The organism is Granulicella mallensis (assembly GCF_014203225.1).
Classification (GTDB): Bacteria; Acidobacteriota; Terriglobia; order Terriglobales; family Acidobacteriaceae; genus Granulicella; species Granulicella mallensis_A.
The window spans coordinates 230,686-287,912 of the sequence record NZ_JACHIO010000005.1 but is presented as its reverse complement, the minus strand read 5'-3'; the positions used below and the strand labels follow the sequence as shown (position 1 = coordinate 287,912).

56 protein-coding genes and 1 tRNA gene (2 of these 57 only partly in view) are annotated in these 57,227 nt (G+C 58.6%); 16 read left to right on the top strand and 41 right to left on the bottom strand.

The window, feature by feature from the left end:
• The 15 genes from HDF15_RS07545 to HDF15_RS07475 all read right to left on the bottom strand — a co-directional run.
• Positions 1-357 carry the 5' portion of a hypothetical protein gene (locus tag HDF15_RS07545; RefSeq protein WP_184254239.1) on the bottom strand. 306 nt of this gene lie to the left of the window's left edge, so only the first 357 of its 663 coding nucleotides appear in the window; it begins with the start codon at positions 355-357; its stop codon lies off the left edge, out of view.
• A 239-nt stretch (positions 358-596) separates the two neighbouring features.
• Complete coding sequence (locus HDF15_RS07540; RefSeq protein WP_184254237.1) at positions 597-1,190, bottom strand: hypothetical protein; 594 nt, start codon at positions 1,188-1,190, stop codon at positions 597-599.
• A 193-nt stretch (positions 1,191-1,383) separates the two neighbouring features.
• Positions 1,384-1,776, bottom strand: coding sequence for a hypothetical protein (locus tag HDF15_RS07535; RefSeq protein ID WP_184254234.1), 393 nt, complete (start codon positions 1,774-1,776; stop codon positions 1,384-1,386).
• Between the two features lie 232 nt (positions 1,777-2,008).
• Positions 2,009-2,623: a hypothetical protein gene (locus HDF15_RS07530; RefSeq protein ID WP_184254232.1), complete on the bottom strand. Its 615-nt coding sequence runs from the start codon at positions 2,621-2,623 to the stop codon at positions 2,009-2,011.
• A 105-nt stretch (positions 2,624-2,728) separates the two neighbouring features.
• Positions 2,729-3,019 (bottom strand): hypothetical protein, encoded by a 291-nt coding sequence (locus HDF15_RS07525; protein WP_184254230.1) that lies wholly within the window; start codon positions 3,017-3,019, stop codon positions 2,729-2,731.
• A 19-nt stretch (positions 3,020-3,038) separates the two neighbouring features.
• Positions 3,039-3,620, bottom strand: coding sequence for a hypothetical protein (locus HDF15_RS07520; protein WP_260330908.1), 582 nt, complete (start codon positions 3,618-3,620; stop codon positions 3,039-3,041).
• 93 nt (positions 3,621-3,713) lie between these two features.
• Positions 3,714-4,442: a hypothetical protein gene (locus HDF15_RS07515; RefSeq protein WP_184254228.1), complete on the bottom strand. Its 729-nt coding sequence runs from the start codon at positions 4,440-4,442 to the stop codon at positions 3,714-3,716.
• Positions 4,439-5,350 (bottom strand): hypothetical protein, encoded by a 912-nt coding sequence (locus HDF15_RS07510; RefSeq protein WP_184254226.1) that lies wholly within the window; start codon positions 5,348-5,350, stop codon positions 4,439-4,441. Before HDF15_RS07510 ends, HDF15_RS07515 begins: the two co-directional genes overlap by 4 nt.
• The gene (locus HDF15_RS07505; protein WP_184254224.1) at positions 5,347-5,997 is read right to left on the bottom strand and encodes a hypothetical protein; all 651 of its coding nucleotides are present in this window, start codon (positions 5,995-5,997) and stop codon (positions 5,347-5,349) included. The genes HDF15_RS07510 and HDF15_RS07505 overlap by 4 nt, the downstream gene beginning before the upstream one ends.
• Before the next feature lie 37 nt (positions 5,998-6,034).
• Positions 6,035-6,535 carry a hypothetical protein gene (locus HDF15_RS07500; protein ID WP_184254222.1) on the bottom strand — a complete coding sequence of 167 codons (501 nt, stop codon included), beginning with the start codon at positions 6,533-6,535 and terminating at the stop codon, positions 6,035-6,037.
• A gap of 98 nt (positions 6,536-6,633) precedes the next feature.
• Entirely contained in the window at positions 6,634-8,193 is a 1,560-nt protein-coding gene (locus tag HDF15_RS07495) for a type VI secretion system Vgr family protein (protein WP_184254220.1), read from the bottom strand.
• Between the two features lie 178 nt (positions 8,194-8,371).
• A complete protein-coding gene (locus HDF15_RS07490) occupies positions 8,372-8,935 on the bottom strand; it encodes a hypothetical protein (RefSeq protein WP_184254218.1) in 564 nt (187 codons plus the stop codon).
• Positions 8,923-9,108, bottom strand: coding sequence for a hypothetical protein (locus HDF15_RS07485; protein ID WP_184254216.1), 186 nt, complete (start codon positions 9,106-9,108; stop codon positions 8,923-8,925). Before HDF15_RS07485 ends, HDF15_RS07490 begins: the two co-directional genes overlap by 13 nt.
• Positions 9,098-9,661 (bottom strand): hypothetical protein, encoded by a 564-nt coding sequence (locus HDF15_RS07480; RefSeq protein WP_184254214.1) that lies wholly within the window; start codon positions 9,659-9,661, stop codon positions 9,098-9,100. The genes HDF15_RS07485 and HDF15_RS07480 overlap by 11 nt, the downstream gene beginning before the upstream one ends.
• A gap of 135 nt (positions 9,662-9,796) precedes the next feature.
• Positions 9,797-10,966, bottom strand: a complete 1,170-nt coding sequence (locus tag HDF15_RS07475; RefSeq protein ID WP_184254212.1) for a glycoside hydrolase family 105 protein — start codon at positions 10,964-10,966, stop codon at positions 9,797-9,799.
• A gap of 143 nt (positions 10,967-11,109) precedes the next feature.
• Between HDF15_RS07475 and HDF15_RS07470 the strand changes: the two genes are divergently transcribed.
• Entirely contained in the window at positions 11,110-12,219 is a 1,110-nt protein-coding gene (locus tag HDF15_RS07470) for an SAM-dependent methyltransferase (protein WP_184254210.1), read from the top strand.
• 226 nt (positions 12,220-12,445) lie between these two features.
• On the opposite strand, the gene glk is transcribed toward HDF15_RS07470, so the two are convergent.
• From glk to tkt, 8 genes are all read right to left on the bottom strand, one after another.
• Positions 12,446-13,489, bottom strand: a complete 1,044-nt coding sequence (gene glk / locus HDF15_RS07465; RefSeq protein ID WP_184254208.1) for a glucokinase — start codon at positions 13,487-13,489, stop codon at positions 12,446-12,448.
• Positions 13,490-13,816: 327 nt separating this feature from the next.
• Complete coding sequence (gene pgl / locus HDF15_RS07460) at positions 13,817-14,632, bottom strand: 6-phosphogluconolactonase (protein WP_184254206.1); 816 nt, start codon at positions 14,630-14,632, stop codon at positions 13,817-13,819.
• A 26-nt stretch (positions 14,633-14,658) separates the two neighbouring features.
• Positions 14,659-15,348, bottom strand: a complete 690-nt coding sequence (locus tag HDF15_RS07455) for an endonuclease NucS domain-containing protein (protein WP_221314323.1) — start codon at positions 15,346-15,348, stop codon at positions 14,659-14,661.
• A 98-nt stretch (positions 15,349-15,446) separates the two neighbouring features.
• The gene (zwf, locus tag HDF15_RS07450) at positions 15,447-16,994 is read right to left on the bottom strand and encodes a glucose-6-phosphate dehydrogenase (RefSeq protein WP_184254204.1); all 1,548 of its coding nucleotides are present in this window, start codon (positions 16,992-16,994) and stop codon (positions 15,447-15,449) included.
• 93 nt (positions 16,995-17,087) lie between these two features.
• Complete coding sequence (gene gnd, locus HDF15_RS07445) at positions 17,088-17,993, bottom strand: phosphogluconate dehydrogenase (NAD(+)-dependent, decarboxylating) (protein WP_184254202.1); 906 nt, start codon at positions 17,991-17,993, stop codon at positions 17,088-17,090.
• A gap of 229 nt (positions 17,994-18,222) precedes the next feature.
• Complete coding sequence (locus HDF15_RS07440) at positions 18,223-19,089, bottom strand: oxidoreductase (RefSeq protein ID WP_184254200.1); 867 nt, start codon at positions 19,087-19,089, stop codon at positions 18,223-18,225.
• A gap of 328 nt (positions 19,090-19,417) precedes the next feature.
• Positions 19,418-20,098, bottom strand: a complete 681-nt coding sequence (rpiA, locus tag HDF15_RS07435) for a ribose-5-phosphate isomerase RpiA (RefSeq protein WP_184254198.1) — start codon at positions 20,096-20,098, stop codon at positions 19,418-19,420.
• Positions 20,099-20,215: 117 nt separating this feature from the next.
• A complete protein-coding gene (gene tkt / locus HDF15_RS07430) occupies positions 20,216-22,213 on the bottom strand; it encodes a transketolase (RefSeq protein ID WP_184254196.1) in 1,998 nt (665 codons plus the stop codon).
• Positions 22,214-22,531: 318 nt separating this feature from the next.
• Between tkt and HDF15_RS07425 the strand changes: the two genes are divergently transcribed.
• Both HDF15_RS07425 and HDF15_RS07420 read left to right on the top strand, forming a co-directional pair.
• Positions 22,532-22,900 carry a helix-turn-helix transcriptional regulator gene (locus HDF15_RS07425; protein WP_184254194.1) on the top strand — a complete coding sequence of 123 codons (369 nt, stop codon included), beginning with the start codon at positions 22,532-22,534 and terminating at the stop codon, positions 22,898-22,900.
• An 89-nt stretch (positions 22,901-22,989) separates the two neighbouring features.
• On the top strand, positions 22,990-23,409 hold the full coding sequence (locus tag HDF15_RS07420) for a VOC family protein (RefSeq protein ID WP_184254192.1): 420 nt from the start codon (positions 22,990-22,992) through the stop codon (positions 23,407-23,409).
• A gap of 214 nt (positions 23,410-23,623) precedes the next feature.
• Here the strand turns inward: HDF15_RS07420 and HDF15_RS07415 are convergent, their stop codons facing one another.
• A complete protein-coding gene (locus tag HDF15_RS07415; protein WP_184254189.1) occupies positions 23,624-26,092 on the bottom strand; it encodes a glycoside hydrolase family 15 protein in 2,469 nt (822 codons plus the stop codon).
• 430 nt (positions 26,093-26,522) lie between these two features.
• Here HDF15_RS07415 and HDF15_RS07410 point away from each other — a divergent pair, with 430 nt between their 5' ends.
• The 4 genes from HDF15_RS07410 (at position 26,523) to HDF15_RS07395 (ending at position 29,331) form a co-directional block, all read left to right on the top strand.
• Positions 26,523-27,134, top strand: a complete 612-nt coding sequence (locus HDF15_RS07410; RefSeq protein ID WP_184254187.1) for a superoxide dismutase — start codon at positions 26,523-26,525, stop codon at positions 27,132-27,134.
• Between the two features lie 65 nt (positions 27,135-27,199).
• Positions 27,200-27,514, top strand: coding sequence for a type II toxin-antitoxin system RelE/ParE family toxin (locus HDF15_RS07405; protein ID WP_260330907.1), 315 nt, complete (start codon positions 27,200-27,202; stop codon positions 27,512-27,514).
• A gap of 14 nt (positions 27,515-27,528) precedes the next feature.
• Positions 27,529-27,828 carry a HigA family addiction module antitoxin gene (locus tag HDF15_RS07400; protein ID WP_184254185.1) on the top strand — a complete coding sequence of 100 codons (300 nt, stop codon included), beginning with the start codon at positions 27,529-27,531 and terminating at the stop codon, positions 27,826-27,828.
• Between the two features lie 39 nt (positions 27,829-27,867).
• A complete protein-coding gene (locus HDF15_RS07395) occupies positions 27,868-29,331 on the top strand; it encodes an SEL1-like repeat protein (protein ID WP_184254183.1) in 1,464 nt (487 codons plus the stop codon).
• Between the two features lie 63 nt (positions 29,332-29,394).
• Here HDF15_RS07395 and typA read toward each other — a convergent pair whose 3' ends face one another.
• Both typA and HDF15_RS07385 read right to left on the bottom strand, forming a co-directional pair.
• Entirely contained in the window at positions 29,395-31,233 is a 1,839-nt protein-coding gene (gene typA, locus HDF15_RS07390; protein WP_184254181.1) for a translational GTPase TypA, read from the bottom strand.
• Positions 31,234-31,485: 252 nt separating this feature from the next.
• On the bottom strand, positions 31,486-31,836 hold the full coding sequence (locus HDF15_RS07385) for a DUF1330 domain-containing protein (RefSeq protein ID WP_184254179.1): 351 nt from the start codon (positions 31,834-31,836) through the stop codon (positions 31,486-31,488).
• Positions 31,837-32,160: 324 nt separating this feature from the next.
• Here HDF15_RS07385 and HDF15_RS07380 point away from each other — a divergent pair, with 324 nt between their 5' ends.
• The 5 genes from HDF15_RS07380 (at position 32,161) to HDF15_RS07360 (ending at position 37,710) form a co-directional block, all read left to right on the top strand.
• Positions 32,161-33,549: a circularly permuted type 2 ATP-grasp protein gene (locus HDF15_RS07380; protein WP_409254868.1), complete on the top strand. Its 1,389-nt coding sequence runs from the start codon at positions 32,161-32,163 to the stop codon at positions 33,547-33,549.
• Positions 33,550-33,552: 3 nt separating this feature from the next.
• A complete protein-coding gene (locus HDF15_RS07375; RefSeq protein WP_184254175.1) occupies positions 33,553-33,855 on the top strand; it encodes a BrnT family toxin in 303 nt (100 codons plus the stop codon).
• Between the two features lie 582 nt (positions 33,856-34,437).
• Entirely contained in the window at positions 34,438-35,541 is a 1,104-nt protein-coding gene (locus tag HDF15_RS07370; RefSeq protein ID WP_184254173.1) for a nucleoside hydrolase, read from the top strand.
• Between the two features lie 82 nt (positions 35,542-35,623).
• Positions 35,624-36,610: an alpha-E domain-containing protein gene (locus tag HDF15_RS07365; protein WP_184254401.1), complete on the top strand. Its 987-nt coding sequence runs from the start codon at positions 35,624-35,626 to the stop codon at positions 36,608-36,610.
• Positions 36,611-36,711: 101 nt separating this feature from the next.
• Complete coding sequence (locus HDF15_RS07360) at positions 36,712-37,710, top strand: transglutaminase family protein (protein WP_184254171.1); 999 nt, start codon at positions 36,712-36,714, stop codon at positions 37,708-37,710.
• 299 nt (positions 37,711-38,009) lie between these two features.
• Here HDF15_RS07360 and HDF15_RS07355 read toward each other — a convergent pair whose 3' ends face one another.
• Together HDF15_RS07355 and HDF15_RS07350 are read right to left on the bottom strand one after the other, a co-directional pair.
• Complete coding sequence (locus HDF15_RS07355; protein WP_184254169.1) at positions 38,010-38,726, bottom strand: rhodanese-related sulfurtransferase; 717 nt, start codon at positions 38,724-38,726, stop codon at positions 38,010-38,012.
• A 458-nt stretch (positions 38,727-39,184) separates the two neighbouring features.
• On the bottom strand, positions 39,185-39,793 hold the full coding sequence (locus HDF15_RS07350; protein WP_184254167.1) for a TetR family transcriptional regulator: 609 nt from the start codon (positions 39,791-39,793) through the stop codon (positions 39,185-39,187).
• 53 nt (positions 39,794-39,846) lie between these two features.
• On the opposite strand from HDF15_RS07350, the gene HDF15_RS07345 reads away from it, so the two are divergent.
• From HDF15_RS07345 to HDF15_RS07335, 3 genes are all read left to right on the top strand, one after another.
• Positions 39,847-40,419, top strand: a complete 573-nt coding sequence (locus tag HDF15_RS07345) for an isochorismatase family protein (RefSeq protein ID WP_184254165.1) — start codon at positions 39,847-39,849, stop codon at positions 40,417-40,419.
• A complete protein-coding gene (locus HDF15_RS07340; protein ID WP_184254164.1) occupies positions 40,412-41,854 on the top strand; it encodes a DHA2 family efflux MFS transporter permease subunit in 1,443 nt (480 codons plus the stop codon). The genes HDF15_RS07345 and HDF15_RS07340 overlap by 8 nt, the downstream gene beginning before the upstream one ends.
• 402 nt (positions 41,855-42,256) lie before the next feature.
• Entirely contained in the window at positions 42,257-43,573 is a 1,317-nt protein-coding gene (locus tag HDF15_RS07335; RefSeq protein ID WP_184254162.1) for an ABC transporter permease, read from the top strand.
• A 188-nt stretch (positions 43,574-43,761) separates the two neighbouring features.
• On the opposite strand, the gene HDF15_RS07330 is transcribed toward HDF15_RS07335, so the two are convergent.
• From HDF15_RS07330 to HDF15_RS07280, 11 genes are all read right to left on the bottom strand, one after another.
• Complete coding sequence (locus HDF15_RS07330; protein ID WP_184254160.1) at positions 43,762-45,234, bottom strand: hypothetical protein; 1,473 nt, start codon at positions 45,232-45,234, stop codon at positions 43,762-43,764.
• On the bottom strand, positions 45,231-46,415 hold the full coding sequence (locus HDF15_RS07325; protein ID WP_184254158.1) for a hypothetical protein: 1,185 nt from the start codon (positions 46,413-46,415) through the stop codon (positions 45,231-45,233). The genes HDF15_RS07330 and HDF15_RS07325 overlap by 4 nt, the downstream gene beginning before the upstream one ends.
• Positions 46,416-46,534: 119 nt before the next feature.
• The gene (locus HDF15_RS07320) at positions 46,535-47,134 is read right to left on the bottom strand and encodes a DUF7010 family protein (RefSeq protein ID WP_184254156.1); all 600 of its coding nucleotides are present in this window, start codon (positions 47,132-47,134) and stop codon (positions 46,535-46,537) included.
• Between the two features lie 464 nt (positions 47,135-47,598).
• Positions 47,599-48,129 (bottom strand): 50S ribosomal protein L9, encoded by a 531-nt coding sequence (gene rplI / locus HDF15_RS07315; RefSeq protein ID WP_014267827.1) that lies wholly within the window; start codon positions 48,127-48,129, stop codon positions 47,599-47,601.
• Between the two features lie 86 nt (positions 48,130-48,215).
• Positions 48,216-48,590 (bottom strand): 30S ribosomal protein S18, encoded by a 375-nt coding sequence (gene rpsR / locus HDF15_RS26210; RefSeq protein ID WP_014267828.1) that lies wholly within the window; start codon positions 48,588-48,590, stop codon positions 48,216-48,218.
• A 204-nt stretch (positions 48,591-48,794) separates the two neighbouring features.
• Positions 48,795-49,268 (bottom strand): 30S ribosomal protein S6, encoded by a 474-nt coding sequence (gene rpsF / locus HDF15_RS07305; RefSeq protein WP_184254155.1) that lies wholly within the window; start codon positions 49,266-49,268, stop codon positions 48,795-48,797.
• A gap of 106 nt (positions 49,269-49,374) precedes the next feature.
• Positions 49,375-49,971, bottom strand: a complete 597-nt coding sequence (pth, locus tag HDF15_RS07300) for an aminoacyl-tRNA hydrolase (protein ID WP_184254153.1) — start codon at positions 49,969-49,971, stop codon at positions 49,375-49,377.
• A gap of 120 nt (positions 49,972-50,091) precedes the next feature.
• Positions 50,092-50,769 carry a 50S ribosomal protein L25 gene (locus HDF15_RS07295; protein ID WP_184254151.1) on the bottom strand — a complete coding sequence of 226 codons (678 nt, stop codon included), beginning with the start codon at positions 50,767-50,769 and terminating at the stop codon, positions 50,092-50,094.
• Positions 50,770-50,945: 176 nt separating this feature from the next.
• Positions 50,946-51,959 carry a ribose-phosphate diphosphokinase gene (locus HDF15_RS07290; protein ID WP_409254867.1) on the bottom strand — a complete coding sequence of 338 codons (1,014 nt, stop codon included), beginning with the start codon at positions 51,957-51,959 and terminating at the stop codon, positions 50,946-50,948.
• A gap of 443 nt (positions 51,960-52,402) precedes the next feature.
• Positions 52,403-52,476: transfer RNA gene (locus tag HDF15_RS07285), tRNA-Gln, on the bottom strand.
• Positions 52,477-52,513: 37 nt separating this feature from the next.
• On the bottom strand, positions 52,514-53,560 hold the full coding sequence (locus HDF15_RS07280) for a 4-(cytidine 5'-diphospho)-2-C-methyl-D-erythritol kinase (protein ID WP_184254149.1): 1,047 nt from the start codon (positions 53,558-53,560) through the stop codon (positions 52,514-52,516).
• A gap of 71 nt (positions 53,561-53,631) precedes the next feature.
• Here HDF15_RS07280 and HDF15_RS07275 point away from each other — a divergent pair, with 71 nt between their 5' ends.
• Entirely contained in the window at positions 53,632-54,153 is a 522-nt protein-coding gene (locus HDF15_RS07275) for a Uma2 family endonuclease (protein WP_184254147.1), read from the top strand.
• Here HDF15_RS07275 and HDF15_RS07270 read toward each other — a convergent pair.
• Positions 54,150-56,021, bottom strand: coding sequence for an HAD-IIIC family phosphatase (locus HDF15_RS07270; protein WP_184254145.1), 1,872 nt, complete (start codon positions 56,019-56,021; stop codon positions 54,150-54,152). The two genes, HDF15_RS07275 and HDF15_RS07270, sit on opposite strands and share 4 nt — an antisense overlap.
• Before the next feature lie 240 nt (positions 56,022-56,261).
• Positions 56,262-57,227: the end of a prolyl oligopeptidase family protein gene (locus HDF15_RS07265; RefSeq protein ID WP_184254143.1), read on the bottom strand. Its footprint extends 1,170 nt past the window's final position; the window shows 966 of its 2,136 coding nt (coding positions 1,171-2,136); the start codon falls outside the window, past its right edge; its stop codon occupies positions 56,262-56,264.

Genomic DNA, 57,227 nt, shown 5'->3' with positions numbered 1-57,227 from the left:
CAACGAGGTACGGACGAAGATGGCGCGCACATTGTCAAAGTCATCCTGCTTCTGCTGACGAAGCTCGCGGATGGCTTCCTGACGATCCGATTCGGCGACGAACGGGTTAGGCGAAAGATCGGGCGGCGCGGGGCGACTGGGTGGTTTCAGGATGCCGACCCATTCGCCTGTCAGCGCCGTGTCGGGATGCAAGCCTGGTGCGGCCCAGGAGTTGCGGTAGAGGCGCAGACCATAAGGAACACCAAGAAAGAGGCTGCCCAATATAAAAATGACTATAAAAAATCTGAGGAATTCAGCGGATACGATGATCCCCGGGCTCTTGGGAGTAACGGAAGGGGAAGGTGGTGACGGCTCCATGCTTATCCTTTTCCTACCTGCTGGGTGAAGATGTTGGCGATCATGTGCACGCGACCTGCAGACGCGCTCGGGATGATACTCCGGAAGCTGATGCAAATTCAGTATCAGCGGTGGAGTTCTAAATCCAGTGAAAAACCATGCAAATTACGCAGGCTTGCATCGTTGATAAGAGACGTCCGCATCCTGCCGACACAGATAGCCGGCCAGCGGGTCTTGAGCTAATGATGCGATGCCTTGTCCTACCTCAAGTTGCTGCAGAGTTCTTGAAAGCTCGTACCTTGATTTTTGAGAAGCACACCCGTGATCGTCTGATTTGGGGCATACTCCCAGTGAATGCTGAGCTGGCCAGGAACGAACTTAGCTCGTAACTGCGTCATCTGTGGCCCATTCAGATTACGCAGGACTACCGTCCAACTCGACGGCGCAAGGACTGCCTCGTCGTCATAATGAGATGTATAGTGCGTTCCAGTTGCGTCGCAGACTTCAACGACGCCCTTGAATTTGGGTACGCCCCAACCCATGACGGTAGACGCTGTCAGACGAACCGCAGCAGGCTTTGGATCGGGGGCGGGTGGAACACCTTGGCCTCCTTTTCGAGAAAACTCATAGAAGTCGGCCTTTCCTACAATTTGCACCTTACCCGTCCACGTTCCAGTCAGACTGTTTGGATTTGACGCAGCGCCTGCGATCGGCTGGGTAGTGCGGTTGTATAGATACGGAACTCCGTAGACCCCGCCAAGAACTACCAGCAGAAGCATTCCAACGGAGATGATAGCTGTGAAGAAGGTGATCATACTTGCAGATGCCTTCCCCGACTGTAGTGGTGCCGTCATCTTGCTACGCTCCTACCTGGCGCGAGAGAAGGGCCGGTTGCAGGAACTGAGTACGCACTCTGTTTCACTTTCTCGGTCATCGAGAAGTCTCCCTCTTACTTGAACTGCTTATAAAGAGCCAGCGCATCGGCATGAGTGCCCTTTTCCAGAACTTCTTGCATCTGGGCTTCCATGGTGTGGGTGCTCATACTCTTCATGGTGAGGGTCGTTCCATTGAGTGTGCCGCCGAAACTTTCCCATCTTGTTTCGCTTCGCCTGTGCCAACCATAAACCCGTCGAACTGCCCGGATGGAAACACACTGACGTTGATAACCTTAAACTCCTGGATAGGTCCATTATCTGTATGGATGGTGCCTGTTCCGCTATACCGGTGCAACATGGTGAAGAGATTGCGGCTCAGATGTAGCTCCACAACGGAATTGCCATAGCCTGCTTCGACCTCGCCTTGTTTGCTGCCAAGTGCTTGCACATCCCAAAAGCCGACCCAATCACCGGCTATGCTGGGACCGCTAGGTGTCGTTTTGAAGAACAGGAAATAGCTGCCAACAATTACCAGAACTACGACGGCTAACGAAACAACCTTCATGAAGTGATCCCCGAGTTTAAACTTACGAACGAAAGCTTATCTACACAGCGGTTTCAATCGTTTAAGCCAACGTCACGCGAAAAGAACTTGATTTGAAGTAAATTCCGTCTGCAGCAACGTTAGGTATGAGGATTAGCAGGCGCTGGTTGCGCGAATCCGGGGCGGTAAAGCCCTAGATACTTATAACCAGATCAGCTGCTTGTGCGGCGTTGTTGATCATGTTGGCGCTGCCTCAAGAGCCATCGTATTTCCGCCTCGCAGCCCGTGCGATAAATAAGCGGCTGTACTCCTGTTGTGTATTTGCCTTGTGAAGAGATCCCGAGACAGCCCAGTCCGGCGAACTCTTAAGACTTGAACTCGGCGGAACGACGGTGAAGACTCCATCGTGGAACCAGGCATTAACGAGTCGAAATCTGGGTTCAGCTTTAGAATCACTCGATGAATTTGGCTCGTTTACGTCAAAGTCCAAAAGATATTGTTTTGACCCATCATCCATGTACCCCACATGGACCGAAAAAGACCTGCGCTGCCCGCTCCCAGTAAACTCCAGTTCGCCGCGGCCCTCGTGGTTCTTGTTCAGGAACAGCAGTGTTGTTGGCGCCAAGGTAAAGCGGATTACGGCGCTATCTGTCAGATGCGGCAACCGATCCGCTTCCTCGTCGGTGGCATAGTTTGCCGTGTTCAGGCCCTCGAACTTGAGCTCTCCGACCCATTTGCCATCCATGCTGGTCGTGGAGGGAAGATACGTATTGTAAAGATTAATTGAAATGACTATGACTGGCCGCAGAAGCAGGAACGCGATCACTACGTTCCGCAGTGTTGCTCCGATGTGGATTGATCTACCCATTCGATCTTCCTTTAATTTCTACAGTCTCTTATCTGGCAAAGTGGACAAGCATAGGGGACCACGCAGCTCCCCGATAGACGGCGCAGGCCTACGGGTTAGAAAGCTCTAGTCCGACTCACCATACTGGACATAGTTAAATGTCCTGCTGTTGGACGCCTGAACGGCGATGCTGAGGTTGTGCCGCGATCCAATCGTGCCGACGATGGAGGAGAGCATCTGCTCGTAGTAGTACTGCTTGTGCGCGGTCACGTCCAGGCCGAAGCTGTCGCTCACGTAGGCAAATCCCACGATACGGCGAACAATTCCAAAATTCCGATTGGGTTCCGTTGAGGTCAAAGAGGTCCAGACATAAACCTCTATAGAATGGCGATTCTGATGCGGAGCCTCATCGGACATAGTGATCTCCTTTTTGCTGTCAGCGTGCGCTACTCAGGTTTTGAACGAGAGACTGAAGCGTAGCTTCATCACCACGCTTCAGCGAGCCGCTAATGCGATACGTCGTACCATCAGAGAATTCGTTGTTTCCAAAACTATCGAATTTCAGTACAAAGTCTGGAAAGCTGCGATTCCATTGCCCAATTATCGTCTCGTCAGTTCCACCAGCCAGCAACTGCTTAGAGCTCCAGCGTTTTCTAAACGCCCAACCGTCAGCTAAGTCAGAGATACCAAAAGTATGCCGCACGCCGTCAGCGTCGATGAGTACAGCAGTGGACTCGGTACGATCAAGAAATGAAAACCAAACCGGTGACAATTTCACTCGCATGACGGCAGTCCCTTGCGATTCCGTGTCATTCAGGTTGTCCTTCGGAACACTCTTCGTAATCGAGACTGTGCCCATCCAGTCGCCATACATACTGTCAGATGCTCTTACTGCACGTATCCGCGGGACTAGAATATATAACGCAAAGAAAACAATGATCCCAGCCACAAACAGCAGCTTTGATCTCATGCCACTTCCAACAGCGCGAAAACCCGCCAAAATTCTTTGCCACATCATTTGAGATTCCTTGTCGGCAAAGTGCGGCCTGGTGTGTTCGCTAATCGCTGTCTTGAAGCAGGAGTCCACCAGGCGGAAATCGGCGTTCCATTGCTACTCTTCCCGACGCTCAGGACGATGAATGCTCCCATTGGGCGACAGAATCAATAGGCCGCCGGCGTCCGGGCTTTCCTGAGCATAAGCGCCCATGCCACACATCCACTCGTCGAGTTGCGCAGGTGTGGCGGACAACAGTGCAGCGGGAGAAAGCAGCGGGATGTAAAAGCGTTCGCCGCGATAAGTGGGCGAAGTAATGGTGGGCAGCAGAAGCTGCGCGGTGCGTTCGGAGAAGGAGTTGAAGTCGGCTACTCCCCAGAAGCAAGTCGCGCATCCGCTGCCAAGGAGCTGCTGGACAGCGGATGCGCGCGCGCCCGGAGCGGCGTCCAAGCGGAGCAGTTTGTAGGCCGATAGGGGTGGCTCTTCACCCAGCAGAAGTGAGGCGCTCGCGTCCATGAAGCTTTCGCGTGTCCAAGGCGCGGGCGCAGGGCGATCGACCCATACCCCCAAGCCAAGCGAGGGTTTCCAGAGTCGTGTATTTTCGCGGTAAAGCGTGGGGATGGGCGGCTCGGACATGCGCCAGACGTGGAGGAAGACTTCCAGGTGAATAAGGCCGGTACACCCGAACTGCTCGTCGAGAACGGTGTGCCATTGCCGGGCATGTTCTACGTAGGTTTTGCTAGATGGGAATGCAGCGTTGGGTAGACGATGGAGCTGCCACTTCCCTGTTTCGGCCAGCAGTTCGAGCGGGGCGAGTTCCTGAGGGCTCGCAACGGGCCATGTCATATCTGGAATCCTTTGCGAGAGGCTGGATACTGTTTTCCTTCTTCACGCATGGTGGTCAGGACTTCGACCAGCAGCGGTTCGAGATCGCGCTGGAAGCTCATGATGACTCCTCCATCAGCAGGGCTTTCGTTGAGATAGAGGCCAAAGAACGAAAACCAGTCTTCGAGCAGCTCGGGTGAGGCGTTGAGAAAGTCCGAGGTCTTCAGGAGTGGCACGATGTACTGCAGGCCGATGTACTCCGGCTGTTCTTCCAGCCCGCGGCCAAAGAGGCGCTTGGATTGAGCGAGGAAGCTTTCCTGCTTGCGTGCGGCGGACTGCAGCATTGCGTCGAGATCCATGCCGGGCGGTCCGGGCAGGGCGGCGCGCAACTTCGGCGTAAGGGGAAGCGGCGCGGGTTTCGGCTTGGGATCAGGCAGAAGAAAGAGCGTCAGGAAGCCGCCATTGCCGAGAAAGGTTTCGACGTGGGTGGGAAACGTTCCGCCTTCCAGCCAATAGCAGTAATCAGCGACCGAGTCTTCAATGCGAATTTCCTTGCCGTCGAGGGCAAGCCGTTTGGCATCTTCTGCCGTCGGCATAGGCGGGGTCGGGGCATCGGGCGCGCGGGACAGGCCGAGCATAACAGGGTACTTTTCCCTATACCGCTGGAGTACCTCAGAGCGCCTGTTGGTAAACATCTTGAGCTGAACAAAGACCTCCGAACGCAGATCGGCCTTATTCTCTATTTGTGCCGCGAGGCGGAGATAGAAGTCTTGCAGCCAGACGCGTTCATTGTGCACCACGGGAAAGCCGGAAACAGGCAGCCAGTAGAGGAAAAAGTTTTGGGACTGCTCGGCGCGTACCCAGGGCAGCAGCATGGAGGGTGAGGCGGACAGACGACGTCGGCGTTCGAAAGCTTCCTGGCCGCTCATCCCAGGTGGTCCGAACTCATAGTGGCTGAGGCGTTGACTTCAGTTTCTACCTTGACGGCAAACCCGCAGAAGCCATCGACAAAACCTGCGACGTGGGAGCGCATGGCTTCCACCCGGTGATGAATAGCTTCTTGTTCGAGTTCGATCAAAGCCCCACCAGTGGCAACGCCGACCGCTTCAACCTGTGTGGTCTTGAAGGCGAGATCGAGCCCAATAGTATCCATGCTGATGACCTTCAGCGCTCCGTCGAAGCCTTTGTATTCATATTGGAAAGGCTCCGTAACCTCACGATGAACAGCATAGTCTTCGATGTCATGCCCGAAAACATGCAGCTTTCGATCCGTGTGAATTTCGGTGGTTTCAGTTCCCGTGACGGTGAGCTTGTGATCAAGATCAAGGTCGGTGGTGCGAGTTAACACCACATGCAGCTTGTCGGTCTTACTGATGGAGGTATCGCGTAGGCCGTCCACGAGCTCGGTGTAGTTGCCACGAATCGCCTTTTGATCGTTGCCAGCGGGTACGCCGAGTAAAGCATTCGGTCCACTAATGTTTTCCGGCTGCATGGAGCCCATGCTGATTGTCACGAGATCCTTGCTGCCCATATGAACTTTGGTGGTGGTAATCTCGACTCCCTGAAAAGGTCCCATCGTCAAATTTCTCCGGTATAGGTTGTAAGGTATGCCTTTACTTGCAAAGCTGGGCGAAGTCGGCGGCATCCGCGCGGTGAAGAATGCCACGAAGTTCCGCATGAGCAAGCGCTCCGCTGAAAAACAGCTTGCCATCTCGTGGGGAGATGTTGGCTGAGTCGATGCGAATGGGAAAGGCGCTCGGCGGATGCTGGTACACGTCCAGACCGGCGATTCCGTTTTCCAAGAGACCGTGATCAAATTTCGCCGTTGACCGAATGCCCTGGTCTGAACATACGGTCACCGTGCCATTGACTTGGTCCAACGTAGTCATCAGGCCACGGCTACTCTGTACCATGACAGCCCAGTTCCCTGTTCCTTCAGCGGGCATGTCCCATGCTCCCGGGGAATCTTGCGACGAAATGGCCCGTCCCACCCAGGTGCCCACAATCAATGAGGAACGATCAGGGGAGTTGGTCACAGCGTGCATAATTTTGCTGTACACCAGCGGGCCAGCAATGGCCAAGACGATGAAAAGGCCGAAAAGAAAGAGTCCCACGAGGCCTCCTGAAGACTTCGAGTTTGCCAACCTACTCTGCCTGATGTTTGGGGTGACTTGTTGATCCATAGCGATGCTATTTCCTTGTGTTGGGCTGCTTAGCCAATCTCGCGAGAGAAGAATTTCGACCGGATATGGACGCGTCCGGTAGGCGTGGATAGAACGATGTCGCCGTCCGATTCCAGCATGATCAGGCTGCGACCGCCGGTCGAAGAAGAATGCTCCGTCAGGGTAAGACGTGTTGATTTCGGGGTGGCAACTACGATCGATTCCTTTCCAGCGTTGTCGCCGATCTGGATGCGATTGCCGGTTTTGGTAATGAGGCGCTTGACGTTATTGTCTGGAATGGCCGCACCGAACAGTTCTTGCCGCGGTGCTTGGTTCACACCGTTCCAGAGCGAACCAATGATAACCGGCCGCTCGGGGTCGCCGTCTTCAAACGCCACCGCTACTTCGTCACCGACCTCGGGCATGAACATGAAGCCGCGATCCGGTCCCGCGTGGGGACTGGTGGCTCTTGCCCAATGGGTCGAGCCATCCTCTTGCCAGAAGAACTTCACCTGTACGCGGCCCATCTTCTTGGGGTCATCGTGGCCCGTAACACAAGCCGAGACGATGCCGTTCCACGTCCGCGCCTCTGGGGGGTTCGGGTTGCGGTAGTTCTTCCATGGGGTGCAGACGAAGCTATTCAGGTAGCCCTGCGGAGTCCATTGATGGACCACACGCACCAACCCATAGGTACCCTTGGCGTCGAGCATTCCTTCTACCGTCAGCGTGTTGCCGGCCATCAGGGACTGGTTACGCGAGGAGCCGGTGCCCGTTACCGCGCTGCCCATGCTGCGTTCGCTCTCGGACTGCAACTGGTCTGAGTAGTTGTCGAGCGTCATCGCACGAGCGCGCTGCGGCTCGAAGCCCGGCGGCAGCTGCGCCGAGGCCGCCTGTACCGCGCTCGTAAGCTGCTCGGCGGCGGAATAGAACTGCGGCGGCTTCGACAACTTCTCAAACGTGTTCGACTGCATGGCATGGTGATCGTAGTGCGAGCCCGAGAAGCTGGGATTGACCCGACGGCCGCGCAGACGGAAGCCGACCAGATCGCCTTCACCCCGCCACTGAACGGTGCTGCCCGTCTGGAAGCTGTTGAAGACTTCCACTCCCGTTTGGCTCGGACGCATCCAGGCGTCGTGGTCGTCGACGAGGCGATTTAGAAAACTCCAGTCCGACTCACCGTACTGGACGTAGTTCAACGCCTTGCTGTCAGAGGCCTGAACCGCAATGCTGAGGTTGTGCCGCGACCCAATCGTGCCAGCGATGGAGGAGAGCGTCTGCTCCGAGTAGTACTGCTTGTGCGCCGTCACGTCCAGGCCGAAGCTGTCGCTCACGGCGATTAACGTAGCCGTGTAGCTGCCCCAAACCTCATAGTCCAGCTCCACGTCATGGACGGAGCCCGAGAAATGAATCTGCTCCACTCCCTGGCTATCGGTCGTCTTGACCTCGACCGGCTTGCCCAGCAGATCTTCTACAGGGATGCGCTGGTCTTCGGTATTGCGACAGACAATGGTGCACCACCAGTGCTGGTTCAGCTCCTGAACTACTTCGACGGAGGCCAGAAGAGCAGCCCCAAGCATTCCATCGCCTATCTGTATCTGCGGAAGCGCCATCCGTGTCCTCTTAACTGCTCTGAAGGGGCAAGACCTGATAGCCAATCAGTCGAGCTTATTCTACTTGAGTTAGAAAGATGTCGAACCGGGCTCAAGGGATGCTTAGGCGTTCCCTGACTGGGCAGGGATTCGCCGGGGATCGTATTTGTCAGGATCGCACCTGAGCCCCTTTACCCCTCTATTTCTCTTTGGATTCGCCTGTGTCCGGCGTTGATGGCGCGTCATTCAGGTCTTTGATCTGCTCACGATAATCCTGAGTCGTGCCCGGCTTGAGTACACCGGTGATGTACATCTCGGGAGTTTCAAATCCCCTGATCGTAAGTACACCACCATCGAATCGACATTCCAAAGTTCCCGTAAGAGCATCGTCCTGGTTCAATCCCTTGGTTCGAACACTGAAGGAACCCTGATGCGGGTCGAACGGAGTCATGAAGTTTTCCGTCTCCACTCCCTTCACATGCCCTTCCAGATCGGTGATTTCTCCTCTTGCCTGCAATTTCGACAAATAAGAAAATACAGCCGGCTTAAAGGTAAGCGTGATGATGCCAGAACCATGCTCATAGGACGGAGGTTGGTGCTTGCCCTCTAGCGGCTGGAGTTGGACGATCCCAACCCACTGCCCGATCAACGCGGATCGCTCTTCCTGCTTGCCGAAGCGTGCGTGCATGTATCCAGAGAGAAACGGATAGAACATGCCAAGCACGAACAGCGTGATCAACGTTGCCGGAATTAGACGACGCATCGATGAATCCTTCCCTGCCTGGGAGTGGAGAACACCGCTTCACGATACGCCATCAGCCGTGCTCTCTCCATCATGCCTGCAATCATGCTAGTGGTCTCATCCGCTGCGCTGATGTCAGCCTTCGCCTGAAACGGCGGGATTGCTGTCGATGGCACTACGGACCTATCGGGCATGCGTGTCCCCTTGCGCTGGAGTAGTCGGCATGTCTTTCATCTCGTTGACGCGTTGTTGATAGGAAGTGTTATCACCGCGCCGTAAAATGCCCGTGATGTAGAACTGCGGAGTCCTGAACGACGTAATGGTGAGCGTGTCTTTGTTGAACCTGCCTTCCAGGGTGCCGGTCAGGGCGGCGTCGCCTTTTGTGCCTTCTGTGCGAACAGAGAAGTGCCCTTCCTGTGGGTTGAAGGGAGTCATAAACCCTGAAGTCTCCATCCCCTTCACGTGATACTCGTAGTCGGTCATCTCGGCTGTACCTTGCAGCTTGGAAAGATAGGACAGCATTGCCGGTTTGAATGTGATCGCCATGATCGCTGCGCCATGTTCCTCGGACGGCGGCTGATGCCGCCCTTCGAGTGGCTGCAGTTGGACGAGGCCAACCCACTGCCCAATCAGCGCGGATCTCTCTTCCTGCTTGCCGAAGCGCGTGTGGACATATCCAGAGATAAAGGGGTAGAACATGCCAAGCACGAACAGCGTGATCAACGTTGCCGGAATTAGACGACGCATCGACGATCCCTTCCCTGCCTGGGAGTGGAGAATACCGATTCACGATACGCCATCAGCCGATCTCTCTCGCCATCCTGCCTGCCATCATACGCAACGGCTGCGGGCGGTTTCCCTGCGTCCCCTGACCTACAAGGCTTACTTCATTCGAGCGAGTTCCGAGCCTGCCAGCAGGAATCCCCCCACACCGTATACGTAGCTGCTGGAGACACCCACGGCATCCGGAGCGGCACCGATGGGCTGGATCGAGCCCAGCCTGCCGTCGGCGTACACATGCGTCAGCATTCCGGCCCAGGCCTTCGTTACTGCCGGCAGAAACTTCGCTCGCGGCAGACGTCCGGTGTTGATGCCCCAGGCCATGGCGTAGGTGTAGAACGCTGTACCTGAAACCTCAGGCTCCTTGTAAGACTCCTGGTCGAGCAGCCCCGTCCGCCACAAGCCATCGGGCTGCTGCAGCCCGGCGACACGGTCGGCGATCTCGCGGAACTGCTGCTCGTACTTCGGACGCGACGGATAATCCTTGGGCATCGTCGTGAGCACACGCACCAGCGCGCCGAGCACCCAGCCGTTGCCGCGCGCCCAGAAGAGCTTCTGCCCGTTAGCCTCGGTCTTCTTCAGAAAGGTAGCGTCACGCGTGAACAGATGCTGCTGCGGGTCGTAGAGCTCCGCCGAAGTCACCCACCACTCGTGGTCCATGTAATCGAGATAGCGGCGATCGCCCGTGATGCGTGACAGCTCCGTCAGTACCGGAGGCGCCATGTAGAGGGCGTCGCACCACCACCAGACGTTCTTCTTCGGATCGTCAGGACGGGCCACCAGGCGGTCCATCGTGGCGCGCACGTCGGCGATCTTCACAGGTTCGGGCGCACGCTCATAGAGCGCCAGATAGCTCTTGCCGATTGCCTCATCATCCGCGTGCGGGAAGCGCGACTGCACCAGCGTCCATTGAAATTTATCCGCCGCCACATGGGCTACGGCATCACGGTATTTGGGATCGCCCGTGGTCTCGGATGCTGCCAGCAGGCCGTCGTACAGTGTGGCGAAGGTCCACTGCTGGTTGAACTTCGATTCGGCCGCGAGGAGCTGCCAGTCGGCCACCTTGCGCATGGCTTTCCGTATGTCCCTGGAGTCGAGCTTCGGCGAGAGATCAGTGGCCAGCGGTCCAGGGTCAGAGGGAATACTGCCGGCGGCTTCACGCTCGACGGCTCCGGCGTCATGCTTCGCAGGGGCCTGCGCGTTGGTTCCGGAGACGAGGGCAAAGGCCAGCATCAGGCTGCCGAAAAGAACTACGGTATTGCGACGATTCATCGAACCACTCCATCAGTCGGGCAAATGCAAGATAGCACGTAGAGGGAGTCTTTGGCTCTGTCTTTCGTGCAGTCAAGCGGTTTTATGGGATCGACCGGGGCAAGCCCTGGAGGGTGCCCGATTCAAGATCGGTACGGAACGCTATGCTCGAACGTCTGATTTACCGGTCGTTCAGACTACTGGATTACCATCTCCGCATGGCGGATGAATTGACGCAGCCAGTTCCACACCCTGGCCTGCCCTCGCGAACTTCTATCCTCGTTGCCGCAGCTCGTGCTTTTGGCTCCCGCGACCCCGATGCTGGTGTAAGGAATCCAGATTTTCTTGCGGATACTTTGATCGGGCCCGATGAGTTGGCCCTCATTAGCGATCACCCACTCAGCACGGTCTTGACGCAGGATTATGCAGAGGCCAGCCAGAATCCAGCGGTCGTCATGTTGGCGAGCTTGATGATCCTGCGAACCCGCTTTATCGACATTGCCTTGAAGAGGGCAGTCGAAGATGGCGCCACTCAAATCGTTATTTTGGGAGCCGGGTTCGATAGCCGCGCCTATCGTTTCCGGGAGCTATTAAAATACGCCCACGTCATTGAGGTGGATGCCAAGCCGACCCAGGAGTACAAGAAGCAGCGTATACAAAAGACCCTGGGCGAAGGTCTACCGAATCTGACGTACGTGAGTATTGATTTCGCGAGAGATGATGTCAGGAAGGCTCTCCAGGCGGGAGGCTTTCGTGAAGGGGCGAAGACCTTTTATATCTGGGAGGGCGTCAGTATGTACCTGCCGGAGAAGAGTGTCTGCGAGATGCTGCAGCTGGTCGCCTCGCATTCAGCGCCGGGAAGTTCGATCGTCCTTGATTACGCCAATAGCCTCGGGATCGAGCTCACGAAGCTGGCTTCGCAGGGGCCCGTCGGAATAGCCGCCTCGTGGGGAGAACCCTGGATCTTTGGGGTTCCGGGTGCGAATGGAGAGGACTTCTTTCGGGAGCTTGGATTCGATCCCGGCGTGCCTCTATCGATGTACAACCCAGAGGTGATGAAGCGTTACGCAGTTCGCGCCGACGGCACGACCTATGCTGCCCATGTGATCGAAAAGGCGCGGGCCGAGGCACAGGCACGGAATCAAGCCGGCAATGCACCTCAGATACCTGCTGGACTCCTGGAGGCGCAAAAGGCTATCGCTGCTGCAGGTGGGGTCTATTGGCTCACGGAGTTGACGGTTCCAGCCGCTTCTAACTCAACAGAAGTGGTCTAGGGAGTGTCATCCAACGTACGTTGAGATTCGAATCGAGTGAAACAGAGAGCCCTGAAGGCCCGATCTATCATTAGTACCGCGATAGGTCGCCCCTTCAGGGCTTGATCTCTGTGAGGGTCCGTAACCCAGGGCTACGCCCTGGGCTGAGATATATCGCCCCTTCGGGGCTTGTTTTCGTTCTTACAATTGAGTTCGCAGGGCTCCATCACTGCTACGGGGCATGATGCTACGACGCATGAAATGAAGCCGCACGTTCCGAGTGTCCGGAGATCTCCGCCGCGCGAGCCTCGGCATAGGCCGCCGCGCCCAGCAGAGCGCAGGTGTCGTCGAGGATGATGCGCACAGGAATCGTTTCGAGCAGCGGCGACAGCCTTCCCTTGTCGAGAAAGCCCTGCGTAAAGGTGCCGTTCTGCATCGTCTTCAGGATCTTCGGAGCGATGCCGCCGCCAAGATAGATTCCCCCCGCTGCGAGCACCTTCAACGCAACGTTGCCTGCCTCCGCGCCAAAAGCCCCGGTGAAGATCTGCAGGGTTTCGAAGCAGATCTCGCTTGATCCATCCTCGGCGCACTGGCCGATCACAGCGTTCGGGTCTTCTGCCGCCATGCGGTCGCGCAGCCAACTCGGCTCTTCCATCTTCTGGTCGTCGCGCAGGAAAGAATAGACGTTCTTGATGCCAAGCCCCGAGACAACACGCTCAAAGCTGACGCGTCCGGCAAGTGTGCGGCGGAGATATTGAAGAAGAGCAATCTCGCGGTCGGTCCTCGCCGCGAAGTCCGAGTGGCCCCCTTCGGACGGCAGCGGAATGTGCTGATGACGCAGGCTGTCCCAGATCAACAGGCACTCGCCCAGGCCAGTGCCCGCCGATACCAGGCCGCGATGCCCTATTGCTCCCGGGTCGCCCTGGTGCAGCGTGAAGACCTTGGCAGGCGCGAGCTCCGGAATGCCGTAGCCGTTCGCTTCGAGATCGTTGATCAGGAAGATGTGCTCGATGCCGAGCGACTTCTGCAGATCGCGCGTGTCGAGCGTCCAGGGCAGATTCGTGAGCTTCAGACGGCCATCGCGCACAGGTCCCGGGCAGCCGAAGCACGAGGCGACGATCTCCTTCTTGGAGGTCTCTTCGCTGGCAAGAAACTCTTCGACGATATCGTCGAGACACTTATAGTGCGTCGCGGGAAACTTGTGATCGCGAACCGGCACGAGCTTGCCGCCCGCGAAGTTGTAAAGAGCCAGATGGACTTTTGTGCCGCCAACATCACCTGCAAGAATCATGTACGCCCCTAGGTCTGCGTGAACTGACCTGTTTGAAAATATAGCCTTCAAAGATTACTGAAAGGTTGTAGCGAGCTGATGAGAGTTACCTCGGACACGGAGCGCGGCCAATTATTTGCGGCGCACCCGGTGGCATTCCCTCAGTGGCTAAAGCCGCCTTGCATGGAGACATTTACGGCACGGGTAAACCCGTGCCCTTAACGAAACATAGCTTCCCAGTAATCTTTTCAAGCTAAAGCATTCAAAACAAGCCGAAGCCTCGGCTCTACTTTCTACTTTTTAACGGTTCATTGTCTACTGCAGTTGCTTCTTTAGAGCTACAGTCTTTTATATTTCCAGCATGCCCACTTTATGGCTTCCATCGGGCGTAGTGAAGATCTCGCTTGCCTTGGGCAGCTTGCCCGCGGCAGCTTCGTCGAGCAGGAAAAGCAGCTTGCCGTTCGAAGGACGGATCAGTTGCGATGGCAGACGTTCGGGATCGCGAGGGCCCGTCAGCACTTCAGCCAGAATGTCCGTCTTGCTGGGACCTTCGATCTCAAATGCCACTTCCGTCGCCTGGTTGATGACCGGCCAGGTCAGCGAGATGCGCCAGGTATCCTTCTGCGGAACGTGGTTCGCGATGACCAGGCGATTCAGTTCGTCCAGCCCGGCCGTGTTGGGAAACAGCGATGCCGTATGGCCGTCGGGGCCCATGCCCAGAGCGATCAGGTCGAACACCGGGGACTCTGCGCCTTCGAGCTTCATCGTGTTGCGGAGCAGGCTCTCGTAGCGTGAGGCGGCCTGTTCAGGATCGAGCTCGCCTTCCATGCGGAAGACATTGGCCTCGGGGATCGGCACCTTGCTCAACAGCAGGTCGCGGCACACACCGTAGTTCGACTCCGGATGATCCGGCGCAACACAGCGCTCATCCACCCAGAAGAGCTGCAGCTTGTCCCACGGAATGGTCGTGAGGAACGGCTGGGACGGATCGGCCAGCAGCTTGAAGGTCGCCTGGGGCGTCGAACCGCCGGAGATTGCAATGCGGGCAATGCCGCGCGTAGCGACAGCCTGCTCCACGCGCGCAGCCAGCAGCCGCGCCGAAGCCAGCGCAACCTCAGCCGGCGAAGACCAAACCTTGTATGTAACAGTGACGGGACGCGGCATAATGTTCTCAGTTCTCCGTTGTCAATTTATATGTTGTGCGACGGAACAGACTTGAGTTGAAAACTCACTTCGTATTCGAAAAGACTTACATCTGGAATAACCGATACTGCATATTTCAAGTTTTCACTAATCGACTTCGCAACAATGACGCCTTGAATCTTTCGATCTTTGCCAATAGTTTGTTTTAGCCACCCCATATAACGAGTCAACTGACCAATCGCATGATCAGGACTGCGAGCACGCTTTAGCTCGAAAACTACAAAATCACCGCCATCATCAATCGCAAGAATATCTATTGGGCCAACAGCTGTGGGGAATTCGATGCCATCTCGCCCAGAAGGGTCAACAAACAAACGGACTTTCTTTCCCTCGACAAGGATGCTTCCTAGATTTTGCGCCAAGAAGTCTCGTAGCTGATATTCCAGAGCAAACGTTGCTTCGGAAAGAGCCTCATCATCCGACTCTTCGCCACCTAATATCTCACCTATAGTCGAACCAAGAGTTGCACTACTGGGTACGATAAGTCGTTCCTCATCGTCCGTGACATTTACCGACCATCCCATTTTCTTCAGAGCGTTTCGTAATTCATGAGACGTTTTGGATGTTCCATCAAAACCCACAGGAAGATGTTCTGGATGCTGACGCAACCACTGCTTCATTGGGTAAAATTCAACCCCACCGTCTTCCTTCGGAATCACAACATTGAAACGCTTCATAACGGCTCTTTAGCGATGATCGGCTTTGAGTAAAAAGCTCGTCGTCTCTTTAGAAAAGGCCAAGAAACGACGAGCTAGCTACTCTTCGAAAAAACAACTTACAGCTTCCGCCACTTCCGGCCGTCGCTCTTGAGCATGGCGTCCGAAGCTGCCGGCCCCCAGGTTCCCGCAGCGTAGTTCGGGAAGTCCTTGACCGGGTCCTTCGCCCAGGCTTCGAGCAGCGGAGTGATCAGCGACCAGGTCGCCTCCACACCGTCACGGTGAGCGAACAGGGTTCCGTCGCCGAGCATGGCATCGAGCAGAAGACGCTCGTAGCCGTTCGCCGAGGAAGCGCCGAACGCATCGGCATAGCTGAAGTTCATGTTCACCGAGCTCATGCTCATGTTCGGGCCGGGGACCTTCGCCGCAAAGCGCAGCGCGATGCCCTCGTCCGGCTGAATGCGCATGGAGATGACGTTCGGCTTGATGCCCTCTGCGCCCTTGCCTTCGTGGCCCTTGAAGAGCAGCAACGGCGGCTGCTTGAACTGGATGGTGATCTCCGTTACACGCTTCGCGAGGCGCTTGCCCGCGCGGATGTAGAACGGAACGCCGGCCCAGCGCCAGTTTTCGATCTCCAGCCGCAGGGCGGCATAGGTCTCGGTCTGCGAGCGCGGATGAACGCGATCCTCCTGGCGGTAGCCGATAGCAGGCTTGCCGTCGACGTTGCCGGGGCCGTACTGGCCGCGCACCGTGTCGGCCGGGTGGATCGGCTGGATCGCCTTCCATACCTTGACCTTCTCGTTGCGGACAGCGTCGGCCTCGAAGCTGACCGGCGGCTCCATCGCGACGAAGCTCAAGAGCTCCATCACGTGGTTCTGCACGACGTCGCGTAGCGCGCCGGCACCTTCATAGAAGGGTCCGCGGCCTTCGATACCGATCGACTCTGCAGCCGTGATCTCGACGTGGTCGATGTAGTTGCGGTTCCAGACGTGCTCGAAGATGCCGTTGGCGAAGCGGAAGACGAGGATGTTCTGCACCGTCTCCTTGCCGAGGTAGTGATCGATGCGGAAGATCTGGTGCTCGTCGAATACCTTGTTGACTTCGTCGTTCAGCGCGCGTGCCGACTCGAGATCGTGACCGAAGGGCTTTTCGATGACCGTGCGGACCCAGTGGTTAGCGCCCTCGACGGGCTTGTTCATCTCGTGCTTGCCGAGGTAGGAGACGATGTCGGAGAAGTACTCCGGCGCGACCGCGAGGTAGAAGAGGCGGTTGGCCTTGGTGCCGAACTTCTCGTCCATCTCGGCGAGCTTCTTCTTCAGGCCTTCGTAGGCTGCGTCGTCGTCGAAGTTCATCGCGTAGTACTGCACGCGGTCGACGAACGGCGCGAGCTTGGCTTCGGTCTCATCAACGCCGCCGCCCTTGATGATGCCGTCCTTCATGTCGGCCGGAAACGTGGTCTCCAGCGAGCGCCGGGCGACGCCGAGCACAGCGAAGTTTTCCGGCAGGAAGCCAGATTGCTCCAAGTGGTAGAGCGCAGGCAGCAGCTTGCGCTTGGTCAGGTCACCGGAAGCTCCGAATATGACCACGATGCATGGATCGGGGCGGCGCTCCAGGGACTGGCTGGCCTTCATCGCCTCGGGACTGATATTGACTTGTGTTGTCGACATAATGCTCCTCGGTTGTGAGAGCGTAGAGTGTAGAGAATAGAGGATAGAGAGAACGCTCTATCCTCCACACTCTATCCTCTATCCTCTGTTCTCTTAGCTCTTCTTTACTGCGTGTCCACCAAACTCGTTCCGCATGATGGAAAGCATACGGTCGGTAAAGTTGTTGTCCTCGCGCGAGCGGAGACGGCGAATCAGCGACTCCGTAATGACCGGCGCTGACACGTTGAGATCGATAGCTTCGAAGACCGTCCAGCGGCCTTCGCCGGAGTCCGGCACATAGGCCTCGAGACCATCGAGCGTGGGGTTCTTCTTGAGGGCGTCAGCGGTCAGATCGAGCAGCCATGAACGGACTACCGAGCCGTAGCGCCAGATCTCGGAGATCTGTGTCAGGTCCAGCGCGAGCGGGGTCTTCGCCTTCATGATCGCGAATCCCTCTGCATAGGCCTGCATCATGCCGTATTCAATACCGTTATGGACCATCTTGACGAAGTGCCCTGCACCAGCGGGACCAACGCGTCCCCAGCCCTGGTCGGCTGCAGGGGCGAGTGTCTCGAAGATCGGACGCAGCCGCTCGACGACATCTTCGTCACCTCCAATCATCATGCTGTAGCCTTCGGTGATGCCCCAGATGCCGCCCGACGTTCCGACGTCGACGAACTCGAAGCCTTCGTGCTTCAGGGCGTCATGCCGTCTCTGCGAATCCTTGTAGTTCGAGTTTCCGCCGTCGATGAAGATATCGCCCTTCTGCATGAGGGGCTTCAGCTTCGCAATCGTCTCGTCGACGGGGTCACCCGCCGGTACCATGATCCAGATCGCGCGCGGCGCCTGGAGATTCTTAACGAGGTCTTCAAGCGAACTCACGCCGACGGAGCCTGCGTCGTTCAGCTTTTTTACAGCGTCGGCTGAAAAATCAAAGCCGACTACTTTGTGCCCGGCCAGGCGCAGGCGCTCTGCCATGTTGCCGCCCATCTTGCCGAGGCCAATCAATCCGAGTTCCATGTGTCATCCTTACGCGTTTTGAACGCCTCTTAGAGAGTAATCCGAACTGCTGTCAATGAGAAATGGGGAGACTCGGAACATTTCAGCGGCAGATCGGAAAGCGGCGTTTCGCCCGTTCAAGCGAACAGCGTTTGTTTTGAAGGGTATGGCGTTCAACCCCTACAGATACCGGCTGCAAAAAATAATGCCGGAGCCTGCAGGGCGGGATCGAAATCCCGCCCCTTTATCCTTACTCTCCTTCAGGAAAATCCGCGCCAAGCGTTACCGGTTCCCAGGCTGCGAGCTCCTGCGTAAACTCGTCGAGTTTCGCGCGGAAGCGCGTGAGCGCCAGCTTGCCCAGCAGCAGGTGCTTCGGCGTATTGGGGGACGCCACTGCGGCGATAATCGCCTGCACCGCGCGGACCGGGTCACCCACCTGCTTGCCGTCGTTGGTCTTCATGTATTCGCGGGTCTTGCCGGCAGTCTCATCGTAGTCGGCGATGCGCGTGGGCACCTCCTGGCCGGAACGGCCCAGGAAGTCGGTACGGAACGGGCCGGGCTCGACGATCAGTACCTTCACGCCCAGCGGGGCGAGTTCGACAGAGAGCGCCTCCGAGAAGCCTTCGACAGCGAATTTTGTGGAGTTATAAAATCCCCAGCCGGACAGACCGACGAGGCCGCCAATTGACGAAAGATTCACGATATGGCCGCTGCGGCGCTCGCGAAACTGCGGCAAAAACGCCTTGGTGACGCGGATGAGGCCGAAGACATTGGTCTCGTACATCGGCATGAACTCGGCTTCGGTAACCTCTTCCACCGCGCCCAATACGCCGTAGCCGGCGTTGTTTACCAGCACATCGACGTGACCGAACTTTGCCAGCGTCTTCTCGACGGCCGACTGTACTGTGTCTTCCCTGGTGACGTCCAAAGGCAATACCAGCGCGGTCTCGGGATACTTTGCCGCCAATGCACTCAACTGCTCGGGCTTGCGCGCGGTAGCGACGACCTTCGCGCCACCGGCGAGCAGTTGCTCGGCCATCTCACGGCCGAAGCCTGTGGATGCGCCTGTGATAAACCAAACTTTTCCTGCCTGCGTATTGCCTGTCGAATTGCTCATGCGTTAAAGACGCGCGCGGTAGGGGTTGCGATGCAGGTCTGTTTTACGGAGTCAATAAAATCGCCAGCAGAGGCTGCTTGCCGTTTCGTTTTGCCGTTGTCCTTGCCTTTCTGGTTGTCATTCCGACCCTGAGCGTAGCCGAAGGGGAGTGAACCTGCTTCCTCCCGCTTTTCGTTCATGTCACCAGAAAAGTACAGGTAAAGCCAGAAGGGATCGTGCTGGAACGCGAATATCTGTGGTGGTACGAGCGAAGAACGGGAGACAGCAGGTTCACTCGCTGCGCTCGGAATGACAACCAGAAAGGCAAGGACAAAGACAACGGCAACAACTACGGATACATCTCCGTCACGCCACCATCCCCCGCAATCAGCGCCAGGCTCGCCATGTTCAGAAACAGCCCATGCTCTACCACCCCGACGATGTCGCGAATGGCAGCCGCCGTCGCTGCAGGATCCGGGATCTGGCCGCAGGCGCAGTCCAGAATGTAATTTCCTTCGTCCGTAAGATAAGGTCCCTCGCCGCTCTTTGCCGGTCTCTGCGACGGATTCAGCCCCAGCGCAGCCAGCTTCGAGTGCACCAGCGGCAACGCCATCTTGATGACCTCGACAGGCAATGGAAACCGCCCCAGTACCTTTACAACCTTCGTCTGGTCGACCACCACGATGAACTTCTTCGCCGAACTCGCGACGATCTTCTCACGCAGCATCGCACCGCCGCCGCCCTTGATCAGGGTCAGGCCCGGAGCCACCTCGTCCGCGCCATCGATGTACACATCCAGCTCCGGCAGCTTGTCGAGTGTGGTGATGTCCATGCCCAGGGACGCCGCCAGATTGTGGCTCGCATCGCTCGACGCTACGCAGCGAATCTTTAAGCCTTGTTTTACGCGCTCACCCAGAGCCTTGATAAACAGCGTCGAGGTCGAGCCGGTGCCAAGGCCCACGGCCATGCCGTCTTTCACGAACTCCACGGCCCGTTTGCCGACCAGTGCCTTTGCTTCATCCTGTGTCATATTGCCACCTTCTGAGGGCTCAGGGTTTAGGGCCCAGGGTTTAGAAAGCTTACTTAACGGCTCAGGGCCCAGAGCCTACCGCACTCTGGACCCTGAGCCCTGGACCCTAGAGCCCTCTTACTTCTTGACCAGCTTCTTGGCAGCCTCGACGACGTGTCCAACCGAGACACCCAGCTTCTCCAGAGCGATCGGCCCCGGAGCCGATGCGCCGAAGCGATCGATACCGATGGCGACGCCATCGCGACCGATGTACTTCCACCAGCCCATCGTCGCACCGGCTTCAACCGAGATCTTCGGCACACCGTGCGGGAAGACCGAGAGCTTGTACTCTTCGCTCTGCTCCTCGAAGATCTTGAAGCTCGGCATGGAGACGACCGTCGCGTTGATGCCGGCAGCCTTCAACTCTGCGGCAGCCTTCATAATCACTTCAACCTCGGAGCCAGTGGCGACGAGGACGATGTCCTTACCGCTGCCGTCGAGGATGTAGGCACCCTTGCGAGCGCCCTCGAACACCTTGTACTTCGCATCGTCGAGAACCGGCAGATCCTGGCGAGAGAGCGCCATGAAGCTGGCCGACTTGCGCTCGAGCGCCAACTGCCAGCAGGCAGCGGTCTCGTTCGCATCCGCAGGGCGGAAGTCGGTGAGATGCGGGATCGCGCGCAGGCTCATCAGGTGCTCAACGGGCTGGTGCGTGGGACCATCCTCGCCGAGGCCGACAGAGTCGTGCGTGAAGATGTAGAGCGAGTGCGCATTCATCAGCGCACCCATGCGCAGCGCCGAACGGCAGTAGTCGGAGAACGTGAAGAACGTCGAGCCGAAGGGAATGAGCCCGCCGTGTGCCGCGATGCCGTTCACCGCGGCCATCATACCGAACTCGCGCACACCGAAGAACACGTTACGACCCTTGGGATCGACGTGGAAGCTCGGTGAGTCCTTGAAGATGGTCTTGGTGGAAGCCGTAAGGTCAGCCGCGCCGCCGAACAGTTCGGGAACAATCTTTGCGACAGCATTCAACACCACCTGGCCGGCGTTGCGCGTAGCCACGGGCTTGTCCACGGGGAAGGTGGGAATCGCCTTCTCCCAACCCTCAGCCAGCTTCGCCGCAAAGGCGCGCTCATACTGGGTGCCCAGTTCGGGGTAGGCCTTCTTGTAGGCGTCGAACTTCTCCTGCCACTCGGCCTGGGCCTTTGCGCCCTTATCCTTCGCCTGCAGCCAGTTCTGACCGGCCTCTTCGGGGATGTAGAAGCTCTTGTCCTCGGGGAAGCCAAGGTTCTTCTTCGTGGCCCTGGTGGCCTCCGCGCCCAGCGCTTCGCCGTGAACCTTGTTCGTGCCGGCCTTGGGCGAGCCATAGCCGATCACCGTACGCACGCGGATCAGCGAGGGCTTGGTGGTCTCGGCCTGAGCCGCACGGATCGCTCTTTCGATGGCGACGAGGTCGTTGCCGTCCTCGACCATCTGCACATGCCAGTGGTAAGCGTGGAAGCGCTCGGTAACGTCCTCGGTGTAGCTGAGGTCGGTGGGGCCGTCCAGCGAGATCAGGTTGTCGTCATACAGCACGATCAGCTTGCCCAGGTTCAATGTGCCCGCAAGCGAAGCCGACTCGTGGCTGATGCCTTCCATCAGATCGCCGTCGCCGCAGAGAACGTAGGTGTGGTGATCGACCGGGGTGTGATTGTCGTGGTTGTAGATTGCGGCGAGATGCTTCTCCGCAATGGCTTCACCTACGGCCATCGCAAAACCCTGGCCGAGCGGACCGGTGGTCACTTCAACGCCGGGAGCCTCACCGACCTCCGGGTGGCCAGGAGTGTGCGAACCCCACTGGCGGAACTGCTGAAGCTGCTCAAGAGGCAGCTTGTAGCCGGTCAGATGCAGTACGCCATAGAGCAGCGCCGACGCGTGGCCGTTGGAGAGGATGAAGCGATCGCGGTCGGACCAGAGCGGCTCGGCCGGGTTGTACTTCATGATCTTGTGGTACAGCAGGTAGGCGATGGGAGCGCAGCCCAATGGCGCTCCGGGGTGGCCGCTCTTGGCCTTTTCAACCTGATCGACTGCGAGGAAGCGCAGCGTGTTGATGGAAAGCTGGTCGAGTGCGTCTTGCTTCTGCTGGTCGGTCATTCTGTCCTCAAATGTGTAAGCTCGTGTGTTCGCGCGCCCCATGCGCGCCCTATTCTCACAGGCCAGTCCAGTGTAACGGAAGGGCGTGGGTATCAACCGTACCGTAACAATTCGGGCTCTGTTGAAGCCGCAGGCTTTGTGGATTTGTTGTGGTTTTTGCGGTTGTGGTTGCTTTTCTGATTTGTCATTCCGAGCGCAGGGAGCGAATGACAAGCCAGAAAAGCAAGAACAACAAAAAAAACAATCCCGCCCTTGACATCGCCTTTTTCAGTGCTTACATTTCACCAATCGGTTAAATAACCGATTGGTGAAATAAACATGAACACTTCCAATCTGGACTCCACCTTCGCCGCCCTTGCCGATCCGACCCGGCGAGCCATCCTTGGGCGGCTGGCCCTGGGTGAAACCTCGGTCACGGAGCTGGCCGCTCCATTCGAGATGAGCATGCCGGCCATCTCCAAGCACCTGAAGGTGCTGGAGCGGGCTGGGCTCATCGCCCGTGGACGCGAGGCCCAGTGGCGGCCCTGCAAGCTGCAGGCTGGACCGCTGCAGGATGCCTCCGTCTGGATCGATGAGTACCGGAAGTTCTGGGAACAAAGCTTCGACCGTCTCGACGACTATCTGAGGACTCTGCAAAACCCCACTCTGCAATCCAAGGAGAAACACCATGAGCACAAGAGAAAGTAACGCCGTAGCCAGGCCCGGTGATCGCGAAGGACAAAGCATGTCCTTTGAGCGTATGAATATCACAACGTAAAAACCCTAAGGAGAGGACCATGAATACGAATCTGCACCTTGTATTTCCGGGCACTTGTAACGAGGCGTTTGCGTTTTACGAGAAGACGTTCGGCACGAAGAGATTGCTGACGATGAAGTTTGGCGACGCACCTCCGGGCACACCCGTCCCCGAGGATGCGAAAGACCTGATCATGCACACGGCGATGCCCGTGGGCAACATGACGCTGATGGGCTGCGACGGACCTCCGGGACGTCCGGGGACTCCGCTGGGCGGCTTCCAGGTCTGCGTGGACTCGACGGATGAGGCTGAGGTGAAGCGCCTCTTTACCGAACTCAGCAAGGATGGTTCCGTGCAGATGCCGTTGATGCCGACGTTCTGGTCGCCGCTCTTTGGGATGTTGACGGACCGGTTCGGTGTGGGCTGGATGGTGAGTGTGCCGGGGCCGCAGCCGAGTTAACGATGGGTGCTACCCGTTTTTCGTCGTCATCCTGAGCCAAAGGCGAAGGACCCCCGCATTTTGTGCCACCACAGACGCAAAGCGAGATACAGTAGTGCGCTTTGCCTCTGTGGCGCTACGAATGCGGGGGTCCTTCAGCTACGCTTCAGGATGACGACGAAAAACAAACAACGACAACAGCCAAAAACAAACAACAGCAACAACAAAGACAGTTCTACGACTTCGGCTTCATCGCCGCCGGTCCCTGCGGCAGAAGCTCCTCGTTGATATAGACCTCGCAGTTGCGGCCCAGCCAGTGATCGCTCTCCGGCCAGTACAGCGTGAAGATAATGCTCCCTGTCTGGTCGTGCGCGGTCTGGATGTCGATGAATGATCCCGGACGGCCAACCACACGGGACTCGATCGAATTCTTCGTCTCCCAGTTGTCCGTGGTGTAGACGACACGGAAGCGTTGCGCATCGAGAATGCGCAGCGTGCCGCCCTGGCACATCGCGGAGATTGGCCTGCCGGTCTGGAAGATCTCCATGCGGCTCTGGAACGTGCGCTTTTCCTTGGGAACCGCGTAACGCTCCTCGACGACCGAGATGCGGTCGAAGACCTTGCCGTCGGCGACCGAGCGCAGCAGCTTGACGTACTCGGCATGCGCCCAGACCAGCGGCTGCGCCGAGCCCGCCGAGCGGCCCAGGTACATGCCCTCCGAGGGCAGATCGGCATAGTCCCACACCTGCTCGGGCAACATGCCGCCGATGGAGCTGAACTTCTCCAGCGCCGTCACGAACGAGGTGACATCCTTCCCCGCGGCGAGCTCGTAGTGCGCGCGCTCGCCGGTCAGGATCGGCCAGGCACGGCCCTGCCCCGAGCCGAGGTACGGGCCGCCGTCTTTCCGCTGGCCGTAGCCGTCGTGGTTGTAGCGGCGCCAGCACACGCCGTAAGGAGTGTCGATCTTCAGCACCGAGTCGACCACCTTCAGCGAGTCGATGATGAGCGGATCGTCCGCCCGGCGAACTCCGTAGCGAACCAGTTCGAGGAAGCCCGCGTCGATGACCTCGCGTGCCTCGAAGTCGAACCTCTCGCCCGGCTCGCGGTTATTGAGGTGGACGGTGCCCGGAGGAATCTGCGGGTTGTGGAACGGCTCGCCCTCTGCCGGCGGACGGATACGCATGTAGTGATACGGGACGTCGGGCAGCAGCATGCCGCGGTTCGTCGTCGTCCACTCGTCGAGATGCGCCTCGATCCAGTCGGCATAGTCTTCGAGGAAGGTGCCGAGTTCGCGCGAGCCGTGCGCGATGGCGATGTCGGCCGCGCAAACCAGCGCCGAAATCACCGCTGCCAGCGTTGAAGGAGAGTAGCCCGCATTCTCTTCCCAGCGCTCCTGCTGCGTGACCGGCGCATAGCGCACGAGAAATGCTGAGGCATTTATAACGAAAGGGAAGATATCGAAGTTGCCGAGGCCGTCGGCCTTCCAGAGCCGCCACGCGAGGATGATCGGGAAAGCCACCTCATCGAGCTGAATGCCCTGCCAGTAAGGAGACCCATCGATCCAGAAGTTCTGTGCGAAGCCGCCGTCGGCATGCTGGGTGCAGGCGAGATACACCAGCGCGCGAAGCGCCGTGTCGACGCGTCCGCAGGCCAGCATCGCCGTCGCTGACTGGACCATGTCGCGCGTCCAGACCAGGTGATAGCCACCCAGGTCGGCGTCGGACTTGGACGCTCCCCACGGGATCGAAGCCGACGCAATGAACGCGCCGGAGTAGGTCTTGTCCTCATGCGTGAGAATGACGTTGTGCGAGACGCGCAGCAGCTTGCCGCCATCAGTAGAAGCCTTCGCCAGACGCTCCGGTGATTCCACGCGCTGCCACTGCTGAATGAAGCGCTTGAGATGCGCGTCGTACGGGGTGGCGAGCGTCTGCATCATACCGGCGAGCGCGGAGTGATGACCATCTCCGAGCGCGATGGCGATCGTGAACTCGCGGTGCGTCGCTACCTCGATCTCGCCCATCATCGCGATGTTGCCATCGAGCGCCTGGCCGAACTGCCAGGCCATGTGCATGTGGGTGGAGAGATCCTGATAACCATCGCTGGCGCCGACGAAGCCGGAACTGGTGCGGGTGAATCCGCAACTGGCCCCAAAGGCCAGCGAGACATTGTTCTTCCACGCCAGGATGCAGCGCTTGCCGGCGATGTCCAGCGATCGCGCCGAGTTCCCTGCCCCGCCGCCATCCAGGTGCGGAGCCAGCAAGGCATAGCACTTGAGCCGCGACAGAATCGCTTCGTCGCCCTCGATCTTTACGTTCATCAGCACGACGGGATGGTGCGGGTCGGTAATGAACTCCTTGGTGACCTTGTACCGCCCGCCGATGTCGCTCGCCACGACGCGGACAGCCAGCGCGTCGTCATCCACGTAATGGAAGTCGTACTCGAAGTCGCGCTTCTCTTCATGGAAGAAGGTCTCTTCATCGGTGAAGAGCAGTTCCATGTCGCGCGTCTGCGGACGGTCGATCGTGGGGTAGTAGATCTCGTTCAGCGTGCCGTGCGAGGCCGTGAACCAGATCCTGCTGGAAGCCGCATAGGCCGTTGAAACCGCGTCTTTCTGGCTGGAAGTCCAGCGCGGTTCAAGTCCGGGCCTGCCGAAAGCTGGACCATCGTCATCCAGCCAGTGATACGTTCCGTCGAAGACGCTCATGGTGAATATGAGAGCACAAAAGTGGGAATAAAGTTACGGGTTTTCAGTCGGATGAGGATTCGTGGGCCGTCTTCTTGATCCATTCACGAAACTGTCATCTCGACCGGAGGCGCGCTTTGCGCCGCAGTGGAGGGACCTGCAGTTTATTCGCGCGGGCGGAAATAATTGCGGCTACCAGCAAACTGCAGGTCTCTCCGTCCTGAGCGGAGTCGAATGGACGCATCGCGATAAAACCATGATGCTCCGGTCGAGATGACAATTTTGGGGGTGGCACAAGCGAAGAAGCTGGTGCCTGCGACCGGAATTGCACGTCCACCGCCGTCGCGGGTGTAAGCTCAACGATGTTGCGCCGCGTATTGCGGCGCGTGCATCCAACCACCAGAGCGAGGCTCTGCGCCTCCGCAAACCGAACCATAAGGAGCAACTCACCGTGGCCTTCGAACTTCCTCCCCTTCCCTACGACTATGCCGCTCTCGAGCCGACCATCGACGAAGCGACGATGAAGCTGCACCACGACAAGCACCATCAGACGTACGTCACCAACCTGAATGGCGCGGTCGAAAAGCACCCTGACCTGGGCAAAAAGACACCTGAAGAGCTCATCAAGGATCTGGACAGCATTCCCGAAGACGTGCGCGCTGTCGTCCGCAACAATGGCGGCGGACACGTCAATCACACCATGTTCTGGCAGATCATGGGACCGAACGGCGGCGGCGAGCCGACGGGCGCTATCGCGGCCCAGATCACCGCAGACTTCGGTTCGTTCGAGGACTTCAAGAAGAAGTTCAACGAGACGACCGCCAAGCAGTTCGGCTCCGGCTGGGGCTGGCTGGTATTCAAGGGCGGCAAGCTGGAGATCGTGACCACCGCGAACCAGGACAACCCGCTGTCGCAGGGTCTGTATCCGATCCTCGGCAACGACGTCTGGGAGCACGCTTACTACCTGAAGTATCAGAACAAGCGTCCTGATTACCTCGCAGCCTGGTGGAACGTCATCAACTGGGCAGAGGTCAATAAGCGCTTCGAGCACGCGAAGAAGTAGTTTTTGCCTGGATGGACACGAGGCCGCCTTCGGGCGGCCTCGTGTGTTTTAGATCCGAGCTTTTCTTGCTTAGTGCATCGCTACGCGATACACTCTGGATCGTGATCGTCAGCTTTCGCCACAAGGGTCTCAGGCTTTTCTATGAAACTGGATCCACGCGGGGCGTGCAGGCGGCTCATGCGCAAAAACTACGCCTTATTCTCGCCATTCTGGAGAAGGCGAAAGACTCATCAGAGTTCATGCTCCCAACATTTCGAGCGCATCTGCTCAAGGGAGATCGCAAAGGTTTCTGGGCGATCTGGGTGAACGGTAACTGGCGTGTCACCTTTCGATTTGTCGGCTCCGATATAGAACTACTCGACTATGAGGACTACCGTTAGAAAGGTATTTGGACATGATGCATAATCCTCCACATCCGGGCGAGTTATTGAAGGATAGCTTTGGTAAGGATGGCCTCAATATCAGCATTGCCGAAGCTGCACGCCGTTTAGGCGTGTCGCGCGTAGCCTTGTCGCGCGTTGTCAATGGCAGGGCTGCGGTTAGTCCAGATCTCGCCATTCGACTAGAGATTGCCAATCTCAGCACAGCGCGCCTCTGGCTGGCCCTGCAAGCCGGATACGATCTGAGCCAGGCGCTAAAAAAGAAACGCCCTAAAGTCATTGCCTTACAGCCTCGCTCCCTAATGGCCGCCTGATTTTTTGCCACCAGTAAACAGCGTGATAGCGTAGCGGCTATGAGACTTGTACTACCGCTGCTGATGGTCGCCATTGCATCTTCGGTTCAAGCACAGATCACCATTGATCTCAGCCATCCCGGCACTTATGTTCGACACTTCACCGTAACAGCGGCAGATGGCGATGCCAGCGCGATCACTCCTGACCAGATTGCGGATGTCAATCGGAAGCTAGCCGCCTCTGGGAACACAGAAGCTGCATGGGAACTGGGGCTTGCCTATTTGCAGGGTGAGGGCGTCAAGCAGGACCTCACGCAGGCTGAGCACTGGTTTGAACTTGGTGCCACCAAGCCTGAGCAAAAAGGACTCGTCGCCGAAATGTACCAAAAGGGCGAGTACTTCACGCCCGATCTTGAGACAGCCGCCCGTTGGTTTATAGCAGCCGGACGCCCTGGAGATCTCTTCGAACTTGCCCAGAGTTATCGCACAAGCGATCCTCCTCAGATCCATAAGGCAGCGACGCTCTATCGTTCGTTACTCTCTCAAACCGGTCACCCCGAAGTGCGCAGAGCCCAGATGGAGCTGGGTAACCTCGTGCTCGACGGAAAGTACAGTGCCGGGGATGACGTAGCAGGACATGCACTGAATATGGAATGGGCACGTGTCATTACGCAAGAGTTGTTAGGACAGGAAGAGTACAGCATTGCTGTCGACTATACGGTCGGGCGCGAAGATCTACCCAAAAACCATGACATGTGGCAGCTCTTTTGCAAACGGGCGGCTCGATACAACATCGACCTAGCCCAGGAGTTTTATGGGCGCGCCATTCTGAATCACGAAATCCAAAACGGTAACCCGTTTGAAGGCTATGCGTGGATCCGGCTGGCTTCCGATAAACAGTATGGGAACAAAGTCACCGTACAACAGCTCGAGAAGCAGATGACTCCCGAGCAGCTTGCCGAGGCAAACTCTATCTACGACGGCCTGGTGCAGACGCGCATACAGGATGGAGCATACTATCCAGCGGGCGATCCCCTGCGCGAGCCTTCCAATGCGGCTTTAAAAGCGCTGCCCGAGGATAACCCGGATGTACAGTTACGACAGGCCTTTGCGCTGGAATCCAGTTCTAGGCCGGGAGACTACCAGAAGGCTTTGCAACTCTATCGAGTAGCCCGTGACCGCCGCATGATGGACGTCCGCTTCGTTCTCGGCCACGACTATCTTGAAGGAACAAACGGCATCGCAAAAGATCCGGCGATTGCACAGCATTGGTTGTATGGAGCCGCCGATGCCGGATCCCATCCGGCTGCGCTGTTACTGGCGCGCTTATGCCGTGGCGAAGGCGGCGGAAATCCAGATGCGGTACAAGCACTGGCATGGGAGATGATCGGACATGACGGCCCCACGGCAATCGGTCCTCCTCCTCATCTCAGTCAGAAACAAAAGCTCGACGCGATGCACCTCTATGCAAAGTGGCTGGCTGCTCATCCCGGGTGGACAACCGCTGCAGCCTCCTTGAGGTAGAGGCAATACGAAAAGCGAAAGGCCCTCCGCAAGGAGGGCCTTTCTTTGTCAAATAGTAGAGAGTTACTCGGGTTGAGCGCCGCTGCGGCTGCCCTTGGGACGGCGGTTCGCCTGCAGCACCTTCTTGCGCATGCGCAGCGACTTGGGCGTAACCTCGACCAGCTCGTCGTCCGCGATGAACTCGATGGACTGCTCCAGCGTGAGCACCTTGAAGGGCACCAGGCGGACAGCATCATCGGAGCCCGAAGCGCGCATGTTGGTGAGCTTCTTCTCGCGAACACAGTTGACGTCGAGATCGTTGTCGCGGGAGTGCTCGCCGATGAGCATGCCCTCGTAGACCTCAACACCATCGCCCAGGAAGAGCACGCCGCGCTCCTGGATGCCGTCCAGCGCATACAGGGTCGTAACGCCCTGGCGGTCCGAGATCAGAGCGCCCGAAGGACGCTGCGGAATCTCGCCCGTGTAGGGGATGTAGTCGCCGGCGATGGAGTTCATGACGATGGTGCCGCGAGTCTCGGTGAGCATTTCGTTGCGCAGGCCGATGAGACCGCGCGACGGAACCTTGAACTCCATGCGGACACGGCCTGAACCGTGGTTCGCCATCTTGACCATCTCGCCTTTTCTCGGCCCAAGGCGCTCGATTACGGTGCCGACAAAGCTCTCAGGGATATCGATGGTCAGAATCTCGGAGGGCTCCATGAGCTGATCGTTGATGCGCTTGGTGACGATCTGCGGACGCGAGACCATCAGCTCGAAGCCTTCGCGGCGCATCATTTCGATGAGCACGGAGAGCTGGAGCTCACCACGGCCCAGCACCTTGAAGTTATCCGGGGTGCCGGTGTCTTCCACACGGATGGAGACGTTGGTGAGCAGCTCCTTTTCGAGACGCTCTTTGATGTTGCGCGACGTGACCAGCTTGCCTTCGCGGCCGGCGAACGGACCGTTGTTGACCGAGAAGACGATGGCGATGGTGGGCTCATCGATCTTGATGGTCGGCAGCGGCTTGGGATTCTCGAGCGCGCAGAAGCTCTCGCCGATGGTGATGGCGGGGATACCGGCGACGGCGATGATGTCGCCGACTTCGGTCACGTCGGTGTCTGTGCGCTTGAGGCCGTTGAAGGTGAAGAGCTTGGTGATCTTCACGGTCTGGAGCGAGCCGTCGATGCGGGAGAGGTTAACTTCCTCGCCGGCCTTGAGGGTGCCGTTGAAGACGCGGCAGATCGCGAGGCGGCCGAGGTAGTCGGAGTAGTCGAGGTTGGTGACCAGCACCTGGAGGTCGCCATCCGGCGTGCCGGTGGCGGGAGGAATGGTCTTGAAGATGAGCTCGAAGAGCGGCTGCAGGTCGGTGCCCGGGACGGCGAGGTCCATGGTCGCGGTGCCGGCCTTACCGTTGGTGTAGATGACCGGGAATTCGAGGACGCTGTCGTCGGCGTCGAGGTCGATGAAGAGGTCATAGACCTCGTTCAGCACTTCCTGGGGACGAGCGTCGGGGCGGTCGATCTTGTTGATAACAAGGATCGGGGTCAGTTTGGCTTCGAGCGCCTTCGAGAGTACATAGCGCGTCTGGGGCAGGGGGCCTTCGCTGGCGTCCACCAGCAGGACGACGCCATCGACCATCTTGAGCGCGCGCTCCACCTCGCCGCCGAAGTCGGCGTGACCGGGGGTATCGACGATGTTGATCTTGGAGTCGTGATACTGGATCGCCGTGTTCTTGGCGAGAATGGTGATGCCACGCTCTTTTTCAAGGTCGTTCGAGTCCATCACGCGTTCGGCAACAGCTTCGTTGGCGCGGAAGGTGCCGCTCTGGCGCAGCATGGCGTCGACCAACGTGGTCTTGCCGTGATCGACGTGGGCAATAATGGCGATGTTACGGATGGCTTGGGCGGTCGTTGGGGTGCTCACTTGGAGAGGGCTTTCCTGTTCTGATCAGACTGAATATCGGTTTTAGGGAGCTGGACGCACACGTGGAAGAAGGTGCAGGCCTTCACGGCTCCGAAATTGGGTGAAAAGCGCGTCGCTTCCAGTTTACCGCATGGCGACAGTTGTAGTGAAAAGATTGGGTTAAGACGTATTTTACCGGAATGCCCCTTAAGTCGGTCCCACCGCAAGCTGAAAGAGGAGCCGTGCACGGCTCCTCTTTCTCGATCAGGAGGGCTACTTCAATGCGGTCGCGCTACGAACACTCGCCGCCCAGCCCTTGACGGTAAAACCCTCGGGAAGATGATCGATGAAGACCAGATCCGCAATGGAGTTCTTGGTCCGGAGCGGCAGAATTGCCTGATACTCCGAAGAGTTATACCAGCTGGTCGCTGCCTTGCGGTCTGGAAATTCCATCAGTACAACGGCACCCGGCCAGGTACCCTCCATGGTATCGGGAGGCCCCATGGCAAGCCACTTCGCGCCGAAGGGAATGGCTGTCGCCTCAACTTTTTCCAGGTAATCCAATGCCTGGCTGTTTGGGATATCGCCCGGGATACGCAGGTGATTGATCAGATAGGTCTTCATCGTATTACTCCTTTCGCAGTTGTCGGGATGGTTCTGGTGATCGAGGGCCCCACGTGCATTTTGTGGCCACATTTCGATTTTTTCGCTTTGCTCACGACATCGTATCAGTAGCCCGGGACGTTTATCTCGTCACCTGATCCCCGGTCTATTGTCCGTTCGGAAGCTGCGCTGAAACGCTCATCGTCCGATCAAAGAGTTTCGTAACCATCTCGCCACGTGCCCTATACTGAGGGGCACATGGACAAGGTTGCGCCGAATACTCCGCTTCGCCCGCTCGAACTCGCAGCGTTGAAGAACTACAAGCTTGACCATGCGTACGACGAGATGTTCTCCGGCTCGGAGACCCTGCATGAGCACTACGAGCCGTTGCTGGAGCATCTGTCTGCGCTGCCGCCGGAAGAGATCCAGCGCCGCAAGCAGGCCGCCGACCTCAGCTTTCTCAACCAGGGCATCACCTTCACCGTCTATGGACGCGACGAAGGCACCGAACGCATCTTCCCCTACGACCTGCTGCCGCGCATCATCACCAGCGCCGAGTGGGCGACCGTGGAGCGTGGCCTGACCCAGCGCATCACCGCGCTCAACCTCTTCCTCAAGGACATCTATAACGAAGGCCGCATCCTGAAGGACGGCATTGTTCCGCGCGAACTCGTCTACTCCTGCCCGCAGTTCCGCCGCCAGATGTGCGGCCTGCAGGTTCCGCGCAACGTTTATATCGCGGTCTGCGGGACCGACCTGATCCGCCTGGAGAACGGCGACTTCGCGGTACTCGAAGACAACCTGCGCGTACCCTCGGGGGTGAGCTACATGCTCACCAACCGGCGCGTGATGAAGCGCATCTTCCCGCAGCTCTTCCGCAGCTACAACGTGCGGCCGATCGAGCACTACACGCAGGTGCTGCTGAGCACGCTGCGCTCGCTCTCGCCCGAGGGCAGGCCGGAGCCGAACATCGTCCTGCTCTCGCCGGGCGTCTTCAACTCCGCCTACTTCGAGCACGCGTACCTCGCACGGCAGATGGGCATCGAGCTCGTCGAAGGCCGCGACCTCGTGGTTCACGACAACGTCTGCTACATGCGCACCACCAGCGGGCTGAGACGCGTAGATGTCATCTATCGGCGCGTGGACGACGACTTCATCGACCCGCTGGCCTTCCGTTCCGACTCCATGCTCGGTGTCGCCGGGCTCTTCAATGCGTATCGCGCGGGTAACGTGACCTTATCGAATGCCTTCGGCACCGGCGTCGCCGACGACAAGGCGATCTATGCGTATGTGCCGGACATCATCCGCTACTACCTGAGCGAAGAGCCGGTGCTGAATAATATCGAGACCTATCTCTGTGCACGCGAGAAAGACCGCCAGCATGTGCTGGCGAACCTCGACAAGCTCGTGGTCAAGGCGGTGGGAGAGTCGGGCGGCTACGGCATGTTGATCGGCCCGCACTCGACGGCCAAGGAGCGCAAGGATTTTGCCGACCGCATCAACGCCAATCCACGCAACTATATCGCGCAGCCGACAATCAGCTTTTCGCGCGCGCCGTGTTTGATTGGCGATGAGCTCGAGCCGCGCCACGTCGATCTGCGGCCCTACGTGCTCTACGGCGATAAGGTCACCATCGTCCCCGGTGGGCTTACGCGCGTTGCTCTCACGCGGGGTTCGCTGGTGGTGAATAGTTCACAGGGCGGTGGCAGTAAGGATACGTGGGTGCTGAGTTAGTAGATGATTTACTTCGAATGGGATGAGAACAAAGCCGAGCGTAACTTTCGCATCCATCACATCAGTTTTGATGAAGCAGCCATAGTCTTTGAAGACCCGTATAGAACGACTGAAGAAGATTTAGTCGTAGAAGGCGAACAGCGATGGCGAACAATAGGCATCGTCTCCGGATTAATAATCGTTCTCGTCATACATCTTGAAGAGGATATCGGCGAAGACCTGTTTGTGCGTATCATTTCAGCTAGAAGAGCTACACCTGTGGAAAGGAGTGATTATGACAAGAATCGTACGCAGAAAACTGGGTGATCCCCTCAGCCCCGAATCAATCGAGCGCCTTAAGCGTCTGGCAGAGATGCCCGATTCCGAGATCAATACCACTGACATTCCTGAGCGGCGCTTCGGGCAATCAAACAAAGTGACTGTCCTGCCTCAAAAAGAAGCTCCTCTGTCTCATCGGAAAGCCAGCTAAGACCTTCTGTCGATACCTGAATGAAGATTGCAAACCTGCGTAACCATATTGCGCAGCCAACGATCAGCTTTTCGCACGCCGTGTTTGATCGGCAATGAGCTCTCTGGATACCTGGGTGCTGAGTTAGTAGCGCGAGCAGAGGAAGGTGTGCTGTTTTTGCTTTTGTTTTTCTGGTTGTCATTCCGAGCGTAGCGAGCGAACCTGCTGTCTCCCGCTTTTCGTTTATACCGCCCAGAAAACATATGTCCAGAACTGAAAGCGAACGGCTGTACCGATGCATAACCTTTGTGGCAGCACTGGCGAAGAACGGGAGACAGCAGGTTCACTCACTACGCTCGGAATGACAACCAGAAAAGCAAGAACAACAGCAAAAACAAAGGCAAAAGCAAATACGAACCCCTTACTCCAACGAGCCATCCGTGATCAAACACACATTTGCGAAGACGCTGCTCCCTCTGCTTCTCTCCGTCCTCGGCACAGCCGCCGCGCAATCGCCACGCCTCGTCCTCATCGACCAGGACGGCTCCGGCCCGGGTGGTTCCAACCAGATGTCGATGATGGTCCTCCTGCAATCGCCGCAGGTGCGTGTGCTCGGCATCACCATGGTCAGCGGCAATGCGTGGGAGCCTGAAGAGGTTGCGCACACCCTGCGCATGCTCGAGCTTATTCACCGCACAGACGTTCCTGTCGTTCCCGGCGCGGTGTTCCCGCTGGTACGCACCGAGGCCGAAGCCCAGCAGGAGCGCGCGCTCTACGGCACCTTTGAGTGGTACGGCGCGTGGGGCGACCTCACCGCTCACACCAGCATGCAGGCATATCACGGGCCCTTTGTAGTTCCAAAATTGGACGAAGGCGAGCCCACCGCCAAGCCTCTTGAGGAAGATGCCGCGCACTTCCTGATTCGGCAGGTGCACGCGCATCCGCATCAAGTGACGATCTACGCCGCCGGACCGTTGACCAACATCGCGCTGGCGCTCTCTATCGACCCTGACTTCGCCACACTGACGCAGGGAATCGTCATCATGGGCGGCAGTCTCGCCCCACAAACCAGCGACTCGGAGTACGCAACGCACCCGCGCCACGAGTTCAACTTCTGGTTCGACCCCGAGGCCGCGCACATCGTTCTGCGCGCGCACTGGCCTCGCATCGACCTCACCACGGTCGACATCTCTGTAAAGACACAGTTCACCAAAGAGATGGTGAAGGAGATTGCGCGCTCCGGCACGCCTTCAGCAAAGTACATAGCGCAGTACAGCCGCGAGTTCTTCTACCTGTGGGATGAACTCGCAGCGGCCGCCTGGATCGATCCGAAGATCATTACGAAGGAGCGCCAGCTCTACGTAGATGTCGATCTGGCACGCGGCCCCAACTATGGCGACACGCTCACCTGGTCGGCGGCGAGCCGTCCGCAGCGCGACCTGCCCCTGGTCCATGTGCAGGAAGACCTCGACAGTTCGCGCTTCGACAAGCTGTTTATCGAACTGATGAGTGCACCACCCCTGGCCGCCGCCGGTGTAAAGTGAAATCTCCGTTACATTTTCCAAAGCGGCCGGCTTCCATGGCCGCAGAGGAAAGCACTATCCGGAATCAGGAAAGGGGCAAGCCATACTCTCTCGCGTCGCTGATTCGCTCTACTGGATGTCCCGCTATCTGGAACGCGCGGAACATACCACCCGCCTGCTCGACGTAAACCTGAACCTGATGCTGGACGAGAGCGCCACCAGCTCCGACCATCGCTGGCAACGCGTGGTGCAGGCGCTCGGCAAGCCGAAGCGTATCCGCTGGAATGGCGACCCCTACGAGCTGGCACGCACGCTTACCTTCGACGTGGAACACAAGTCGTCGGTGCTCTCCTGCATCATCCGCGCCCGCGAAAACTCGCGCCACGTGCGCGAACAGATCTCGACCGAGCAGTGGCATCGCCTGAACTCTCTGTATCTCGAGGTCACGCGTCCTGAGTTCCAGAGCGTGATGCATTCGGAAGCTTTACAGGACAACAGCGAAACGCCCGCTGCATTCCTGCAACAGGTGATGGAAGCGGTCCACCAGTTCCAGGGTGTAACCGACTCGACGATGTCGCACGGCGAGGGCTGGCACTTCATCCAGGTAGGCCGCTATCTCGAACGTGCGTCCGCCACTGCGATGCTCATCGAGGCGTATCACGAAGACCTCTGGGCGAATCCCGACCAGCTCCCCGAAGGCAACGAATATCTCGAGTGGATGGGGCTGCTTCGTTCGGCGACAGCCTTCGAGGCTTACTGCAAGGTCTATACCGCGGATATCACTCCCGAGCGCATCCTGGAGTTTCTGCTGCTCGACGACGAGTTCCCGCACTCGCTGCGCTTCTCCATCGACAGCGTGCAGAACGCGCTGCAGGCGATCCAGCGCAACTCCGGCAAGAGCCGTGCCGAAGAGCTGAACCGCATCGCCGGACGCCTCAGCGCGAAGCTGGGCTTCGCCAGCGTCGACGAGATTCTCTCCGGGGATGTCATCGGCTACCTTCGCAGCATTCAACGGGAGTGCCAGGCGATTCACGAGACGATCTACCATCTCTACGTCGATTACCCCATCCAGACAGCCCTGGCGGGGTGATTCAGTAACGCAGCCATACGCTTTATCCAAAGGCGCTTGATTAGAGGTCTACGTTGATTCTCACGCAGCTTGAACCGATTGCAAATCGCACGGAGGGCCCCATGTATTATTCGATCCGGCATCTGACGAAGTTCCTCTACAAGACCGAGGTCAGCGAGAGCATCATGGAGACGCGCATGCATCCGCGCTCCGATCAGAACCAGCGCTGCCTTACGTTTCACCTCTCGGTCAGCCCGCGCTGCCGCGTCTTCAGCTATCGCGACCATCTCGCCAACCAGGTCCACCACTTCGATATCCCGGGCCAGCACGGACAGCTCGTCATCGTCGCCGAATCGCTCGTCGAGATGCAGCCGCATGCTGCAGTGCCTGACTCTCTGCCCGAAGGCTCGTGGGCGGAGCTTGACCGGCTGGTCCACGAGGGCGACTACTGGGAGATGCTGCTGCCCAGCGAGTTCGCCACCCCAACCCCGGCGCTCGCGGAGCTCGCCGACTCTCTCGATCTGCGCCGCCGCGACGATCCTTTGAGCGTGCTGCACAAGCTGAACGAGCAACTCTTCCATTACTTCGACTACAAACCGCTCTCGACCAAGGTCGATTCTCCGATCGATCTTGCGCTCAGCACCAAAGGCGGCGTCTGCCAGGACTTCTCGCACATCATGATTGCGCTGTTGCGTTCGCGGCTGCAGATTCCCTGCCGCTACGTCAGCGGCTATCTGTATCACGGCCAGGATGCAAACGATCGCTCCGAAGCCTCGGCAACGCATGCCTGGATCGAGGCCTTTTTGCCGGAGTTGGGATGGGTGGGCTTCGACCCTACAAATCATCTGGTTGCGGGTGACCGCCACATTCGCACGGCCATCGGCCGCGACTACTCCGATGTGCCGCCGACTCATGGCGTCTTTCGCGGCCGCGCCAGGAGCGAACTCACGGTAGCTGTTCGCGTTACGCCGAGCGAAGGCACGCCGTCGCTCGATCGCGAGCTTCCTGTGCCGGAAGACTGGTCGATCCTGGTCGAGAGGGCCCAGGCTCTTCCCGATCAACCCCCACCGCCGAAGCGCCAGCACCAGCAGTCGCAGCAGCAGCAGTCGAATACGGTCTAGATTTGCCTGTGTTTTTCTCACCGCAGAGACGTCATCCTGAGCGAAGCGTCCCGGCATTTGGGGACGCGAAGTCGAAGGACCCCGAGGGCTACCATCTTGCCCAAGCCTCTCGAACCTTTTCTACCTCGAGCGCTCGAGCCTGGACTTTCGTGGTGGAAAAGGTCCTAACTTCACAGGCTAGATAAAGTCCTTCGGGGTCCTTCGACTGCGCGCCTCGCAAAGTACGCGAGGCGCTACGCTCAGGATGACGATCTTTGGGGGATGTGAACAAGAAGAGCATTCGGCTGCCTATTGACGGCTTACTCAGCTTCAAAGTCTTTGTGTCCTACCGAGGTCCGGCGGTCGAACACGAAGCAGGTGCCATGCCATTGGCTGTCCTGCTCCGGCACCTCCTCGAGGTACTTCAGGATGCCGCCCTTGAGGTGGTACACCTCGCTGAAGCCCTCCTGCAGCATGAAGGCCGAAGCCTTCTCGCAGCGGATGCCGCCGGTACAGAACATCGCCACCTTGCGATGTTTCGCCGGATCGAGGTTCTCGCGTACATAGGTCACGAAGTCCGAGAACGTCTCGATGCCAGGATCTATGGCGCCGTTGAAGGTGCCTAGATCGGCCTCATAGTGATTGCGAGTGTCCAGCAGCAGCACTTCGGGATCGGCGATCAGTGCATTCCACTCCTGCGGCTGCACATAGTTTCCAGCCTGCGTCGGATCGACCTTGGCTTTGCGGAAGGCGATAATCTCGCTCTTGACCAGAAACTTCAACCGGCCAAAGGGCCGCTCCTCCGAGTGCGCGAACTTCACGTCCGCCCGGTCCAGCCCGGTCTTCTCCACCAGCATGTCCAACAGCCGCTCGATGGTCTCAGCTGAGCCGGCCATGGTGCCGTTCACGCCTTCACCGGCGATCAGCATGCTGCCGCACAGGTCTTCCTCGCTGAAGGCGGCACGCAGTTCGTCGCGCAGGGCAGCCGGGTCAGGGAGAGAGACAAAGCGGTAGAAGGCAGCAATCGTGAAGTTCATTCCTCTTCAATCATAGATCGGCAGGGGTGCGGGGTTTATTGGTTGCGTTGGGGCACGGCGCGAAGTAAGGAAGTAAGTTTGTTTTTCGTCGTCATCCTGAGCGGTACGCGAAGGACGGTGGATTCAAGGTTGAAGTGCAACAAACTACACCAAAAGCAGCAACGACTTACGTAGAAGGAGCCATGGAAAAGCTGGAAAACAAGGAGCGTTTCCCACTTTCCTACGGCACGGCTGCGACGATGTCTATGAATCAATTCGACATACTTGTTGCACTTCAACCTTGAACCCACCGACCCCCGTATTGGTAGTAGCACCGAGGTATGGGCGAAGACCACGAGATCGTACCCGAACGCTGTTGGTGGACGGGCGCGTTTGTGGTGGCACAAATGCGGGGGTCCTTCGCCTACGGCTCAGGATGACGACGAAAAACAGGCAACAGCAAAGGCTCTTGCCGATGCCTAAGCCAAAACGCTCTCCAAATACAACGCCATGATCTTCTTGTACTCAGCGATCACCAGAGGTTGCTCTCGCGGCGCGGCTTCGGCATAGAGGGTGGTCAGGCCCCGAACCATCTGCACGGCAACGTTTGCGGCCAGCAGAGCCCTCTCTTCGGTGAGCGATGGCATCTTCGCACGAAAGGCATTCGCTATGACCATGCGCAGGCCCTTGCGCGACTCCGGGTCACGCGAAAATTTGATCGGCGCGGCGATCAGGCTCAGATAGCCCGGCCGTTCCTGAACAAATTCGGTAACGTACTCGATGAAGAGTTCGCCAAACTCCTGGTGGGTCAGCATCTCCGCCTGTTCCATCAAAGGTCTCCAGTGCGCTTCAATCTCTTGCGCATACTGATGCATCAGAGCGAAGCCAATGGACTGCTTGTCCGGGAAGTAGTGATACAGCGTGCCGATTCCCGAGCCGCTGCGCTCCGCGATAGCCGTCATCGTAGCGGCTTCAAAACCTACCTCACCGAAGAGCTCCGCAGCCGCAGCCAGAAAGTTCGCCAACCGGCGCGTAGAGCGTTCCTGCTGCGGGGCGACACGAACGGCATTTGACGAAGTCGAGGACACCCTCGTATTCTACATTTACAAAGTCGAGGGTACCCTCGACTTCAGGAGGAGCCTTGAGCTCGTTGCATCTGGAACCGAAGAAAACCGCCCTTATCCTGATTGATCTCCAGAACGGGATCGTCGCCATGCCTACCGCGCCATACTCCGGCCCTGAGGTCGTTGAGAAATCCCGCTCTCTTGCAGAAGCCTTCCGGGCAAAAGGGGCTCCGGTCGTCTATGTCCGCGTGGACATGGGAGACTTTATGCATCTGCCAGCCGACAAATCTCACCGCGACCCGAATGCGCCGCCACCGCCTGCCATCCTGTCGGAGATTGCGCCCGAGGCTGGCTTTCAGGAGGGCGACCTGCTGATCACCAAGCGGCATTGGGGCGCCTTTGCGGGCACGAAGCTGGAGGAAGAACTCAGGCAACGCGGCATCGAGACGATCGTCCTCGGCGGGATTGCTACCAACTTCGGCGTTGAATCGACCGCGCGCCAGGGCACCGGTTTGGGCTTTGCCTTTGTCCTTGTGGAGGACGCCTGCACCAGCCTCGAGGCTCACGCCCATACCTTTGCCTTCGAGACGATCTTCCCGAGCCTGTCGAGAGTCAGGAAGACCGACGAGGTCATCGCTTCCCTTGCCTGAAACCTTGAGAGAGACCGACCGGCTGGATCCCTCCGTCTGGAAGATCGTATCCGTCGCGGTGCTTGGCTCCTTTCTCTCCCAGCTCGACGCGACCGTCGTCAACGTGTCGCTCTCCAGCCTGACGGTGGAGCTGCATAGCACTCTCACGGCGATTCAGTGGGTCACGAGCGGCTACCTGCTGGCGCTCGCGCTCATGCTTCCGTTGAATGGCTGGCTGGTGGATCGCATTGGAGCCAAGGCTCTCTACCTCTGGTGCTTTTCGGCGTTCACGATCTCCTCAGCCCTGTGCGGCCTGGCCTGGTCGGCAGACTCCCTGATTGCCTTTCGCATTCTGCAGGGCATGAGTGGCGGATTGCTCGCCCCCATGGCGCAGATGATGCTGGCACGCGCTGCCGGAAAGCATATGGCCCGCATCATGGGCTACGCCGCTCTGCCCGTCATGCTGGGCCCGATCCTTGGGCCTGTCATAGCCGGGGCGATTCTGCAGCATGCCTCCTGGCGCTGGCTCTTTCTGGTCAACCTGCCGGTTGGGGCTCTGGCGATTTTGCTGGCCGTCCTCTTCCTGCCCAACGACCGCGAAGAGACGACACCGCGCGACCTCGATCTCCTGGGCCTGGCTCTGCTCTCTCCCGGGCTGGTGCTCTTTCTCTACGGATCGGACCACATGGGAGAGCGCACAGGCCTTCTGGCCCTGGCCACTGCCGCTGTTCTGATTACGATCTTTCTCAGGACGGCAGCGCCCAAGGGAGCGAACGCGCTGATCGATCTGCGCTTGTTCAAGAGCAGGATCTTCTCGGCCTCCGCAACCACACAGTTTCTTTCCAATGGAATCATGTACGCCGCGCAGATGCTGGTCCCGATTTATCTCATCCGCGCCTGTGGCCGATCGCCCAGCGCGACGGGCTGGCTGCTGGCTCCCCTGGGGCTGGGGATGGTCTGCGCCTATCCCTGCATGGGATTTCTGACGCAGCGGTTTGGGATTCGAAAGGTCTCCGCCGGGGGCGCCCTTCTGGCCCTGGCCGGCACTTTGCCTTTCATCTATCTGGGAGGACACGAATTGATGCTTGCCGTACTCGCTCCTGCTCTCTTCTTCCGTGGCATGGGCCTGGGGGCTATCGGAATTCCATCGCTCACGGCAGCCTATGCGTCGGTCAAGAAGCAGGACCTGCCGATGGCGACGACCTCGCTCAATATCGTCCAGCGTCTCGGCGGCCCGACACTGACGACCGTGTGCGCAACCTTCCTCGCCTGGAGACTTCGGTCGGTGCAAACTCCGGGCATGCCGTCCGGCGCATTTACCTCGGCCTTTGTTCTGCTTTGCGCGTTGCACGTTCTCCTGCTCGTGGCGTCTTTGAGGCTTCCCGTCTCCGTGGACAAAGTCTCGGAACAGCAGGTCGAGGAAGAATCGCTCATTTTGATTGAGGTGGCGGAGTAGGAGGTAGGCAGGTTGCTACCGGTCTAGATGGTGTCCTTGGGTATTTTTTGCCTTTGTCTTTGCCTTTCTGGTTGTCATTCTGAGCGTAGCGAGCGAACCTGCTGTCTCCCGTTTTCGCCAGTGTCAGCACAAAAGTTATGCCTCAGCACGGGCCATACACTTTCAGTTCTGGCCACGTGCTCTCAGGCAGTACGAACAAAGAACGGGAGGAAGCAGGTTCGCTCGCTCCGCTCGGAATGACAACAAGAAAAGCAAGAACCAGAAAAACAAAAGCACCGTCTCCGGACTTTCTTCCTAAGATCGAAGCGTGCGCCGTAGCATCCAATGTTCCAAGCAGATAGAGTGGCCCCGGCAGGCTGAAGGCTGCGATACTGAAACAACGCAGGGATGCACGCGTAGCCCATGTCCACCAGCATCACCAATTCGGCAAACGAGACCAACGAAGCGGCACGGCTCCGGAAGCGGGCGTCCTCCAGCTTCGACAAGACCCTGCGCAGCGCGCGTTCCACGATCGCCTTCCGCGAGACGGTCAACCTTGCCATCGACAGCTTCCGCGCCAGCAAGACGCGTTTTCTGCTCACCATGCTCGGCATGGTCATCGGCTCGGCGTCGATTGTGCTGGTCTATACCGTGGGCAATACGGGCAAGGATTTCGCTCTCAATACCATCTCCGGCCTCGGCCCGAACAAGGTCGAGATGCAGTACTCCGGCGGCATCACCATGGGTCCGGACAACGTCAGCACGCCCGACTATATGACCCGTGAAGATATGCAGGCAGTCCGCAGCGAGGTGCCCGGTATCGTTGCCAGCTCGCCCATGCTGGAGTACCACGACAATATTGCAGTGGGGAACGGCATCACCAAAGAGGCCATGCTGCTTGGCGTCAGCCCGCAGTACAAAGAGGTTAGAAATCTCAAGGTAAAGGCCGGCCGCTTCTTTGATGATCAGGATGCGCTGAGCCACGCCAAGGTGGCCGTAATCGTAGGCCCCATGGCCCGCGAGCTCTATGGCAGCTATGCCGATGCCGTGGGACATACGATCTCCATTCGCGGCATTCCCTTCACGATCATTGGCGTCTTCATGGAGAGCACCGACACCTTCGGTACCTCGGAGATCAGTGAACACACCCTGCTGGTTCCCTACGAGGTCGCCCGCTACTTCACGGGCAGCGACGAACTGAAGGAGATCTTCTTCAGCATGAAGACCTCGGGAGAGGTCGAGCCTGCAGCAGCGCGCATCACCCAAATCATCCACGGCCGCCACTATCCCACCAGCGAGTACAAGGCGCAGACGCTGACCGACATCCTCGTCACGATGCGCAAAATCGCCAACATGCTGACGATCGTGCTGTTTCTAGGCTCGGCCATTACGCTGATCGTCTCCGGGGTGGGCATCATGAACTCGATGCTGGCCAACGTACAGTCGCGCATCCGCGAGATCGGCATCCGCAAAGCCATGGGTGCCACCAGCCGCGAGATACGGTTGCAGTTCCTCACGGAAGCCGTGTTTCTATCGCTGGGCGGAGGCATCATCGGCACGGTGCTGGGGCTGGCCCTGCCACTCAGTGTGGGTTTCTTCACTGACTTCGCGATCCCGGTCTCGGCCTGGAGCGCGGTGATTGCACTGGCGACATCGGTAGGAGTCGGAGTCATCTTCGGAACATTGCCGGCGAATCGCGCGGCGAAGCTCGATCCAGTGGCCACGCTCAAGTACGAGTAGGTCGTTGCTTGTTTTTCGTCGTCATCCTTGAGAGAGCAGCGAACGAAGGCCCCCCGCATTCTGCCGTGGTGGCACGAACGCAAAGCCCAGCATTTTTGCGTACCGCGTGCATCCAATCCGGGGGTCCTTCGGCTACGCCTCAGGATGACGACGAAAAACAAGCAACGACAGTCCTGTGTCCCATGTCTTCAACGCACCTCTGCGTCGAAGACACCGGTTTCGACCGTTGCTCCATGCTTCATCTGAATAAAGATGCGATACCGGCCAGGCGATGGAAAGCCATAGGGAAACTCCACCGTCGGCGAAATCGCCTCGGAGGACATCTCCATTCCCGGCATGGAATCCATATCCCCCACGCCCTGCTCCTGCGGGTTCGCCAGCATCATCGCGGGCATTGCGGCTGACCCCTCGGGATGAGTATGCGCAAAGGTCGTTCCGTCAGACTTCACAAAAGCCGCATGTCCGGCCATCCCGAGATACGGCTTCATGTCCGCAGCGGGTTTGCCCACCGGATCAAGCAGGGTGAAGCGGAAGGCATACGCCTTGCTCGCGGTAATTTCGGCGGGCTTGTCCCACACCATCCTGTAGCCGTCGGGAAGCTTGTACGAAGGACCGAGGTCTCCCGCGGAGAGTGCAGGCGGCGCGGCGCTGGCGTCCTCCGTCGACAAGGGCGCGGTGGACATGCCTGCAGGTACCGTCAGGGTTGACGTTTCCGTTTCGGGAAAGCCGTTGCGGTGCACAATGTCAGCGAAGAGCTTGTAGGTTCCGGGCGGCATGGACGGTAGCGTATCGCGCAGCCCCTGCTTGCCCTCCGGCTCCGGATGCAGATGAAACGCGGCATCCATCTCCGGCATGCGGATCGCGTACAGGTGCATTACGTGTCCGTGGTCGAGCAGCAGATCGGCGTTCTTCTGGGCTCTCCACTTATCTGGAGCATCATCGTCAGGATTGCCGATGAGCAGATCGAGCGTGTTGCCGGTCAGCGTCGGACGCAGTTCAGAGGAGTGATAAAGGTCCGCGGCATAGCCCGTAGCTTCGACGTTCCACCACCTGCCTCCGAGATAGACCACACCACATACAACGACGAATGCGATGCTGCTGGAGATCAAAGCCAGACGGCGGCGCGCGCCATCGGGTTGCTGGCCGGGAACCAGCCGCGACTCGCGCACTGCGGCGGCGACGATGCCCACCATGCCGAGGACCAGGACGATGCCAAGAATCCCCAGCATGACTCCCATGGGGCGCTGCATGTGCAGAATCACGGTCGGCGCTGCCGCCACGGGGATGCTCGTAGTCGCGGGGCCGGAAGCGCCGTCGATGCCGAGGCGAACCTGCCAGGAACCCGAAGCCATGATCCAGAGCGAGCCGGTAAAGAACGCCGGATCGTCGGCGGAGCGCTTCAGTGGGTCTGGAGTGGGCGGGTGCTTCGAAGCCTCTCCCGTCAGCATCAGAGGCGTGATGCTGAGCGAGTTTACCGCCGCACCGTTGCTGCGTACTTCAATCGTCGCAACGCCGGGGATCACCGTAGGAGTGCGAATGGTGACGAAGAGCTTGTAGGGACCGGCAGTGACTTGTTCGAAGACGTCTTTGTTTCCAACATGCGCGTAGGCAGGAACAACAAGCGTAGCAAAGAGAAGCAGGAGCCAGCCAAGACGCTTCATCGCTGAACCCCACGCATCCAGCGGCCAAAACCGAGACCGACCCAGGTGGAAGCCATGGCGTAAAAGGCAGCCATGACAAGTCCTTTGGCGAGTTGAAGACCATACTGGGGCTGGAAGAACTGCCGCATCCTGTCAAGGCTGGTTGCGCGAGACTTGTAGTCGAAGTAGATCGTTCCAAAGAAGCGGTTCTGGCTGGCATGCGACATCAGGAAGTTGGCGAAGGGCCACTCCACCGCAACCAGCACCGCAACGAAGACGAGGCCGGAGACGACCGCGATCTGCCAGGGCTTCCAGGAGCGCACGCGCTGCCACAGCAGGTCCAACGCCAGCGCCGGAAGGAGAATGAGAATCGGAAACTTTGCCGGAATGAAATGAGTGACCGGGTTGAAGACCGGGCCGAGCTTCGGCGCGGCTGGAAACAGGGGCAGAATCAGGATCTCGCCGATGCAGAAGACCATGTACACCGCGGCGGTAGCCGTGGCGGCCCAGCGGAAGCGCGAGGCCTGCGAGAACGTCGCGAACAGGATGGGAAGTCCGATTCCCATGGCGATATAGGCGGACGCGCGGTGAAGCGCCGTCTCCGGAGTGAACTCCTGCAGAAAGAACATCTGCCCTCCGATGGACAGACCACCAAGATAGAGAAAGAGAATCTGCAGACGCTTGAAGTTGGAGGCGTCAGCAACTGCCGCGCGGTTCATGGCTGCGAGGATCAGGAACAGCATGCCGAACGCGATCGCGCGTATGCCGAGAATCAGCAGAACGTGCGGTGGGCTGATGATCTTTACATCGAGGCCATAGGCGTTGTGCCACCAGTTGTCGAAGGGCGCCGAGGTCAACATGGCGACTCCACCCCATCCCGCGAGAAATACACCGAGAGGAGCACGGAGGCCAAGCACATCCACGGAAGCCTTGCGAAGTTCCTGGGCCTTCGAACTATGGCCAAAGGTGGCATTCAACACCAGCCACAACCCGACGATGCCCGCCAGGAGGCCACAGGCGTAGATCGCCATGTGTGCCGGCGTCCAGAAGCTATCGCGACCGATCGAACGGTGCCAGGAGACGTCCCACGATCCGCCGATACTGGCCGAAGTGACAGCGACAATGCCGGTCCAGATGTACCAGGGAACCGTGACGGTACGCGGAAGGGGAAGGCCGGCGGAAGCGTGTGCGGCGGTGGACATCAGATCTCCTAAGAGCAATGTTGGATTGCTCATTTTTGGCTTATTTTACGCGGGTTTTGGCCTCGTCCCGTTGTTGTCTTTTGTAGTCGCCAATGGAATAGCAGCGCTAAAGACAATACTTACCTGGCTAACTCAAGCGCACTCTCGGATGCGGCTTTTGCCCGATCAGAGGAAGCAATCAAGATGGCTCCGATGGTTAACAGATAGATCACAGACACAGCCATCGGCAGCAATGTGAAGCGCGTGGAGGGCAGCCAGTTCCAAAGTACAAAGCAGGTAATCGCTCGCACCAGGGCATGGGTTGTATAGAGAGCTGTGTGGCCATACATCCAACCGATCACGGGCCATTGAATCGCCATGCCGATCGCCAAAATGAGCGGTACAAGCTGGGGATAACTCCAATAAGCCGAGATCGCTATGGGCCAGAAGAGGAGCATGGATATCAGCGCAGGGAAGATCATATCCCGGATGGATGTCCGATCGCGCATAAAGTCGATTCCGAACAACTTTGCCAGCAGGAGAGCGAGAGGGAAGAGGGTTCCACTGGTCACGAAAGCAAGAAGAATCCAAAGATGGCTGTGCAGCTTATATCCTGCGATCCCCAGAAAGGCCCACCAGATGGCGCCCGCAAGTGGAATCGGATAGGCACCTCTCAAACGGAAGAAAGAGGCCTTACGCTCAGCCAGCAACGCCTGCTCGAGGTTCATGCCTGTGGTCATGGAACGATCCTCTCCGAGGAGATGAACCGGAACAAGTGACAAATGTCATGCTTCGTACGGCTATTGTTCTGCTGCGATGAAGGAGTGTGGCGAGTTGTTCATTCGATGCCTCTAGGTTCTTGTTCAGAATCTCCACCGAAGCGTCATCCTGAGCGTAGTGCCTCGCGCTTTTTGCGAGGCGCGAAGTCGAAGGACCCCGAGGGACTTGATCTTGCCCATGATGTTGGGATCTTTTCCAGTACAAAGGCCCAGGCTCGAGAGCTTGAGGTGAAAAAGGTGCGAAGGGCATAGGCAAGATTGCGACCTTCGGGGTCCTTCGACTTCGCGTCCCCAAATGCTGGGACGCTTCGCTCAGGATGACGTCTCTGTGGCGAGGCAAAAACACTATGTTGGAGCGGAAAAACAAACGGCGCCACTCAGAGAGTGGCGCCTTTCAATCAGCATGATGCCTATTCGTACAGTGATTAGTCGCGGTTGTCGTCGAGCTCGCCGGTGTAGAGCGAGACGAATCCGGTGTCGTTGTCTTCCACCGCGCCCTCGGCGCCTTCCGGCGCGTCGCTCTTGATGGTGACCTGCACGTGTGCGGTGACTTCGCGGTGAATCTTGACCGGCACATGGAACTCGCCGACTGTCTTCAGCGGCTCGTCCAGGTGGATCTTGCGGCGGTCGATCGTGTAGCCCTCGGCTTCGAGTCCACGCGCGATGTCCTGCGACGTAACCGAACCGAACAGGTGGCCGCCGTCGCCGGTCTTGCGCTCGAACACCAGCGCCAGCTCGTTGAGCTTCGCGCCGAGCTCTTCGGCTCCGGCCTTTTCGCCAGCCGACTTGCGGATGGCCGACGCCTTCATCTGCTCGATGACGGCCTTGTTTGCCGCGGTGGCTTCGATCGCCAGCTTGCCGGGCAAGAGGTAGTTGCGGCCATAACCGGCGGCGACTTTAACGACGTCACCTCGGTGGCCGAGCTTGTTCACATCTTCCTTCAGGATGACTTCCATGACACTTCTCCAGACTTACTCAAGCTTGCCCGCGAGTTAGAAACTAACCCGGACAAGGTGCGCGCCCGTTGGCGCAGGTTTCAAAACTAGAAGCGTGCGGCGTAAGGCAGCAGAGCGATGGCGCGAGCCTGCTTGATGGCCTTGGTCAGCTTGCGCTGGAACGGAGCGCTGGTGCCCGTGAGGCGGCGCGGAATGATCTTGCCGCGGTCGGACACGAACTGCTGCAGCAGGCGCACATCGCGGTAGCTGATCGTGTCGATCTTCTCCACCGTAAACTTGCAGACCTTCTTGCGACGGAAGAACTTGCGTCCGCCAGGGCCGCCGCCGGGGCCACCGGTGCGGGGAGGACGCGAACCGCCCTCGGGACGCGGACGGAAGCCGCCCGATGCGGGAGCTCCGGCAGTCTGCGCCGGGGCGGGAGTGGATGCTGCGGGTGCTGCTTGATTCGTCTCGTCAGCCATGTTGCTTTTCCTTTATGCCGGTACCTGATGCTTGCCGGCCGGTTCTGCTGCTCGCGCTCCAGACCCGCGTGGGGGCCTCTGGACTTGATCTTCATCGCGAAGATCCTGGAAGCGTCGTGCGGCGTTGCTGTGGTCCTTATGCCGGCCCCCATTCATGACAGAAAACGTCATGAATGGGGCACCCGGCGAAGCTTGAAAGAAGAACTAAACCTCTGCGGCAACCGGCTCGGTCGCGGCAACAGCCTCGGGAGCAGCGGCTTCAGCAGCAGGAGCTTCCGCAACCGCCGGAGTCTCGGCAACCTGGGCAGCCTCGGGGCTGGACGTGGGCAGCGCGCTGCGCTTCACGTGAGAGTCGCGGTGAGCCTTGATCTTGGCCACGCGCTTGTCTTCCTCGTCCATGCGCACGGTGATGAACTTGATGACCGGCTCGGAGACGCGGAGGCGGCGCTCGATCTCAGAGATCAGCGAGGCGGGCGCGTCGACGATGAGCAGGACGTAGAAGCCGTCGTTGAACTTCTGGACGGTGTAGGCCAGACGGCGGCGGCCCATCTTCTCGGTGGTCTTCACAACGCCACCACCCGTGGTGATGTAGCCGGAGAAGGTCTCGACGAGCTTGTCGAGTTCGGCTTCTTCAACGTCGGGCCGAACGATAAACATGATTTCGTAAGTGCGATTCATGATGCTTCTTTCTGCGGGGTTCTGCCCCGCACCGCTTCGGTGATTGCTTTCAATTTCCTAATTCACAATTCCCAATCCCGAAGTACGGTGTGGAAGATTGTTCGTTCTAATTCTCGGGTTCAACCTTCCGGTTGAACTCATTCATCGCCGCACTGACACCTTTCGTCAGCACAGCCTCAACCGCGCGTACCGCCTGATCGAGTACTTCATCCAGCACCGCCAACTCTGTCTTGCGCATCGGCGCAAGCAAATAGGAGGTGCCTCCTGCCTTTACCTCGCGTCCCGTTTCAAGCGGCGGTTTGCCGACCCCAATCCGAACGCGAAGCCACTCTTCCGTGCCAAGCACGCCGGAGATCGACTTCACTCCGTTGTGCCCTCCCGCCGACCCGCGCTCCCGGATACGAAGCGTGCCCAGCGGGATTGCCAGCTCGTCATAGAGAACGATCAAGTCCTCGACACCAAGCTCCAACTCATTCAACAAAGCGGCTACAGAAAGCCCGCTCAAGTTCATAAAGGTCTCGGGCTTGGCCAGCAGGACATCATGCCCTGCAAGCCTTGTCCGCACCGTCAGCGCTCTTCCACGACGGTTGGCAAACTGCGTATCGCATATCTCAGCGATACGATCCACTGCCAGAAACCCGGCATTGTGCGGCGTGAAAGCGTACTCCGGACCAGGATTCCCAAGACCGACAATCAGTTTCACGACGGCTCACCTGTGGTGAGCGAGTGATAAGTGACAAGTGGTAAGTGATAAGAAAGTCGCTGCATTATCTTTGTGTTGTTCACTTCTCACTTACCACTTGTCACTTATCACTCTGCACTTCTACTTCTTCTTATCGCCAGCAGCATCGGCAGCGGGTGCATCCTGCTTGCCCTTCTTGGCAACTTCAGGCTCACTCGGGCCGGCAACCGGCTCGACAGCAGCCTCTTCCTTGGCGATGGTGACGTGTGCAACCAGTGCATCCTCTTCGCCGAGGAACTTCAGCTTGTCCGAGTGCGGCAGGTCCGAGATGTGGATCGCGCCGTTGATATCGAGGTTCGTGACGTCGATGTCGATGTGATCTGGAATGTCGCCGGGAAGGCACTCAACCTCAACCTCGTGCAGCACCTGACCGAGAACGCCACCGTTCGACTTGACGCCGACCGGAACGCCGATGAGCTGAACCGGGATCGAGACGCGCATGGCCTTGTCCATTGCAATGCGCTTCAGGTCGATGTGCAGCAGCTTGCCCTTGATGGGCTCGTGCTGCCAGTCGACAATCATCACCTTGTTCGTGCCTTTGCCTTCGATGGCGAGGTCGAAGATCGTGTTGTGACCGGACTCCGAGTACAAAATCTTGGTGATGACCCGGGGGTCGACCGTGACGGCCACCGACTCCTGGCCCGCGCCGTACACAACGGCGGGAATCAGGCCGGAGACGCGCACGCGACGGGCGTGGCCCTTGTTGAAGGTACCGGTACGGGGCGTTGCCACAACTGCTTCGATCTTGCTGGTTGACATGTGTTTTCCTTTCGGGCGAAGAGCACAGGGTTCAGGGCTTAGGGCTCAGGGTCGAGAAGACCCTTGAACTTTAGACTCTTACTCCTGTGTCGTACTCCCTTTGCGGCCGTGCCGCTGGTATGGCCCACTATTCCGGGCGAAGTTTTCTAGACCCTGGGCCCTAAGCCCTGAACCCTCTAATTGAAGAGCGTCGATACCGACGTCTCCATGTGAATGCTCTCGATCGCCCGGCCCAACAAGCCTGCTATCGAGAGCACCTTAATCTTGCTTACCTTCTGCGCGGCTTCGGAGAGCGGAATCGTGTTCGTTACAACCAACTCTTCCAGTCCCGAATTCGCAATGCGCTCCACCGCCGGCCCTGAAAGCACAGCGTGTGAGGCGCAGGCATAAACTTTTTCCGCTCCCTGTTCGAGCAGTGCGTCGGCGGTCTTCACCAGCGTTCCAGCCGTGTCAACGATGTCGTCGAGGATCAGGCAGGTGCGTCCACGCACTTCGCCGATGACGTTCATCACCTCGGTCACATTGATGTCGGTACGCCGCTTGTCGACGATGGCCAACGGTACTTCTAATTTCTTTGCAAAAAATCTGGCGCGTTCCACGCCGCCCGCATCGGGGCTCACTACGGTAAGGTTCGGCAGCTTCAAATCGCGGAAGTACCCCACCAGCACCGGGCTGGCAAACAAATGGTCAACGGGGATATTGAAGAAGCCCTGGATCTGCGCCGCATGCAGGTCGACGAACAGCGCGCGATTGGCGCCTGCCGTCGTCAAAAGATCAGCGACCAGCTTGGAGGTGATCGCCACGCGAGGCCGATCCTTGCGGTCCTGACGCGCATACCCGTAATACGGAACGACGACCGTGATTCGTCCTGCCGAGGCGCGCCGGAGCGCGTCCATCATAATCAGCAGTTCGACGAGATTCTGGTCGACCGGGTGGCACGTGGGCTGGACGAGGAATACGTCTACGCCGCGCACATTTTCAAGGAGCTGAAAGTGGGTTTCGCCGTCGGAGAATCGCTGCAAGCGTGTCTCTCCGACGGGTACACCCAGGAATTTACCGATCTCCTCCGTCAACGGCCGGTTCGCCGAGCCGGAGAAGATCTTGAAGCGCTTATCGTCACTCAGGCGCGAGGAGCGTTTTTTCTCCGCTGCTGCCTTTGCTCCCGCCGCAGAGGTCGCCGGTGTCAACACAAACTCGGCAACTTGCTTCGGTTGCTCCAGCTCGGCCTGGGCCGTCGCGCTGGAGCCGTTATTACTAGAACTCGGGGAAGGAACCGCAGTCGTGTCTTGTTCGTTCACGTAGAAATCCTCCAGGCTGGTTGACCTATGGGTATCTCAAAAACTGCTTGTCTAACTTCTTGCGGCTGGGCTTGTTTCCGCACCAGCCATTTGCATTGCGAGACTTCGGTTCCTTATCGGCTGCCGGCGGATCGTGTTTCCTTCTCCGCCGCGCCGCTAACTCTGCTACTCCCGCGCATCGGCTTTATGCCGAACTACATGTGCGGGCCTTGCTCAATCCTCTGGCGATAAAGTCTTCATCGCCGAAAAATCAAAAGCTCCCTTGTTACTTATTCGAGGGCCTATAAATTTCCAGACTTTGTCTGAATTTCTATAAATCTGGCGAACGACTTAAGTGGTTGGGCGACTAGGATTCGAACCTAGACAAAGTGCGTCAAAGGCACTTGACCTACCATTAGTCGATCGCCCAGTACCGCCGGTGCGCTTCTACGCATTTACCGGCAAAGCTACTCTGCGAACATCGTATCCCAATAAGCCGAACGAGGCAGGGTCTCCGTGAGGATAGCCTGCGTGCCGGATTGCTGGACACGCTGTTGAGCGGCGCGTGCGTCTGCCTGAGACTCGTAGAGTCCAAACAACGCCGAACCCGAACCCGACAACGCCGCATACAGCGCGCTGCCGCCGGAATCGGAACCCATCAAATCACGCTTGGTTGAACGCAAGGAGGGATGCTGTGAAAACGCTACTTCTTCGAAGTCGTTTTCGATCCCGGTGCGGACAAGCGCGAGAAGTGGGTTCTCGGCCAGATTACCCTGCTTGTCCGGTAAACCGGGGCGAGCAATACCGGAGGGGCCAGATTCGACGCCATCTATTGTCCAGATGGCAGCCAGAACGCGGCTCAACTCACTTAGTCTATCGAGGGGCTGTTGAAAAGTCAACGTAGATGCGGAACTTGCCTCCCGAACCTCGCTCTTCGCGTCCAGGTCCCGGAACGCCTGCGCGGTCGAAACCCCTACCGACGGGATCGCCACGACACAGGGGATCGCCGGCGTATCTGGCAGAGGATAAACTTCTTCGCCGCGCCCCAGTCCCAGCACAGACCCTCCCAGCAGAAACAGCGGCACGTCCGACCCGACCTCAGCCGCCAGCTTTACCCGCTCCGATCCGAGCAACGCCTGACCGAGCTCGCGCTCCAATCCCAGCAGCGCGGCGACGGCATTCGCGGAACCCGCCCCCATGCCTCCCTGTACCGGCAGGCGCTTCTGGATGTCGATCGTCACCTCTGCCGTAATTCCCATCCGAGTCAGCGCACCGGCCACCATCGCAAACGCCGTATTCTTTTCCGCGTTCCGTGTCTCAGTCCGTGGAACCCCCGGATGGTTCGATGTGAGCGTAATCCTCGTCACCGCCGCCGCCCGTGCCTCGACCGTCACAAAATCATGCAGCGCGAGCGTCTGGTACATCGTCGCAAGGCCATGAAAGCCGTCCGGCCGCGCCGGGCCGACCGCCAGCCCGAGGTTGATCTTGGAAAAGGAGCGCACGCGTGTGGACATACGATTGTCATTCTAGCTGGGGCTTTCGCACTCCATGCAGCGAGCTAAGATGAGCCTACGGAGTGTGTGCCATGGCAGGTTCGGTTCTTATTCCCATCAGCGAGTACCTGAACAGCCTGTATCACCCCGATTGTGATTACCTCGACGGCGAGTTGAAGGCACGCAACACGGGAGAGCAGCCACACTCAGAGCTACAGGCAATCCTTACGCGCATCTTCGGCATGCACAGGCAAGACTGGGATGTTCGCGTACTCACAGAACAGCGGGTCCAGGTTTCCGAAATGCGGTTTCGCATTCCCGATATCTCCGTTCTTCATCGACATGATCCTAAAGACCGCATCGTCCACTGGGCTCCCCTGCTCTGCGTTGAGGTGCTCTCCGAAGAAGACCGGTTGACCGAACTCCAGACAAAGGTAGATGAGTTTGCGGCACTCGGCGTGGCTAACATCTGGGTGCTCGACCCCTGGAAGCGCAAGGCTTACTACGCTTCCACTCGCGGATTCGAGCAGCCGTCAGATGGAATGCTGCGCATTGCCGGAACACCGATAGAGCTTTCGCTGCAAGAGATATTTGCAGAGCTGGATGAGTTCTAAACCAGCGTCTCCTGCAACCACTCAACCTGAATCGGCACAGACTTCGGCTGGAAGCCTTCCAACGAAAGCAGCCAGTGCGCCACGCCAGCCTCGTCGGTCTCGACCTGCTTGAATCCGAGCGAACCGTATAGCTCGCGCACCATGCTGTTCTTGTCCGTCGGACGATACCCTCCGACAAGCCTTTTCATGCCATGCGCTGCGCAGGTTTCAGCCAGCACGTTCAGGCAGGCCTCTTCCACCTTGCGGCCCAGCACGCGGCAGCTCATCAGCCACGTCTCGATCATCGCCTCGCCAGAGGGGCACAGCCTCGCCATCAGCACGGCGATGATTCCGTTGTCTCCGAAGCGATCGGTAAGCCGTACCTGCAGGGTGACGTAATGCGGATCATTCATCCGCGCCGCAACCTCGACCTCGGTGAGCCGCTGCGTCATCAGGTTGAACTGGTTGGTCTTGTTGATGAGTTGCGTGACACGCGCCACCCCCATGCCGTCGAAGGGCTTCGCGGTCAGTGTCATGTTCAACGACTCGAGATAGCTGTTGATATCCGTGACCGTCTCACGGAGCTGTTCACGCTCGACGTTGGCCTGATAGAGCTTGCAACGGGCTCGGTCCTCATCCGTGGTCCGCAGCCCCTCGAAGTAGCCCGCCGCGGCGAGCGCCGCCGCATACCCCGCGGGGTCTTCCGGCAACTCCGGGACGGCGACCATCGGCAGTTCGCGACGGACAAAGCCGCGCTCTACCGGATTGTCGTCGACGAAGACCAGCGCATCCAGCCCGATGTTCAACTGCTTCGCAATGCTCCGCAGGTTCGTCGCCTTGTCCTCCCAGTTCGCCATGAAGCAGACGACATCCTGCGAGCGAAGAACCATCTCGGGATGGCTCTCGAAGGGTTCTACGGCGTTCGCATGATCGTTCTTGGAGCACACTGCAAGGATCACGCCACGGAGGCTGAGACCCTTTGCATACTGCTGGAACTCGACGAAGGCCTCGCCCTGCCCGCTGCCCTGTCCCAGCACGATGCCGTTCAGGCCGTCGTCGCCGATCACCCCGCCCCACAGTGTGTTGTCGAGATCGAGCACCAGGCACTTGGCGGAGCGCCCACGAGCCGCCGCTACCAGCCGCGCTACCTGCTCGCCATACATCTCCGCCGCAGTCGGGTGAACCTCCTGCTTGGAGTGGTGCCACATACCAGGGTCGTACCAGGCGGCAAGGCCGTCCGACGCTACGAGCCGGTCGAGCGCGAGCAACTCGACGCCGGCCTCAGCAGCCGCCGGGCGCAGGGATTCATTGATACAGGAGAGGATCGCCGCCGGAGAGTGCGGCAGCCGCTCTTCGTTATTCCCCATCAGGTTGGGAAAGACCGGCATGGCGGTCTGCTGTAGCACCTGGCAGGCAAAGTTCTCTTTAGCCTGCCGCCAGCAGCACTGCATCGTTTCAAGCGCCGTCCTGGCACACTGCAAACCTGCAAGATGCCGCGCGTCGAAGGCGAATAGAACGACCTCAGGACGGAACTGGTGCAGGCCTGAAGCGGTGTCTACCAGCTCCTGCGGGTACATGCCGTAGGGGGTTTCGTAGATCTCGATATTCAGCCTGCGTCGCAGACCGGCAACGCGAATTCCCGGAACCAGTTGCGCCGTCGTCGCCGAGCCGAGGATCGCCAGACGGACACGCTCGAACCCAGGCAGTTCGCCGTCGCTGCAGGCCAGGAGCCGCTGCACTGTGCGGTCCAGACGGACGACCTGCGAGAACTCCATCCGGCTGCCGGCCAATTCACCGAGCCGCGCGGCTTGATCGGTTGGAGGCAGAATCTTCGCAGCGCGCAGTTGCGCGTCCCAATCCTCGCGCAGCGGTAGCCAGTTCAATTGCATTCGATGGACAGTCTCCATTGATTCCCCAGCCCAAAGGCCCGGGAGTTACGCATTGTTTCGATTGTATCGGTCTCAACGCGGGAGATGCATCCTGGGGATGTTTTGGCTTTGGTTGTTGCTTGTTTTTCGTCGTCATCCTTGAGAGCGCGCAGCAAACAAAGGACCCCTGCCTTTTGTCCGTGATGGCACAGAACACAGGGGTCCTTCGTTCACTTCACGATGACGACGAAAAGCTAAGCCCTACTCCCCCATCAACTTCCGCGTCAGGTAGGTGTACGTCAGGGCCCAGGTCTTGGCTTGCTCCTTGAGGTCCGCACCCGCGGCATGGCCGCCTTCGATGATCTCGTCATAGAAGAACGGCTCGTGATACTCCTCCATCTTCGCGGCGAACTTGCGGGCATGCTGCGGGCCTACACGGTCGTCCTTGGTGGTGGTGAAGATCAGCGGCTCGGGATACTTCACATCCGGCTTGAGCTGGTTGTACGGCGAGATCGACGCCAGGAACGTGCGCTGCTCCGGAATCGAAACCGAACCGTACTCACCCACCCAACTTGCGCCGGCGGCGATCTTCTCGAAGCGCAGCATATCGAGCAAAGGCACCTGGATCACAACTGCATTCCAGAGGTCCGGACGCTGCGTCATCTCGACGCCCATCAGCAGACCGCCGTTCGAGCCGCCCATGATGCCCAGGTGCTTCGGCGAGGTGATCTTGCGGGCAATCAGGTCTTCTCCGACCGCTGCGAAGTCGTCATAGATGCGCTGGCGATGCGTCTTGAGTCCAGCCTCGTGCCACGCCGGGCCGAACTCGCCGCCGCCACGGATGTTCGCCAGCACAAAGACGCCGCCGTTCTCCAGCCACAGCTTGCCGATGTTCGCCGAGTACGAGGGCGTCTCCGCAACCTCAAATCCGCCATAGGCATTCAGCAGCGTCGCGTTCGAGCCGTCGTACTTGATGTCCTTGCGATGCACGACGAAGTACGGCACCTTCGTTCCATCCTTCGAGGTCGCCTCCAGTTGCTCGACTACATCCTTCGACGCGTCAAAACGCGCCGGCTCGGTCTTCTGCAGCTTCAGCGAAGTCGTAGCCGCATCGCCCAGCCATAACGACGAGGGCGTCAGGAAGCCTGTGATGGAGAGGAAAAAGGTATCGTCGCTCTCGTTGGTCGTTACGACGCCGACGGTAGAATTCTCCGGCACCGGCAGGCT

Bases quoted from the DNA above. Each gene is read 5' to 3' on its own strand.
- HDF15_RS07540 (WP_184254237.1), bottom strand. From the start codon at position 1,190: ATGACGGCACCACTACAGTCGGGGAAGGCATCTGCAAGTATGATCACC.
- HDF15_RS07535 (WP_184254234.1), bottom strand. From the start codon at position 1,776: ATGAAGGTTGTTTCGTTAGCCGTCGTAGTTCTGGTAATTGTTGGCAGC.
- HDF15_RS07530 (WP_184254232.1), bottom strand. From the start codon at position 2,623: ATGGGTAGATCAATCCACATCGGAGCAACACTGCGGAACGTAGTGATC.
- HDF15_RS07525 (WP_184254230.1), bottom strand. From the start codon at position 3,019: ATGTCCGATGAGGCTCCGCATCAGAATCGCCATTCTATAGAGGTTTAT.
- HDF15_RS07520 (WP_260330908.1), bottom strand. From the start codon at position 3,620: ATGATGTGGCAAAGAATTTTGGCGGGTTTTCGCGCTGTTGGAAGTGGC.
- HDF15_RS07515 (WP_184254228.1), bottom strand. From the start codon at position 4,442: ATGACATGGCCCGTTGCGAGCCCTCAGGAACTCGCCCCGCTCGAACTG.
- HDF15_RS07510 (WP_184254226.1), bottom strand. From the start codon at position 5,350: ATGAGCGGCCAGGAAGCTTTCGAACGCCGACGTCGTCTGTCCGCCTCA.
- HDF15_RS07505 (WP_184254224.1), bottom strand. From the start codon at position 5,997: ATGGGACCTTTTCAGGGAGTCGAGATTACCACCACCAAAGTTCATATG.
- HDF15_RS07495 (WP_184254220.1), bottom strand. From the start codon at position 8,193: ATGGCGCTTCCGCAGATACAGATAGGCGATGGAATGCTTGGGGCTGCT.
- HDF15_RS07490 (WP_184254218.1), bottom strand. From the start codon at position 8,935: ATGCGTCGTCTAATTCCGGCAACGTTGATCACGCTGTTCGTGCTTGGC.
- HDF15_RS07485 (WP_184254216.1), bottom strand. From the start codon at position 9,108: ATGCCCGATAGGTCCGTAGTGCCATCGACAGCAATCCCGCCGTTTCAG.
- HDF15_RS07480 (WP_184254214.1), bottom strand. From the start codon at position 9,661: ATGCGTCGTCTAATTCCGGCAACGTTGATCACGCTGTTCGTGCTTGGC.
- HDF15_RS07475 (WP_184254212.1), bottom strand. From the start codon at position 10,966: ATGAATCGTCGCAATACCGTAGTTCTTTTCGGCAGCCTGATGCTGGCC.
- HDF15_RS07470 (WP_184254210.1), top strand. From the start codon at position 11,110: ATGCTCGAACGTCTGATTTACCGGTCGTTCAGACTACTGGATTACCAT.
- glk (WP_184254208.1), bottom strand. From the start codon at position 13,489: ATGATTCTTGCAGGTGATGTTGGCGGCACAAAAGTCCATCTGGCTCTT.
- pgl (WP_184254206.1), bottom strand. From the start codon at position 14,632: ATGCCGCGTCCCGTCACTGTTACATACAAGGTTTGGTCTTCGCCGGCT.
- HDF15_RS07455 (WP_221314323.1), bottom strand. From the start codon at position 15,348: ATGAAGCGTTTCAATGTTGTGATTCCGAAGGAAGACGGTGGGGTTGAA.
- zwf (WP_184254204.1), bottom strand. From the start codon at position 16,994: ATGTCGACAACACAAGTCAATATCAGTCCCGAGGCGATGAAGGCCAGC.
- gnd (WP_184254202.1), bottom strand. From the start codon at position 17,993: ATGGAACTCGGATTGATTGGCCTCGGCAAGATGGGCGGCAACATGGCA.
- HDF15_RS07440 (WP_184254200.1), bottom strand. From the start codon at position 19,089: ATGAGCAATTCGACAGGCAATACGCAGGCAGGAAAAGTTTGGTTTATC.
- rpiA (WP_184254198.1), bottom strand. From the start codon at position 20,098: ATGACACAGGATGAAGCAAAGGCACTGGTCGGCAAACGGGCCGTGGAG.
- tkt (WP_184254196.1), bottom strand. From the start codon at position 22,213: ATGACCGACCAGCAGAAGCAAGACGCACTCGACCAGCTTTCCATCAAC.
- HDF15_RS07425 (WP_184254194.1), top strand. From the start codon at position 22,532: ATGAACACTTCCAATCTGGACTCCACCTTCGCCGCCCTTGCCGATCCG.
- HDF15_RS07420 (WP_184254192.1), top strand. From the start codon at position 22,990: ATGAATACGAATCTGCACCTTGTATTTCCGGGCACTTGTAACGAGGCG.
- HDF15_RS07415 (WP_184254189.1), bottom strand. From the start codon at position 26,092: ATGAGCGTCTTCGACGGAACGTATCACTGGCTGGATGACGATGGTCCA.
- HDF15_RS07400 (WP_184254185.1), top strand. From the start codon at position 27,529: ATGATGCATAATCCTCCACATCCGGGCGAGTTATTGAAGGATAGCTTT.
- HDF15_RS07395 (WP_184254183.1), top strand. From the start codon at position 27,868: ATGAGACTTGTACTACCGCTGCTGATGGTCGCCATTGCATCTTCGGTT.
- HDF15_RS07385 (WP_184254179.1), bottom strand. From the start codon at position 31,836: ATGAAGACCTATCTGATCAATCACCTGCGTATCCCGGGCGATATCCCA.
- HDF15_RS07380 (WP_409254868.1), top strand. From the start codon at position 32,161: ATGTTCTCCGGCTCGGAGACCCTGCATGAGCACTACGAGCCGTTGCTG.
- HDF15_RS07375 (WP_184254175.1), top strand. From the start codon at position 33,553: ATGATTTACTTCGAATGGGATGAGAACAAAGCCGAGCGTAACTTTCGC.
- HDF15_RS07360 (WP_184254171.1), top strand. From the start codon at position 36,712: ATGTATTATTCGATCCGGCATCTGACGAAGTTCCTCTACAAGACCGAG.
- HDF15_RS07355 (WP_184254169.1), bottom strand. From the start codon at position 38,726: ATGAACTTCACGATTGCTGCCTTCTACCGCTTTGTCTCTCTCCCTGAC.
- HDF15_RS07335 (WP_184254162.1), top strand. From the start codon at position 42,257: ATGTCCACCAGCATCACCAATTCGGCAAACGAGACCAACGAAGCGGCA.
- HDF15_RS07330 (WP_184254160.1), bottom strand. From the start codon at position 45,234: ATGAAGCGTCTTGGCTGGCTCCTGCTTCTCTTTGCTACGCTTGTTGTT.
- HDF15_RS07325 (WP_184254158.1), bottom strand. From the start codon at position 46,415: ATGTCCACCGCCGCACACGCTTCCGCCGGCCTTCCCCTTCCGCGTACC.
- HDF15_RS07320 (WP_184254156.1), bottom strand. From the start codon at position 47,134: ATGACCACAGGCATGAACCTCGAGCAGGCGTTGCTGGCTGAGCGTAAG.
- rplI (WP_014267827.1), bottom strand. From the start codon at position 48,129: ATGGAAGTCATCCTGAAGGAAGATGTGAACAAGCTCGGCCACCGAGGT.
- rpsR (WP_014267828.1), bottom strand. From the start codon at position 48,590: ATGGCTGACGAGACGAATCAAGCAGCACCCGCAGCATCCACTCCCGCC.
- rpsF (WP_184254155.1), bottom strand. From the start codon at position 49,268: ATGAATCGCACTTACGAAATCATGTTTATCGTTCGGCCCGACGTTGAA.
- HDF15_RS07295 (WP_184254151.1), bottom strand. From the start codon at position 50,769: ATGTCAACCAGCAAGATCGAAGCAGTTGTGGCAACGCCCCGTACCGGT.
- HDF15_RS07280 (WP_184254149.1), bottom strand. From the start codon at position 53,560: ATGTCCACACGCGTGCGCTCCTTTTCCAAGATCAACCTCGGGCTGGCG.
- HDF15_RS07275 (WP_184254147.1), top strand. From the start codon at position 53,632: ATGGCAGGTTCGGTTCTTATTCCCATCAGCGAGTACCTGAACAGCCTG.
- HDF15_RS07270 (WP_184254145.1), bottom strand. From the start codon at position 56,021: ATGCAATTGAACTGGCTACCGCTGCGCGAGGATTGGGACGCGCAACTG.